This window comes from Mumia quercus (genome assembly GCF_025506335.1).
Classification (GTDB): Bacteria; Actinomycetota; Actinomycetes; order Propionibacteriales; family Nocardioidaceae; genus Mumia; species Mumia quercus.
In genome coordinates this window covers 340,453-397,755 of the sequence record NZ_JANZYO010000005.1, presented here as the reverse complement: position 1 = coordinate 397,755, position 57,303 = coordinate 340,453, and the positions used below count along the sequence as shown (strand labels likewise).

Sequence of the window (57,303 nt, the reverse complement as noted above, 5' to 3'; positions counted from 1 at the left end):
ACGTCCACTGGTTGAGCCGCAGTCCGAGGAACTCGTGGGCGGTGTCGATGCGCATGCCCTCGATCCAGAACCGGCCCGCGGTGTACACCGCGACATACAGCGCCACGACTCGGCCGCCGCCGAGCTTGAAGCGCCGGTCGGCCCAGATGAGCACGAAGAACCCGGCCAGGCTCCACAGCGACTCGTACAGGAACGTCGGGTGGAACGTCTCGAACTGCTCGTAACCCTGCGGCCGCCGGGCAGGATCGATCTCCAGGCCCCAGGGCAGGTCCGTCGGGCCGCCGAAGAGCTCCTGGTTGAACCAGTTGCCCCACCGGCCGATCGCCTGACCCAGGAGGATGCCCGGCGCGAGGGCGTCGGCGAACGGGGCGAACTTGATGCCCTGACGCCGGCACCCGATGTACGCGCCGAGCGCACCGAGCCCGATCGCTCCCCAGATCCCCAGGCCGCCCTCCCAGATGTAGAGGGCCTTGATCGGCTCGCGCCCCTCGGCGAAGTAGAGCTCGGGGTTCGTCACGACGTGGTACAGGCGGGCGCCCACGAGCCCGAACGGGATCGCCCACACCGCGACGTCCGCGACGGCACCGGGCTTGCCGCCACGGGCCTGGAACCGCTTGTCACCGACCCAGATGGCGGCGACGACACCGAGGATGATGCACAGCGCGTACGCACGGACGGGGAACGGTCCGAGCTCCCACACCGACTGCGACGGACTCGGGATCGAGGCGAGGTTCACGCGAGGGCTCCCTTGTCGAGGGGTCGGTCGGCCGTACGCGCACGCTCGACGCCTGCGCGCAGGTCCTCCGCCAGGCGGCGTACGTCGGCGACGCCCTTGGCCGTGTCAGAGCCGGCCCCCAGAAGGCGTGCCACCAGGGCGGAGCCGACGATAACGAGGTCGGCGAACTCGCCGACCTCCGCCGCCTGGTCGCCGTTGCTGACTCCGAGGCCGACCCCCACCGGGATGTCCGAGACGGCCCGAACGCGCGAGACCAGGGTCGGAGCGGCGTTGCTGGTCGCCGAGCGCGTGCCCGTGACGCCCATCACCGACGTGGCGTAGAGGAAGCCGCTGGAGGCCTGCGCGGTCATGGCGAGGCGCTCGTCGGTCGACGAAGGCGCCACGAGGAAGACGCGGTCGAGCCCGTGCGCGTCGGAGGCCGACACCCACTCCTCCGCCTCGTCGGGGATCAGGTCAGGGGTGATCAGGCCCGCTCCCCCGGCCGCCGCGAGACGCGACGCGAAGTCCTCGACACCGACCCGCTCGACGGGGTTCCAGTAGGTCATGATCAGCGTCGGCGCCCCGGTCGCGGCGACCGCCTCGACCGTGTCCAGGACGTCGGCGACCTTCGTGCCGCCGGCGAGCGCCGCGTCGGCGGCCCGCTGGATGGTCAGCCCGTCCATGACCGGGTCGGAGTACGGCAGGCCGACCTCGACGATGTCGACACCGCCTTCGACCATCGCGACCATCGCGTCGATGGCGGTCTGCTTGTCGGGGAACCCCGCGGGGAGGTAGCCGACCAGCGCGGGCCGGTTCTCGGCACGTGTACGCGCCAGCAGGTCAGCGAGCGCGCTCATGCGTCGTCCTTGTCGAGAAGGCCGAAGTACTCGGCGGCGGTGTGTACGTCCTTGTCGCCGCGCCCGGAGAGGTTGACCAGGATCGTCGCCGGGCGGCCGAGCTCCTCGGCCAGTCGCGGCGCGAGACGAAGGGCGCCCGCGAGGGCGTGCGCCGACTCGATCGCCGGGATGATGCCCTCGGTCTTGCAGAGCAGGTCGAAGGCCGCCATCGCCTCGTCGTCGGTGACCGGCTCGTACGAGGCACGCCCGGTCTCGGCGAGATAGGCGTGCTCCGGCCCTACCCCTGGGTAGTCGAGGCCGGCAGAGATGGAGTGCGACTCGATCGTCTGGCCGTCCTCGTCCTGCAGCAGGTACGAGCGGGTGCCGTGCAGGACGCCCACGTCTCCGGCGGTGATCGTGGCCGCGTGGCGTCCGGTCTCGAAGCCGTCGCCACCGGCCTCGAATCCGTACAGCCGCACCGCGTCGTCGTGCAGGAAACCGGCGAACAGGCCGATCGCGTTCGAGCCGCCGCCCACGCAGGCCGCGGCCGCGTCGGGGAGCGCACCGGTCAGCTCCAGCGACTGCGCCCGGGCCTCGTCACCGATGCCACGCGTGAGGTCGCGCACGATCTCGGGGAACGGGTGGGCACCCGCGGCGGTCCCGAGCAGGTAGTGGGTGTCGTCGACGGTGCTCACCCAGTCGCGGAGCGCCTCGTTGATGGCGTCCTTGAGCGTGCGGCTCCCCGTCGTCACCGGGATCACGGTCGCCCCGAGCATCTGCATCCGCGCCACGTTGAGGGCCTGACGCTGCGTGTCGACCTCGCCCATGTAGACGACGCACTCGAGGTCGAGGTACGCGCAGGCGGTCGCGGTCGCGACGCCGTGCTGGCCCGCGCCCGTCTCGGCGATCACCCGGTGCTTGCCCATGCGCTTGGTGAGCAGGGCCTGACCGAGGACGTTGCGGACCTTGTGGGCACCGGTGTGGTTGAGGTCCTCACGCTTGAGGAGGAACCGGGCACCGGCACGCTCGGACAGCCGCGTGGCCTCGTACAGCGGGCTCGGGACGTTCGCGTACTCGCGGAGCATCCGGTCGAGCTCGGCGGTGAACGTCGGGTCGACGACCGCCTCCCGCCAGGCGCGCTCGAGCTCGTCGAGAGGCGCGATGAGCGCCTCGGGCATGAAGCGACCGCCGAACCGGCCGAAGTGGCCGTGCTCGTCGGGGAGGCTCGAGGGACGCGGGTCGGCCGAGGCCGAGGTGCTGGTCATGCGTCGATCCTTGCAGGTCGCGTCAACAGGCTTGTCGACGAGGATGGTGCGGACGGCGGGGTGCGACCGCCGTCACCATCGGTGCTGGAGCGCCGGGTGCGATCCGGCGGCCACCAGGTCGGCGACGGTCGAGCGCGGGTTGCCACCCGTCACCAGCGTCTCTCCCACCAGGACGACCTGCGCGCCCGCGCGGGCGTACTCGATGACGTCCTTGGTGTCACGGACGCCGGACTCGGCCACCTTGACGACCGAGTCGGGGATCCGCGGAGAGAGCCGCGCGAACGTGGAGCGGTCCACCTCGAGCGTCTTGAGGTTGCGGGCGTTGACGCCCACGAGGTCGGCGCCGGCGGCGACCGCCCGCTCGACCTCCTCCTCGTCGTGCACCTCCACCAGCGGCGTCAGGCCGATCGAGCGCGCACGCTCGATCAGCGACTCCAACGCGGGCTGGTCGAGCGCCGCGACGATCAGCAGCGCCATGTCGGCGCCGGCCGCGCGGGCCTCCCACAGCTGGTAGGAGGTCGTGATGAAGTCCTTGCGCAGCACCGGGCAGTCGACGCGGGCACGGACGGCCTTCAGGTCGTCGAGGCTGCCGGAGAAGCGCCGACGCTCGGTGAGCACCGAGATCGCCGCGGCGCCGCCCTCCGCGTAGTCGACCGCCAGCGCGGCGGGATCCTTGATGTCGGCCAGGGAACCCTTCGAGGGGCTCGCCCGTTTGACCTCTGCGATGACCGAGACGCCGTCGGCACGGAACGCCGGCATCGGGTCGAGCGCGACGTCCTGACGCTTCGCGCGTTCTTTGAGGTCGTCGAGCGGGACCGCGGCCATGCGGTCCTCGAGGTCCTCGAGCACTCCTTCGAGGATGTCGTCGAGTACGGACATCGCCGACCTGCCTTCCCACCCGTGGACACTGCGTCGCGTCTCGCCTCCGCGCCGCAGCCTGTCCGTCCCAGAGTAGCCAGGCGGGTGTGCGGAGGATCACCGGGCCCTGGTAGCACGTTCGCCCGATGCTCGCACAGGCCGTCCCGGCCGCAGCGGCGGGGCCTTTCGTCCCGCGCCGACCGCTACGGCAGAATTGCGCCACCCAGCCCATGACGAAGGAGCACGATGAGCTATCCCCCTTCCGGCGGTCAGACGCCCCCGGGAAACGAGCCGCCGAGCTACAACCCCCCTCCCGGCGGGTACGGCTCGCCGCCTCCCGGCTACAACCCCCCGCCCGGGGGTGACCCGTACGGCATGCCGCCGCAGAACTCCAACAAGGCGGTCTGGGCGCTTGTCACCGGCCTCCTCGGCCTGCTGTGCTGCGGCGTGATCGGCATCGCCGGCATCATCCTCGGCAAGCAGGCGCAGGCCGAGATCGAGGCGTCGCAGGGGCGCCTCACCGGCGCCGGGATGGCCAAGGCCGGTTTCATCCTCGGCATCGTCTCGGTCGCCCTGACCGTGCTCGGCGTCGTCGTCTACGGCATCCTCTTCGCGACGGGGTCGATCGACGTTCAGGCGTGAGCGGCTCGTCGTGAGCCACTGACACCGAGGGCCGCCCCGGATCCTGGATCCGGGGCGGCCCTCGTCGTATGCGAGACCGGCGTCACGAGCCGAACCATGCGCCCCACGGTGTGTTGCGCGCGACGGTGAAGACGAGCGCGACGCCCAGCACGACGACCCCCACGCGTGAGGTGAGGACGATCATCCGCGCCTCGGGGTTGCGCAGCCGACGCGGGATCCACGCCACCCACGCGACCAGGAGCACGCCGGCCAGCACCACGGCCAGCAGGTTGCTCGACGCCGCCGCCGGGAGATCCAGGTCGGTGAGGGCGTGCGCCGCCCGCAGCCCGCCGCAGCCGGGACAGTCCAGACCGGTGAGGAGAGCGAAGGGGCAGTAGCCGTAGCTCCCCGACACGTGGGGGTCGCGGAAGTGCAGCAGCGCAGCAGCCGCGAGACCGCCGGCGCCCACGGCCAGCGGAGCCCGCAACGCCCGCCAGCTCGACACCGAGCGAGGCGTCGCGTCGGGCGCGGCGGCCGCGCTCACGCCTTCACGACGACCGACGAGACGATCATGTCGTGCCAGGTCTGCTTCTTCGCGTCCCACAACGGCCACAGTACGTCGAGGAAGCACGCACCGGAGAGGACGGCGTACAGCAGGAAGCGGAGCACACCCTTGCCCGCGCCCTGCGACTGGCCCGTGCTCATCTCGATCACCTTGATCCCGAGCAGCTGCTTGCCGAGGCTCTGACCGCGCTGCCCCTGGCGGATGCCCTGGTTCCAGATCTGGAACACCAGACCGACCAGCCAGCCGAGCAGGAGCAGCCCGATACCGAGGGCGAACTGGCCGCCGTTCACGACCTCGCTCGTCGTCTCGTCGAACGAGTTGGTCGTCGTCTCCGTCGCGCCGGCGAGCACGATCGCGCCCACGACGACCGGGACGATCGTCAGCAGCGTCGCGAGGAGGCTGTCGATGAGCAGAGCGCCGACCCGTGACCACCAGCTGGCGTACGGCGCCGGCGGCACGTACTGCGGGACCGGGGCGTACCCGCCGCCACCCCCATACGGGCCGTACTGAGGCGGCTGGCCGTACGGCGGCGGGGGCGGACCCTGCTGGCCGTACCCGGGAGGCGTGCCCTGCGGCGGCCCGTACGGACCCGAGGGCGGTTGCTGCGGGGGGTACGGGGGCTGGTCGGAGGACACGAGCGCTCTCCCTTCGTCGACGGAGTCGCCGGCGTCGCTCAGACGCCGTCGGGGAGCAGTCTCCCGTAGATCAGTGCGCCTTGGCGCCCAGACCCGCCGCGGACATGATCTTGGCGACGACGGCCGAGCCCAGCGTGAGGCCGACGCCGATCCAGAAGAGCACCCAGTTCGGCCCCATGAGCAGCGCCACGCCGCCGATCGTGAAGCCGATCAGACAGATGACGACCGCGGTCCAGGCTGCGGGGGAAGAACCATGCATCGTTCTCAATACCTCTCTACGGAACTGGTGCTCGGAAGCTGCCCCAAGCCTAGACGGTCGGGTCCTCGCCGCGGTCGAGTGCCTTCCACGGGTCGTCGTCGGCGCTCTCCGTACGCTGCTGCGCGACCGACTCGTAGCGGCGCCCCATCGACGGCCACGCGCGACCCCAACGGACCACGGCGGCACCAGCGACCGCGCTCATGAGCAGGGACGCCAGGCTCGCCCACCGCCAGGCAGTCGTCGCCGCGTCGTCGGCGAGGCGGCTCTGCAGCGCGGCGTCTCCCGCCATCGCGGGAGACTCGGCGAGCGAGGTGACGAGGGCGTCGTGGACGGCGTCCCCGCCGAGCGTCACGGCCACCGCCCCGGCCAGGGAGGCGAGCGTGACGACCAGGCCGACGGCCGTGCGCACCCGGCCCGCGGACGCCAGGACGGCGACGGTGCCTGCGAGGGCCACCAGCGCGAGACCGCCCACGACCGGCAGCGCCTCGTTGCCGGTGACGCTCACCACGTCGCGCGCCAACCCCTCGGTCTCGACCGTGACGCGCGACCAAGGCTGCGAGGCGGAGAAGAACGCCGCGGCCCCGCCGACGACACCGAGCAGGACGGTGGGACCGTACCCGCGCGCGCTCACGCCTGCTCCTCCAGGAGCACGTCGTCGTCGAAGCAGGTCGTGGCGCCGGTGTGGCAGGCCGGCCCCGTCTGGGAGACCTTCACCAGCAGGGTGTCGCCGTCGCAGTCGAGGCGGACCTCGCGGACGTGCTGGACGTTGCCGGAGGTCGCCCCCTTGACCCAGTACTCCTGCCGGCTGCGGCTCCAGAAGGTCGAGCGGCCGGTGGTCAGGGTGCGGCGCAGCGCCTCGTCGTCCATCCAGCCGACCATGAGCACCGCATGGGTGTCGGCCTCCTGGACGACGGCGGGCACGAGGCCGTCGGCGTCGAGCTTGAGCCGGGCGGCGATCGCGGGGTCGAGGCGAGCGGAGTCAGTCACGGAGCCCATTGTCCCAGGCAGGTCCAGCCTGAGCGTCGTCGATGCCCTCGCCCGACGGTGCGGCATCGATACCGAGGTGGGCCTGTGCCACCCAGGAGGCGTGCAGACGGGCGTACGCCCCGCCCTGAGCCACGAGGGCCTCGTGCGGCCCGTCCTCGACCAGGACGCCCGCGTCGAAGACGAGGACGCGGTCGGCAGCCTCGGCCGTGGAGAGACGGTGCGCGACGACGACCGAGGTACGCCCGGCGAGCAGCCGCTCCAGCGCACGCGACGCGCGCATCTCGGTCTGGGGATCGACGGCGCTGGTCGCCTCGTCGAGCACGAGGAGGTCGGGGTCGGCCAGGTACGCGCGGACGAGGGCGACGAGCTGGCGCTCCCCCGCGGACAGCGACTCGCCGCGCTGCCCGACCTGCGTCTCGAGGCCGTCGGGCAGCGACGCGAACCAGTCGTCGATCCCCAGGTCGGCGAACGCCTCGCGCATCCGCTCCGGGGTGGCGTCGAGGTCGCCGTAGCGCAGGTTCTCGGCCAGCGTCGCGTCGAACAGGAAGCCCTCCTGCGGCACCATGACGACGCGCGAGCGCAACGTGGCGAACCCGATCGTCCGCAGGTCGACACCGTCAAGCGTCACGGTGCCGGCCGTCGGGTCGGAGAGTCGGGTCAGGAGCTTCGCGAAGGTGCTCTTGCCCGAGCCGGTCTCCCCCACCACCGCTACCCGCTGGCGCGCCGGGATGGTGACGTCGACGTCGTGGAGCACGTCCGGCCCGCCGGGGTAGGCGAAGCGGACGTGGTCGAACCCGACCTCCAGCGCCCCCGGAGGGAGCATGACGTGCTCGCCGGGGTCACGAACGTCGGCAGGGGTGTCGAGGATCTCGATCACCCGCCGCCACGAGGAGATCGCGTTCTGGGCCTCGGTGATGACCTGGGTCGCCGTCTGGACCGGTCCGATGAACAGCGACACCAGGAACGCGAAGGCGATGACGCCGCCCAGCGTGAGGTCTCCGGCAACGCCGAGCATCACTCCAACGACCACGACGGCCGCGTTGGCGAGACCACCCGCGACACCAGCCGAGGCGAACGTGCCCGCCACCAGACGCTGGGCGCGGATGTTGGCCCGGAGGTTGACGCCGATCGCCTCGTCGATCCGGCGCTGCGTCCGGCGCTCCACCGCGTACGAGCGGACCACCGACGCGCCGACGACGGGCTCGGCGATCACCGCCAGCATCGTGCCGACGGTCGCTCGCGCATGGTCGTACGCACGTGCCATGCGGCCCTGCAGCGCCACGAGCGTGACGACGAGCGGGACGAAGCACGCCCACACCACGAGCGTCAGCTGCCAGCTGTAGAACGCCATGATCACGGTCGCGACGGCCACCTGACCGAGGCTGGTGACGATCATGATCCCGTTGAACTGAAGGAAGAGCGAGACCTGGTCGATGTCGGAGGTCACCCGCGACACGAGCGCACCGCGCCGCTCGCGGTCCTGGGTGAGCACGGAGAGGTCGTGGACGTGCCGGAAGGCCTTCACCCGCAGGTCGGTGAGCCCGCGCTCGCTGGCGACGAAGAGGCGGACCTTCATCGCCCAGGCGCACAGCGCGGTCAGGACGACGATGCCGGCGGCCACCGCGCTCCACCGCAGGACGACGCCTTCGTCGGGGCCGCCCTCGGCACCGAGGCCGCGGTCGATCGCGACCTGCACGACGACGGGGACGACCGCACCTCCGACCGTGCTCAGCGCCGCGAGCAGGAGGGTGAACGGCAGGCCCTGGGCGAGCGAGGGCGTGAGGGCGAAGCCGCGGCGGACGACCCCGAAGCCGCGGACGCGCGGCGCGTCCGGGCCACCTACGGCACTGCCCACGGGACTCGTCTGCGTGCTCACGAGGCCTCCCGGGTGGTGTCGTAGGCCTGGACGATGTCGGCGTACTCGGGCGAGCGCGCGACCAGCTCTGCGTGCGTGCCACGGTCGACCACGCGGCCGTCGCGGAGGAACAAGACCTCGTCGGCGAGCGCGATGGTGGCCTTGCGGTAGGCGACGACGAAGACCGTCGGCCCGCTGCCGGAGGCGGTCGAGCGTGCCAGCGCCGACAGGATCCGCTGCTCGACGTCGGGGTCGAGAGCACTCGTCGCGTCGTCGAGGATGAGCAGGCGCGGGTCACGGACCAGCGCCCGGGCGAGCGCCAGGCGCTGCCTCTGCCCGCCCGACAGCGTCGTGCCCCGCTCCCCCAGCCGCGTGTCGAGGCCGTCGGGCAGCGCGTCGACGAACTCGGCGGCCTGCGTCAGCGCGAGCACCTCGCGCACGCGGTCGTCGTCCACGTCGGCACCGAGCGTGATGTTGTCCCGGACGGTGTCGTCGAAAATGAAGGTGTGCTGCGGGACGAGCGCGACCGCCTCGGCGAGCGCGTCGTGCGACAGCGAAGCGATGTCGGCCCCGTCGAGCAGGATCCGCCCGTCGTCGGGATCGACGAGCCGGTCGAGGAGCGACGCGAGGGTGCTCTTGCCCGAGCCCGTGAGGCCGACGACCGCCGTCACGGTGCCCGGATCCAGCGTGAGGTCGAGGGAGTCCAGGACGGGGCGCCGCGCGTCGTACCCGTACGTGACGCCCTTGACCTCGACGCGCAGCGGTCCGTCACCCGGCAGCGACCCGTCGCCGTACGGCATGTCGCCGGTCGCGCGCAGCACGGCCTGGATCCGCTCCCACCCGACCACGGTCCGCGGCAGCTCGCCGAGCACCCAGCCGAACGCGCGCACCGGGAACCCGACCACCGTGAAGAGGTAGGCGACCTGGACGACGGCGCCCGCGGCGATGTCACCGGCGAGCACGCGCTCGACCCCGAGGACGACCACGAGGAGGACGCCGAGGTTGGGCAGCATCTCGATCAGCGGGTCGAACACCGACCGGATCCGGCCAGCCGCGACGTTCGCGTCGCGCAGCTCCTCGGCGGACGCGGCGAAGCGCGCCGTCTCCTCGGTCTCGCGGCCCAGGGTCTTGACCACGAGCGCGCCGTCGAACGACTCGTGCGCGACCGCGCTCACGTGGCCGCGCAGCTCCTGGGCGCGGGTGACGCGCGGCGAGAGCAGCCGCTGGTAGCCCACGTTGATCGCGAAGAGCAGGGGGAAGACCACCAGGCCGACGAGCGTGAGCACGACGTCGGCCGTGAGCATCGCGATGACGGCGGTCACGAGCATCGCGATGACGCCGACGGCCATCGGCAGCGGCATCATCACCGCCCAGGTGGCCTCGACGTCGGCGTTGGCGTTGGAGAGCAGCTGACCGGTGGGGTGCCGGGAGTGCCAGGACATCGGGAGGGCGAGGTAGCGCCGGGTGACTCGGCGTCGGTACGACGCCATCAGCCGGTAGTAGACGATGCCGCCGATCAGCCGGCGCATGATCACACCCCAGGCGCGCAGCAGCGCGACCGAGAGGAAGAGCAGCGACGCGGCCACCGCCGCCCCGGTCACGATCTCGCCGTCGCGGAACGACGGCGTGATGACGTGGTCCGTTGCCCAGCCCAGCACCCACGCGTCGGCGACGGTCATCGCACCGTAGACGAGCGACCCGACGACGGCGAGGGTGAAGCGCCGCTTCTCCTCGGCGACACCCTTGGCGACCACACCGAACCCGCGGCGGGTCACGCTGCGGGCCGGGCGTACGCCGGAGAGAGTGGACGTCGAGCGGCGCGAGGTCACCGTACGACGTGCCCGGCGGCGCGGAGTGCGTCCTTGACCTGACCGATCGTGAGGACACCGAAGTGGAAGACGCTGGCCGCGAGCAGTGCGTCGGCACCGGCGTCGACGGCCTCGCAGAAGTGGGCGGGCGTGCCTGCTCCACCGCTGGCGATCAGCGGCACGTGCGTGACGGCGCGGGCCGCACGGATCATCTCGAGGTCGAACCCGTCACGTGTGCCGTCGGCGTCCATCGAGTTGAGCAGGACCTCCCCGATGCCGAGCTCGGTGGCGGTGCGCACCCACGCGATCGCGTCGCGACCGGCCGAGGTCCGCCCTCCGTGGGTCGTCACCTCGAAGCCGGACGGCTGGTCGGCGGCGCGCCGCGCATCGACGCTCAGGACGAGGACCTGGTTGCCGAACCGCTGCGCGATCTCGGCGATCAGCTCGGGACGCTGGAGCGCGGCGGTGTTGACGCCGACCTTGTCGGCGCCGGCGCGCAGCAGACGGTCGACGTCGTCGACGGACCGCACGCCGCCTCCGACCGTGAGCGGGATGAACACCTGCTCGGCCGTCTCCGACACGACCTCGAACGTCGTCGCGCGCGCGTCGGAGGAGGCGGTGATGTCGAGGAAGGTCAGTTCGTCGGCACCCTCGACGTCGTAGACGCGGGCCATCTCCACCGGGTCCCCGGCATCACGGAGGTCGACGAAGTTGACGCCCTTCACGACGCGACCGGCGTCGACGTCCAGGCACGGGATGACGCGGACGGCCAGGCTCACGAGGCCGAGCCCTCGGTGCGCTCGCCGATCTGGGCGACTGCCGCGAGGGCGTCGGGGAGCGTGAAGTTGCCGGCGTAGAGCGCCGTGCCGATGATCGCGCCCTCCACCCCCTCGTCCACGAGCCCTGCGATCGCGCGCAGGTCGTCGAGCGTGGTCACGCCGCCGGAGGCGACCACAGGACGGTCGGTCGCGGCGCAGACGTCGCGCAGGAGCTGGAGGTTGGGGCCCTGGAGCATCCCGTCCTTGTTGACGTCGGTGACGACGTAGCGGGCGCAGCCCTCGGCGTCGAGCCGGGCCAGCACCTCGTACAGGTCGCCACCCTCGCGGGTCCACCCGCGCGCGGCGAGCGTACGGCCGCGGACGTCGAGGCCGACGGCCACCCGGTCCCCGTACGTGGCGATCGCCTTCGCGCACCAGTCAGGGTCCTCGAGGGCGGCGGTGCCGATGTTGACGCGCCGGCAGCCCGTCGCCATCGCGCGCTCGAGCGAGGCGTCGTCGCGGATGCCACCAGACATCTCGACCGCCATGTCGACGGAGGCGACGATCTCGGCGAGCAGCTCGGCGTTGGAGCCGCGTCCGAAGGCGGCGTCAAGGTCGACGAGATGCAGCCACTGCGAGCCGCCGTCCTGCCAGCGCCGTGCTGCGGCGAGGGGGTCACCGAAGGTCTTCTCGGAGCCGGCCACCCCCTGGACGAGCTGGACGGCCTGTCCTTCGATGATGTCGACGGCGGGGAGGAGCTCGAGCGTGGTCACGTCCTCGATCGTACTGACCGTCGCCGACAGGACTCCTCGCGCCCAGGACGCGGACGCCGCGGCGTCACGCCACCGAGACGGGGTGCCGGACGACCGCCCAGAACAGGTAGCCGTTGTCGTTGAAGGGCACGGTGTCGGGCTGCGTCTGTCCGGTGCTGTCGGTGGCGCGGGCGAGGAGCACGTGCGAGCCGGTGGTGCGCGGCCGCCACGGGTACGCCCACTGGGCCCAGCCGCCGCCGTGCCCGCGGCGCGTCAGCCGCGCGTCGCCCCACGACGCTCCGCCGTCGGTGCTGACCTCGACACGCGTGACGCGGCCCGCGCCCGACCAGGCGCGCCCGGTCAGGACCGTACGGCGACCGGCGGGCAGCACCGCGTCGCGGGCGAGCTCGAAGGCCGACTTCACCGGCATCACCGTCAGCGGCGGCGCGTCGCTCGGGTAGGCGCCTCCGGTCATCCGGTACCACTTGGTGTTCCAGGGCGACGTCAGCGACGCACGCGACACCTCCAGCTCGCCGAGCCACTTGATGTTGGCGATCCCGACCCAGCCGGGCAGCAGCAGCCTTACGGGGAAGCCGTGGTCGGGCAGCAGCGGACGGCCGTTCATCGCGTAGACCAGCAGGGCGTCGTCGAGCGCCTTCGCCACCGGGAAGGGCCGACGGACGCGGCCGTAGTCGACTCCCCCGCTCACGAACGGGTCGTCCAGCCCCGAGGCCTGGACGTCCACCGCGTCGCGGCGCACCCCGAGGGCCCTCAGCACGGTGCCGAGCGGGACGCCCGTCCACCGCACCGTGCCGACGGCTCCGAGCCCCCATGCCGTCCCGCTCGCAGGGGTGCCCTGCTGGCTGGCGAAGAAGCTGCGCCCGTTGCCCGTGCACTCGAGCAGGCTCGTCACCGTGCGAGAGGGAAGGCGCAGCAGGTCGCGGTAGGACAGGACGTGAGCGCGCTCCGGCGAACGAGGGTCGGCCAGCCCGTCGCCATGGATGCGCAGCGCGTACGACGACGCGTCGATCGTGGGCGTCCGCGTGTGGTTGCGCACGAACAACCGCTCGGCAGACGTGAGGTACTGGCGAGGGTCGACCGCGTCCCACCGCATCTCGGCGTTCGTCCCGTACGTGACGAACCACTCCGGCGGGAGCGGCTTGAGGATCGGACCGGTCGGCGTCGTCAGCACGGAGGGCGCCGCCAGCGCCTGCCCGGCGCCGAGCGTGCCGGCAGCGACGAGGGTGGCGGCAGCACCGGCACCGAGGCGGAGGACGTCGCGCCGCGCGAGGGCGGGCGTGGGCGCAGGATCGGGCGACATGCCCGCGAGGCTAGGCCCGCCCGGACCGTACGGTCAGGGTTTCGTGCGGCCTGAACGCAACCCGCGCCCCCGCGCCGCTCAGGAGAGCGACGTCACCCAGTTGCGCAGCAGCGCAGCACCCGCGTCGCCGGACTTCTCCGGGTGGAACTGCGTCGCCGACAGCGGGCCGTTCTCGGCTGCCGCCACGAAGCGGTCGCCCCCGTACGAGGTCCACGTCACGCGTGCCGGCATCGACGGGTGCGTGTCGTCGAGCTCCCAGTGCCGGACGCCGTAGGAGTGCACGAAGTAGAACCGCTCGTCCTCGATCCCGTCGAAGAGCGTCGAACCGGTCGGGACCTCGACGGTGTTCCAGCCCATGTGGGGCACGATGTCGGCCTCGATGCGCTCGACGGTCCCCGGCCACTCGCCGCAGCCGTCCGTCGTCACGCCGTGCTCGATCCCGGTCTCGAAGAGGATCTGCATGCCCACGCAGATCCCGAGCACCGGGCGGCCGCCGGCCAGACGCCGTCCGATCACCCGGTCGCCGCGGACCGCGCGCAGTCCCTGCATGCACGCGGCGAACGCGCCGACCCCAGGGACGACGAGGCCCTTGGCCTCCAGCGCCGTGTCGAAGTCCGCGGTCAGCGTGACGTCGGCGCCCGCCCGCTCCATCGCCCGTACGGCAGAACGCAGGTTGCCCGACCCATAGTCGAGCACGACGACGTCCGCGCCCACCTAGAGCGCCCCCTTCGTGCTGGGGACGCCGGTCTCGCGGGGATCGCGCTCGACGGCCTGGCGCAGCGCGCGTGCCACGGCCTTGTACTGAGCCTCGGCGATGTGGTGCGGGTCGCGACCGGCGACCAGACGCACGTGCATCGTGAGCCCGGCGTGGTGCGCGAGCGACTCGAGGACGTGCTGGGTCAGCGATCCGCTGTACTGGCCGCCGATGACGACCGTGACCTGCGAGTCCGGCTCGCCCGAGTGCACGAAGTAGGGCCGGCCGGACACGTCGACGACGGCCTGCGCGAGCGCCTCGTCGAGCGGGACGAGCGCGTCGCCGTAGCGTCGGATGCCCGCCTTGTCGCCCAGCGCCGCCTTGATCGCCTCACCGATGCAGATCGCGGTGTCCTCGACCGTGTGGTGGGCGTCGATGTGGAGGTCTCCCTCCGAGCGGACCGTGAGGTCGATCAGCGAGTGCCGCGACAGCGCCGTCAGCATGTGGTCGTAGAACCCGACCCCCGTCGCGATGTCGTGGGTCCCGGTCCCGTCGAGGTCGACCTCGACCACCACGTGGGACTCGGACGTCTTGCGCTCGACGCGGGCCCGTCGAGGGCCGGTGGTCTCGATCGTGGTGGTCATGCGTTCTCCTCGCGGGGTGCGGGGGTGGCCAGGGTGGCGGTCAGGGCGGTGCGGAAGGCGGCCATCTCCTCGGGCGTCCCGATGCTGACGCGCAGCCAGCCGTCGGGGCCGGTCTCCCGGATCAGGACACCGCGGTCGAGCAGGCCTTGCCACACGGCGTGGCGGTCGGCAAAGGTGCCGAAGAGGATGAAGTTGGCGTCCGAGTCGACGACGTCATGGCCTTGCGCGCGCAGCCAGGCCGCGGTCTCGTCGCGCGTCGCGCGGAGCTCGGCGACCCGGGCAAGCATCTCGTCGGCGTGGCGCAGGGCCGCCAGTGCGACGGTCTGGGTGACCGTCGAGAGGTGGTACGGCAAGCGCACGATGCGCAGCGCGTCGACGACCGCCGGGTCCGCTGCCAGGTAGCCGAGGCGCCCTCCGGCGAAGGCGAACGCCTTGCTCATGGTGCGCGTGACGACCAGCCGCGGGTAGTCGGCCAGCACCGACAGCGCCGTCGGCGTGTCCGGCCGCCGGAACTCCGCGTACGCCTCGTCGAGGACCACGATGCCGGGCGCCGCGTCGCAGACGGCGCGGACCGCCTCGAGCGTCAGCGACTCCCCCGTCGGGTTGTTGGGCGAGGCGAGCAGCACCACGTCCGGCTGCTCCTCGGCGATCAGCGCCAGCGCGGCCTCGACATCGAAGGTGAAGTCCTCCGCGCGGCGCCCGACGACCCACCGGGTGTGGGTGTTGCGGGCGTACTCGGGATACATCGAGTACGTCGGCGTGAACGACGCAGCCGTACGACCGGGGCCCCCGAAGGCCTGCAGGATCTGCTGCATGATCTCGTTCGACCCGTTCGCGGCCCAGACCGAGCCTGCGTTCAGGCCGTGCCCGAGGTATTCCGCGAGCGCCTCGCGCAGCGCCCACGCCTCCCGGTCGGGGTAGCGGTTGAGCTCGGTCGCTGCCGTACGCAGCGACTCCGCGATCTCGTCGGCGGTGGCCTTGGACGGGCCGTACGGGTTCTCGTTGACGTTCAGCTGGACCGGCACGTCCAGCTGAGGCGCGCCGTACGGCTCGTACGGGCGCAGGTCGTCGCGGATCGGCACCCAGTCGGGGACGCTCACGAGGCGCTCCCCTCGGGTGCGTCGAGGCGCACCGTCACGGCCGCGCCGTGCGAGGGAAGGTCCTCCGCCTCGGCGAGGACGACGACCTGGGGCCCGATCTGACGCAGCGCGCGCTCGTCGTACGAGACGACCTGCATGCTCTTGCAGAAGGAGCGCACCGACAGCCCCGACGAGTGGCACGCGCAGCCCGCGGTGGGGAGCACGTGGTTCGAGCCGGCGGCGTAGTCGCCGAGCGAGACAGGCGACCAGCCACCGACGAACACCGCACCGGCGTTCGTCACAGCCCCGGCCACCGTCGCGGCGTCCGCGGTCTGGATCTCGAGGTGCTCGGCCGCGTAGGCGTTGACGACGTCGAGCCCCTGCGCGACGTCACGCACCAGCACGGTCGCCGACTGCGGCGACGTCAGTGCGGTCTCGATGCGCTCGGCGTGCTTGGCCGCCGGGACCTGGCGGGCGAGCTCGGTGTCGACGGCGTCGGCGAGCGTGGCGCTCGGCGTCACCAGCACCGCGGCGGCGAGCGGGTCGTGCTCGGCCTGGCTGATGAGGTCGGCGGCGACGAACGCCGGGTCGGCGGTGTCGTCGGCGAGGATCGCGATCTCGGTCGGGCCCGCCTCGGAGTCGATGCCGGTCACGCTCTGGACGATCCGCTTGGCCGCGACCACGTAGATGTTGCCGGGTCCGGTGACCAGGTCGACCGGCTCGCACGGGCCTGCGCCGTAGGCGAACATCGCGATGGCCTGGGCGCCGCCCACCGCGTACACCTCCTCGACGCCGAGCAGCGCGCACGCCGCCAGCACCGTCGGGTGCGGGGCACCGCCGAACTCCTGCTGCGGTGGGGTCGCGAGCGCCAGCGACGCCACCCCGGCGACCTGGGCGGGGACGACGTTCATGATGACGCTGGAGACCAGCGGCGCCAGGCCGCCCGGCACGTAGAGCCCAACCCGGCCGACGGGGACGATGCGACGCTCCACCCGCGCCCCGGGAGCGACCTCGGTCACGACGTCGGACTCGAGCTCGGCCTCGCAGGTGGCGCGCAGCCGGGAGATCGACTCCTCCAGCGCCGCGCGGACGTCCGGCGCGAGAGCCTCGAGCGCCGCGCGCGTCTCGGCGGGGTCGACCGCGAGGGTCTCGCGGCGTACGTGGTCGAACCGCTCCGTCGCATCCAGGACTGCCTCGACGCCCCGGTGTCGTACGTCGTCGACGATCGGCCGGACGACGGCGACGGCCGCCTCGACGTCGAACGGCGCGCGCGGGAGCATCGCGCGGTACTGCGCGGCGGTCGTGCCCGCAGGGGTGTCCCGCAGGTCGGTGCGACGGATCATGACTCAAGTCTACGGACGGTACGCGGGGCGACACCCACCACGGCAGCCGTTGATACGGCGCTCCTGACCGCCCGGCGTGGTTAGGCTGGCGAGGTGGCCCGCTCGATCCCGCTCTTTCCGCTCGGGAGCGTCGTCCTTCCCGGACAGACGCTGTCGCTGCACGTCTTCGAGGACCGCTACCGCGACCTCGTCGCCTACCTGCTGACGCTGCCCGAGGCCGAGCGGCGCTTCGGCATCGTGTCGATCCGCGAGGGGTACGAGGTCGGCGAGAGCGGCGTCCAGTCGATCCACCGGGTCGGTGTCGAGGTCGTCCTCACCGACGTGACCGGCTACGACGACGGCCGGTACGACCTCACCGTGGACGCGCTGGGGCGGATCCGCCTCGACGCCGGGGTCACCGGCGAGAGCTTCATGTGGGGCCACGTCGAGGACCTCGACGAGCCCGTCGGCGAGGGCGTGGACCAGGCCGCCGACCGCGCCCACGCGGTCTTCGACGCCTACCGCACCGAGCTCAACCGCTTCCGGCTCGACGCCCAGGTCGAGGAGCTCCCGGGCGACCCGGTCGACCTCTCGTACCTGCTGGCCTCCAGCGCCGTCCTCACGCTCCCCGACCGCCAGGAGCTCCTCGAGGCCGACGACGCCGCCGAGCGCCTGCGCTACTACCACCACCTGATGCTGACCGAGATCGCCGCGATGCGCGCGGTCCCCAGCCTCCCCGCCGTCGACGTCGCCCGGACGTCCTGGTCCCCCAACTGATCTCGGAGACCCATGGCAAAGAAGCAGTCCACCGGCACGCCCGCGACCCGCGTGCTGGAGAAGTCCGGCGTGCCCTGGACGGCGCACCCGTACGCGCACGACCCCCGCGCCACCTCGTACGGCCTCGAGGCGGCCGAGGCGCTCGGCGTGCCGGTCGCGCAGGTGTTCAAGACGCTGCTCGCCGACTGCGACGGGACGCTCGTCGTCGGTGTGGTCCCCGTCGACGCCCAGCTGGACCTCAAGGGTCTCGCCAAGGCGGTCGGCGCGAAGAAGGCCGCGATGGCCGACCCGGCGCTGGCCGAGCGGGTGACCGGCTACGTCGTCGGAGGGATCTCGCCGCTCGGCCAGAAGCGGGCGCTGCGGACCGTGGTGGACGCGAGCGCCGAGGAGTGGGACGTCGTGTACGTCTCAGGTGGGCGGCGCGGGTACGACGTCGGCCTCGCACCTGCGGACCTCGTCGCACTCACCCGCGCCGCCCTCGCCCCGATCGCCCGCCGCTAGGCGTCAGCCGGGCTCGACCACCCCGGACGGCTTGGCCGGATCCCAACGCAGCAGCGCTCCGATCCCGTCGGTGAGGATCTCGTCGTCGTGGTAGACGATCGTGATCCCCGCGTCCTGGACGGCGGCGGCCGTGCCGAGCGCGAGATCGGCGCGGCGCGCCCGCGCATCGCCGGAGGACAGCTGACGGATCTCGTCGCGGTGCATCGACAGCTCGAGCGGCTTGTCTCCCACCCAGACCTTCGTGTCGGCCAGCGTGCTCACCGGGCCCGCGACCGGATCGGAGATCAGCAGCTCCTCGACCTGGGCCTTGCGCAGCGCGTCGAGCACGCGGTTGAGACCGGTGACGGCCATCGCGTTGCGTCCCAGCTCCTGGCGGAAGCGGCCGATCACGGCCTCGCGCCGGCGGATCCGGAACGCCTCCAGCGCCTCGTCGACGCGCGCCTCGAACGCGCTGTGGACCTCGTTGTTGCGCGACCCGCCGGGAACGTGCTCGGTGATCTCGCGGGCGGCCGCGCCGAGCGCCGCCTGCACCAGCGCCACCGCCCGTACGTCACCCGTCACCACGAGCAGGTCCGGGCGACGCTCCGTCACGATCCGGTCGAGGTCGGCAGCCACCGTCTCGGCGTTGCGCTCCCAGGAGTCCTCGACCCTGCTCTCGATCCGCTTGTGGGACAGCCCTCCGCCCCGGATCTTGTTCAGGACGTCGTGGCTGCCGTCCACGCGCTCGCGGTGCGGCTCACCGCCGACGGCTCCCGACGTCGAGTCGTAGAGCGTGACGTCGGCGCCCGTACGGTCGATCTCCGCGAGCAGGTAGCGGACGGTGTCGTCGGCCTCGCGGGCCAGGGCGAACACGTCCGGACCCATCGAGAGCACGGCCTCGTCCTTGCGCGGCGGGAACAGCAGCAGGCGGTCCATCAGGACCCCGCTCTCCCCCGCGACGATCAGGCGCCCGTGCGGCCCGGCACCGCGCGTCGGCTGCAGCGCCTGCTCCTCGAGGACGCCCGCCATCTCCTTCGTGATGCCCGCACCGTCCAGCGACTTGCGAAGCTCCGACCATCGCGCAGCGACGGTCCTGTCGCCGCTCTCGGTGTCCCGGCTGGCATCCATCACCACCGTCGCCAGCATCTCGTCGGACGGAAGCTGTTCGGTCAGCCACTGAAAGTGCATCCGCGCCCCTCTCTGCGTGCGTTCCCGGCTCCTGCCGAGGCGATGCCGCGAGGCGGCCGCCGTCGTACGAGGTCACCGGCCTGCCTCCACCCTGCCCCAGGCGGGCGCGGCGGACAACCGCGATGCACTCAGGCGTGCTCGACGGCGCGGAGCTCCTCGGCCGGCTCGCGCGGAAGCGTCAGCCACGCGACCAGGATCAGCGCCAGCAGCGCCGCCACGGGCCAGACGAGCAAGATGCCGTACGCATCGATCTCGAGGCGAGCGGAGACCTCGGCACCGGCCGGTCGCGAGCCGACCTCGGGGGTGGGCGGCCCGAGCAGCACGCCGACGCCCCAGGCGACGAACGCCGCCGCGGCCGCGCCGAGGGCCGTACGGACGATGACGAGGGTGCCACCCTCCCGCCCCCAGCGCCAGGTGGCGAACGCCGACCACAGCGCGGCCGCGAGCGCGCTCACCCACACGTACGTGAGGAGCACGCCGAACGCGGCGGAGGCCGCCACCTCGTCCGCGCTGAGCCCGGAGCGGTCGTCGACCCGGACGACCGTGTACCGCAGCGGCTCGGCGAGCCAGGCCCACGCGACCCCCGCGAGCACGCCTGCCACGAGGAACCCGACGACCGTCGCCACCGTCCCCGGAGGTCGGGGGTCCGTGGTGGTCACGAGGCGAGGCACCCGGGCCCGAGGAGGGCCTTGAGGTCGGCGATGAGCGAGGACGACGGGTTCACCCGCAGCCGTGCGTCCAGCCGCATGAGCTTGGTGCTGCGGCTGCCGACGAGACGCAGGTGCACCTCGGTCGCACCCGGGTGGCTCGACAGGACCTCGCGCAGCGAGTCGAGCGTCGGCGGCGTACAGCGTGCCGTCGGCAGCGTGAGCACCACGGGACCGTCGTCACCGACACTGAGGTCGGCCGCGCTCAGCTCGGTGGCCGAGATCTCGGGGGTGTCCTCCTTGCGCTTGAGGCGCCCCTTGACCACCACCACCGCATCCTCGACGAGGAGGTGGCCCGACAAGGTGTAGACCGACGGGAAGAGCATGACGTTGACGGCACCCTCGAGGTCCTCGACGGTGACGATCGCCCAGGGGTCGCCCTTCTTGGTGAGCTTGCGCTGGATGGACGTGACCAGGCCCGCGACGGTGACGTTCGTGCCGTCGGGACGGTCCTCGTCGGCCAGCAGGTCGCCGATCGTGCAGTCGCTGGCCGCGCGGAGGACGTGCTCGAGGCCGAACAGCGGGTGGTCGGACACGTAGAGGCCGAGCATCTCCCGCTCGTGGGCCAACAGGGTCGTCTTGTCCCACTCGTCGAGGTCGGGGACGACCACGGACGTGCCCGCGAACCCGGCGTCGCTGTCGTCGAGGCCGGCGAAGAGCGAGTCCTGGCCGATCGCCTCGTTGCGCTTGAGGTCGACGTACTGGTCGACGGCGTCCTCGTGGATCGTCACCAGCGCACGGCGGTGGTGCTTGAGCGAGTCGAACGCGCCGGACTTGATCAGCGACTCGATCACCCGCTTGTTGCAGACGACCGGCGGGACCTTCTCCATGAAGTCGGAGAAGTCGGTGAAGGCGCCCTTCTCCGTACGGGCCTCGGCGATCGCGTCGACGACGTTGTGGCCGACGTTGCGGACCGCCGACAGGCCGAAGCGGATGTCCGGGCCGACGGCGGTGAAGTTGGCCTCGGAGTCGTTGACGTCGGGCGGCAGCACCTTGATGCCCATCCGGCGGCACTCGTTGAGGTAGATCGCCGACTTGTCCTTGTCGCCGCGCACGCTGGTGAGGAGCGCGGCCATGTACTCGGCCGGGTAGTGCGCCTTGAGGTAGGCCGTCCAGTACGAGACGACGCCGTACGCCGCCGAGTGCGCCTTGTTGAACGCGTAGTCGGAGAAGGGCAGCAGGATGTCCCACAGCGTCTTGATCGACGCCGCGGAGAACCCGCGCTCCTTCATGCCGGCGGAGAAGTTCTCGAACTGCTTGTCCAGCTCGGACTTCTTCTTCTTGCCCATGGCACGGCGGAGCAGGTCGGCCTGTCCGAGCGAGTAGCCCGCCAGCTGCTGGGCGATCGCCATGACCTGCTCTTGGTAGACGATCAGGCCGTACGTCTCGCCGAGGATGTCCTCGAGCGCGTCGGCGAGGTCGGGGTGGATCGGCTCGACCTTCTCGCGCCCGTTCTTGCGGCGGGCGTACTTGTTGTGCGAGTCGGCGCCCATCGGGCCCGGACGGTAGAGCGCGCCGACGGCCGAGATGTCCTCGAAGCTGTCGGGACGCATGCTGCGCAGCAGCGCCCGCATGGGCCCGCCGTCGAGCTGGAACACCCCGAGCGTGTCGCCGCGGCTCAGCAGCGCGAACGTCTCGGCGTCGTCGAGGGTCAGGTCCTCGAGGACGACCTCCTCGCCGCGGTTGCTGCGGATGTTGTCGAGGGCGTCGTCGAGGACCGTGAGGTTGCGCAGCCCCAGGAAGTCCATCTTGATCAGCCCGAGCGACTCGCAGGTCGGGTAGTCGAACTGCGTGATGATCGCGCCGTCCTGCTCACGCTTCATCACGGGGATGATGTCGAGCAGCGGCTCGCTCGACATGATCACGCCGGCGGCGTGGACGCCCCACTGGCGCTTGAGGCCCTCCAGCCCGACGGCGGTGTCGACGACCTTCTTGGCGTCGGGGTCGGTGTCGTACAGCGACCGGAACTCGCCGCCCTCGTTGTAGCGGGGGTGCTCGGCGTTGAAGATCTCCTTGAGCGGGACGTCCTTGCCCATCACCAGCGGCGGCATCGCCTTGGTGATCCGCTCCCCCATCGAGAACGGGTAGCCGAGCACGCGCGAGGCGTCCTTGACGGCCTGCTTCGACTTGATCGTGCCGTACGTGACGATCTGCGAGACCCGGTCGTCGCCGTACTTCTCCGTCACGTAGCGGATGACCTCACCGCGCCGACGCTCGTCGAAGTCGACGTCGAAGTCCGGCATCGAGACGCGGTCGGGGTTGAGGAACCGCTCGAAGAGCAGGCCGTGGACGATCGGGTCGAGGTCGGTGATCCGCATCGCGTACGCGACCATCGAGCCTGCGCCCGAGCCACGGCCGGGCCCGACCCGGATGCCGTTCTCCTTGGCCCAGTTGATGAAGTCGGCGACGACGAGGAAGTAGCCGGCGAAGCCCATCTTGAGGATGACGTCGACCTCGAAGTCGGCACGCTCGCGGACCTCCTCGGTGATGCCGTCGGGGTAGCGCGCGGCCAGCCCACGGTCGACCTCCTTGAGGAGCCAGGTCTCCTCGGACTCGCCCTCAGGGACCGGGAAGCGCGGCATGTACGTGCCGATGCCCTCGCTGAACTCGACCTCGCAGCGCTCGGCGATCAGGAGGGTCGACTCGCACGCCTCGGGCAGCCCCGCGTCGCGCTCCCAGAGCTGACGCATCTCCTGCGGGGACTTGATGTAGTAGCCGTTCCCGTCGAACTTGAAGCGCGTCGGGTCGGCGAGCGTCTTGCCGGACTGCACGCACAGCAGCGCCTCGTGGGCCGTGGCGTCGTCGGGGTGGGTGTAGTGGGAGTCGTTGGTCGCCACGAGCCGCAGGTCGAGGTCCTTGGCGAGCCGCAGCAGGTCGTCGCGCACGCGCGTCTCGATCGAGAGGCCGTGGTCCATCAGCTCGACGAAGAAGTTCTCGCGGCCGAAGATGTCCATGAACTCCGCCGCCGACTGCCGCGCACGGGCGTAGTCACCGATCCGCAGCCAGGTCTGCACCTCGCCGGACGGGCACCCGGTCGTCGCGATCAGGCCCTCGGCGTACTCCGAGAGCAGCTCCCGGTCGGCGCGCGGCTTGTAGAAGAACCCCTCGATCGACGAGCGCGACGAGAGCCGGAAGAGGTTGTGCATGCCGGCCGTGCTCTGCGCCAGCAACGTCATGTGGGTGAACGCGCCGCCGCCGGAGACGTCGTCGCTGCCGCCCTTGTTCCACTGGACCCGCTTGCGCTCCGTACGGTGCGTGTCGGGCGTCAGGTAGGCCTCCATGCCGATGATCGGCTTGACCCCGGCCGCCTTGGCCTTCTTGTAGAAGTCGTACGCGCCGAAGACGTTGCCGTGGTCGGTCATCGCGATCGCGTCCATGCCGAGCTCGGCGGTCCGCGCGAACATCTCCGTCAGTCGTGCCGCGCCGTCGAGCATGGAGTACTCGGTGTGGACGTGCAGGTGCACGAACGAGTCGGCGCTCGACATGGGGGTGGGGCCTCCTCAGGCACACGTACGGGAGGGGTTCAGAGAAGTTCAGGTTAGACGACCGGGGCTGACAGATTAGTCTGCCGCGCGGATGACCTCGAGGGCGTGCCGGAGATCGGCCGGGTACGGCGACTCGAACGTGATCCAGTCCCGCGTACGAGGGTGCTCGAAGCCGAGGCGCACGGCGTGCAGCCACTGCCGGTCGAGGCCCACCCGCTTGGTCAGCGTCGGGTCGGAGCCGTACAGCGGGTCACCGACGCACGGGTGCTTGAGAGCCGCCATGTGGACCCGGATCTGGTGCGTACGCCCGGTCTCGAGCTTGATCTCGAGCAGGCTCGCGAAGCGGTGCGCCTCGAGCGTCTCGTAGTGGGTGACGCTGGCGCGGCCGTCGGCCATCACCGCGAACTTCCAGTCGTGCTTGGGATGACGCCCGATCGGGGCGTCCACCGTGCCCTCCAACGGGTCCGGGTGGCCCTGGACCAGCGCGTGGTAGGTCTTGTCGACCTCGCGGTTGCGGAAGGCGCGCTTGAGGACGGTGTAGGCGTGCTCGGACTTCGCGACGACCATGAGGCCGCTGGTCCCGACGTCGAGCCGCTGGACGATGCCCTGACGCTCAGGGGCGCCCGAGGTGCTGATCCGGAACCCGGCGCCGGCGAGATGGCCGACGACCGTCGGGCCGGTCCAGCCGACGCTCGGGTGCGCGGCGACGCCGGCGGGCTTGTCGACCACGACGATCTCGTCGTCGTCGTGCACGATCCGCAGGTCCTCCACGATCTCCGGGACCACCTCGGCGACGTCGCGCCGGCGCGGGATCGTCACCTCGAGGAAGGCACCCGCCTCGACGCGGTCCGACTTCGCCGCGGGCTGGTGGTCCACCGTCACGTGGCCGTCGGCGACCAGCTCGGCCGCCCGCGTACGGGAGAGGCCGAGCAGGCGGGCGAGGGCTGCGTCGAGCCGCTCGCCCGCCAGGCCGTCAGGCACGAAGTACGCCCGTTGCTCAGCCCCGACGGGATCTGCCGTCATGCCGACTCCTCGGACGCCTTCTTGGACACCTTCGTGCCGTCGAGGCCGACTCCGCGGATCGTCTGGACGACGATGATCACCGCAGCCACGTTGATCATGACGTCGGCGATGTTGAAGACCGGCCAGCTGGGCGGCCAGTCGGGGAACTGCAGGAAGTCGACCACGTGCCCCTGGAGGGGCGACGGCTCGCGGAAGACCCGGTCGGTGAGGTTCCCGAGCGCTCCTGCCAGCAGAAGGCCGAGGCCGATCGCCCACATCGGGTCGCGGAGCTGGCGCGCCATCCGGATCACGACGATGCACACCGTCAACGCGATGACCGTGAGGACGATCGTGAACCCCGTCGCCATCCCGAAGGCGGCGCCGGGGTTGCGCAGGAAGGTCAGGTGCAGGACGTGGGGGATGACGACGACCGGGTCCGCGTCTTCGAGGCGGGCGACGGCGACGATCTTGGTGATGAGGTCGGTGAGGTAGCCGAGAACTGCCACCACCCCGAAGAGCACGATCCTCTTCGAGCGTGCTCGGGGGTGGACGGGGTCGCTCTCGGGGGTCAGCGACGTTCCTCGCGTTGCTTGCATGTCATGCACAGTGTGGCACGCGGGAACGCCATCAACCGCATCTTCCCGATCGGCTGCCCGCAGTTCTCGCAGTTGCCGTACGTCCCGGACTCGATCCGCTCGAGGGCCTTCTCGACCTGGACGAGCAGCTCGCGGTGGTTGGCCACGAGCGACATCTCGGCGTCGCGCTCCAGCGACGTGGACCCCACGTCGGCCTGGTCGTTGCCGGCGCCGTCGACGCCCCCGCTGAGCAGGTCGGCGAGCCCGCGCTCGGCGATCCCGATCTCCTCGAGGAGCCGCGTACGGTCTGCGACCAGCCCGTCACGCACCTCTCCCAGCTCTTCGGCGGTCCAAGGCGTCTCGTCCGGCTTGACCGCAAGCGATCCCGGCGTTGCCACAGTGGGGTTGGTCACAGTCTTCTTCGCTCCTGTCGTACGGGACTTCTTCGCCGCGGCTTTCTTCGCGGTCGTCTTCTTGGTGGGCGCCTTCTTGGTGGGCGCCTTCTTGGCCGCGGCCTTCTTCGCGGGCGCTGCCTTGGTGGCCGTCGCCTTCTTGGCCGTCGTGGTCTTCTTGGCGGCGGTCTTCTTCGCCGTGCTCTTCTTCGCGGGCGCTGCCTTCTTGGCCGTGGCCTTCTTGCTCGCTGCCTTCTTCGCGGGCGCTGCCTTCTTCGCGGCGGCCTTCTTCGCGGGCGCTGCCTTCTTCGCGGCGGCCTTCTTCGCGGGCGCTGCCTTCTTCGCGGCGGTCTTCTTGGCCGGCGCGGACTTCTTCGCCGGCGCGGACTTCTTCGCGGGTGCCTTCTTGGCCGCCCCCACCTTGCGCGCGGCAGCCTTCACCGCTGCGGCGCCGCGGCTCACCGCGCTCGCCTCTCGCGTCTTGGTCGTGCTTGCCATCTCTGAGCCCCCTCGATGTGCACGAAATGCCACACATCGAGGCGATCCGCTCTGGATTGCCTCGATGTGACGTGGTGCCCGAACTGTAGGCGCGGCCTGAGCGGTTCACAAGCCGATTTGCCGCGTGTCGCCCTGGACGAAACCCCCGCGCCCCCATTCGGTGCTCTGCACTAGACTTGCCGGAGCCGCAGGTATCGATGGGGACACGCGACGAACGACCCCTGTGCCGAAGCGATCCGGGGACGGTGGGAGCCCGGAGCACAGCCGCTCGCCGCATCACCCCGGAGCCGCCGGAAGAACACCTCGTACGGCCCGCCGGACGAGGTCAGTAGACCCGCGCAGCGGCACGCCACGAGAGGGCGTACGCCTCGCCGTACGCCAAGGAGGGTGGTACCGCGGGGCCGTGAGGCCTCGTCCCTTCGCCAAGCCGAGCACCACTGCAGACTTGTCGGAGGAAGCCCGTGACCGCCGCGTACCGTCCCGTCCCCGCCCATGTGGACCTCCCTGCCATGGAACGCGACGTCATCGCGCTCTGGGAGAGCGAGGGCACCTTCGAGGAGTCCCTCGCCCGCCGCGAGGGCGCTCCCCGCTGGACCTTCTACGAGGGCCCACCCACCGCCAACGGCACGCCGGGCGTCCACCACGTGGAGGCGCGCGTGTTCAAGGACGTCTTCCCGCGCTTCCGCACGATGCAGGGCTACCTCGTCGAGCGCAAGGGAGGGTGGGACTGTCACGGCCTCCCCGTGGAGATCGCCGTCGAGAAGGAGCTCGGCTTCAACGGCAAGCCGGACATCGAGGCGTTCGGCGTCGCCGAGTTCAACGCCAAGTGCCGCGAGGCCGTGCTGCGTAACGTCGACCTGTTCGAGCAGATGACCGAGCGGATGGGCTACTGGGTCGACACCGAGGACCCGTACCGCACCATGGACACCCCGTACGTCGAGAGCGTGTGGTGGGCCCTCCAGCAGATCTTCGAGAAGGGGCTGCTCAAGGAGGACTACCGCGTCGCCCCGTACTGCCCGCGCTGCGGCACCGGCCTGTCCGACCACGAGCTCGCCCAGGGGTACGAGACCGTCGTCGACCCGTCGGTCTACGTCCGGTTCCCTCTGACCTCCGGACCGCTGGCCGGCGAGGCGTCGCTGCTGGTCTGGACGACGACGCCGTGGACGCTCGTGTCCAACGCCCTGGTGGCCACGAAGGCCGAGGTCACCTACGTTGCCGCGAGCAACGGCCACGAGACCCTCGTGGTGGCGGAGCCGCTGATGGACCAGGTGCTCGGCGAGGGGTGGACCGTCGACGCACGTTTCGAGGGCACCGACCTCGTCGGCTGGACGTATCAGCGCCCGTTCGAGATCGTCGAGTGGCCGGGCCGCGCGCACTTCGTGGTCAACGAGGAGTACGTGACGACCGAGGACGGCACCGGTCTGGTGCACCAGTCTCCCGCCTTCGGCGAGGACGACTTCCAGTCCTGCCGGCGCAACGGCGTCGAGATGGTCAACCCGATCGACCCCACCGGGCACTTCTTCGCCGACCTCGATCTCATCGGCGGCGCGTTCTTCAAGAAGGCCGACGCGACGCTCGTCGACGACCTCGAGGCGCGTGGACTGCTGTTCCGCCACGTCCCGTACGAGCACACGTACCCGCACTGCTGGCGCTGCCACACGCCGCTGATGTACTACGCCTCCCCCGCGTGGTACGTCCGTACGACGGCCGCCAAGGACGCGCTGCTGCGGGAGAACGAGGGCACCAACTGGTTCCCCGAGACGATCAAGTGGGGCCGGTACGGCGACTGGCTCCGCAACAACATCGACTGGTCCCTGTCGCGCAACCGCTACTGGGGTACGCCGCTGCCGATCTGGCGCAATGACGCCGACCCGTCCAAGCTGGTCTGCGTCGGGTCGCTGGCCGAGCTGTCCGAGCTCAGCGGGCGGGACCTCGCCGGCCTCGACCCCCACCGCCCGTACATCGACGACGTCACCTTCACCCTCGACGGCGAGGAGGGCACCTACCGGCGTGTGCCGGAGGTGATCGACGCCTGGTTCGACTCCGGCTCGATGCCGTTCGCGCAGTGGGGCTACCCGCACCTGCCCGGGTCCGAGGAGAAGTTCCGCCAGGCGTTCCCCGCCCAGTACATCTGCGAGGCGATCGACCAGACGCGTGGCTGGTTCTACTCGCTGATGGCCGTCTCGACGCTCGTCTTCGACCAGAACTCGTACGAGAACGTCGTCTGCCTCGGCCACATCCTCGCCGAGGACGGCCGCAAGATGTCCAAGCACCTCGGCAACATCCTGCTGCCGGTCCCGCTCATGGACGAGCACGGCGCGGACGCCGTCCGGTGGTTCATGGCGTGCTCCGGCTCGCCGTGGCAGGCGCGGCGGGTCGGTCACGGCGCGCTGCAGGAGATCGTCCGCAAGGTCCTCCTGACGTACTGGAACACCGTCGCGTTCCACGCCCTGTACGCCCGTACGGCGGGGTGGTCGCCGGCCGACGGCGCGCCGCCGGTCGCGGAGCGTCCGGTGCTCGACCGGTGGCTGACCTCACGCACCCAGGAGCTGGTCAGCGAGGTGACGACGTGCCTCGAGCGCTTCGACACCCAGCGCAGCGGTGCCCTGCTGTCGCAGTTCATCGACGACCTGTCCAACTGGTACGTCCGCCGGTCGCGGCGTCGGTTCTGGGACGGGGACCCGTCGGCGCTCGCGACGCTGCACGAGACGCTCGACGTGCTGACGCGCCTGATGGCGCCGCTGACGCCGTTCGTGACCGAGCGCGTGTGGCAGGACCTGTTCCGTCCGGCCGACCCGGAGGCCGCGGCCTCGGTGCACCTCGCGTCCTGGCCCGTCGCCGAGGAGACGCTGGTCGTGAAGGGGCTCGACGAGCAGGTCGCGCTCGCCCGCCGGATCACCGAGCTCGGCCGCGCCGCTCGCGCGGAGGCCAAGGTCCGTACGCGCCAGCCGCTGCGACGCGCCCTGGTGCCCTCGCGCGCCTGGGACCAGCTCGGTGCCGAGCTGCGGACGGAGGTCTGTGACGAGCTCAACGTCGGCAGCCTCGAGTCGCTCGCCGGCGCCGGAGGGGACCTGGTCGAGTACTCGGCGAAGGGCAACTTCCGCAGCCTCGGCAAGCGCTTCGGCAAGCAGACGCCCACGGTCGCCTCGGCCGTCGCGGCCGCGGACGCCGCTGCACTCGCGGCCGGCGTCGCCGACGGCGGCGCGTTCACGCTGGACCTCGAGGTCGAGGGCGAGCCCGTCTCCGTGACCGCGGACGACGTCATCGTCTCCGAGCGACCCCGCGAGGGCTGGGCGGTCGTCAACGACCAGGGCGAGACCGTCGCCCTCGACCTCGAGCTCGACGACGCGCTGATCCGCGCCGGCGTGGCCCGAGAGGTCGTCCGGATGCTCCAGGAGGCACGCAAGAACGCCGGGCTCGAGGTCAGCGACCGCATCCGGGTGACCTGGTCGGCCACCGGTGACGCGGCCGACGCCCTCCGCACCCACACCGACCAGATCGCCGGCGAGGTGCTCGCGCGGGAGCTGACGGAGGGTGCCGCGCTCGAGGGCGGGTTCACCGCCACCGACGAGGACCTCGGCGTCACCGTCTCGCTCGTCAAGGCCTGACAGCCCGTGGGTGAGGCTCCGCTGGGATACCCCAGCGGAGCCTCACCGACCCCACGGGGCCCGCTCGGGGCAGTGCACGTTCGCTGGGGTACCCGAGCGGGGCGGCCGGGCAAGGCCAGGACACAGACAGAGGGCCCCGTACGACCTTGCGGTCGTACGGGGCCCTCTCTGTCGTACGGGTGGCTCAGGAGCGCACGTCGTCGTCGCCGAAGAGCGACTTGAGGCGGCGCGGAGCGTGCTCCGGGGTGGAGCTGTGCACGGCGGCGGGAGCCGGAGCCGAGGTCGGGAGCGCTGCGGCGACCGACTGCTCACCCTCCAGGTGCGACAGCTGCGCCTGGAAGTAGCTCTTGAGGCGGCTGCGGTACTCGCGCTCGAAGGTGCGCAGACGCTCCACCTCGCGGTTGAGGTCGTCACGCTCCTTCTCGATGTTGCCGAACGCCTGCTGGCGGCGCTCTGCCGTCTCCGCGTCGAGCTTCTGGGCACGCATGCGGGCCTCGCTCTCGAGGCGCTCGGCCTTGCCACGCGCCTCGTTCTCGACGCGGTCGGCCTTGGTGCGGGCCTCGCCGAGGATACGGTCGGCCTCGTTCTTGGCCGCCTCGACGAGCTCGTCGGCGTTGTGCGTCGCGATCTCCAGGAGCCGCGCGGCCGCGCTCGACGCGTCGCCGACCGAGGAGGTCGGGGCGGCGGCAGGCACCGGGGTCGGTGCGGGCGGCGGCGGCGGAGCAGCGATCGGGGCCGGAGCCGGGGCAGGGGCGCGGAAGGTGTCGAACGAAGAGGTCGACGAGCCGGAGCCGGTCGAGGCGGCGGCAAGCTTGCTCCGCAGGTCCTCGTTCTCCAGGGTCAGACGCTCGAGCTCGGCCTCGACCTCGTCGAGGAACTGATCGACCTCGCCCATGTCGTAGCCCTCACGAAGCCTGACCGGGGTAAATCGCTTGTTCCGCACGTCCTCTGGCGTCAACGGCATGGTTTCACCTCGGGGTCATGTTTCATCGGACAGTCCTGACAACGGTACTCGGTGGGGGAAGCAGTGCCTGCGGCACCCTGCGGGAGACCACACTAGTGCGGCTCCCTCCCCCGATGAAGTGTCCTGCTCACCTGAAGAAGATCTGTGCATTGATGATCTGCAGGAGGTAGAGCCCGATCAGCAGCACCATCGGCGACAGGTCGAGTGCCATCCCGCCGAGACGGAGCGGCGGGATGACCCGGCGCACGGCGCGCATCGGGGGGTCCGTCACAGAGTAGACGGCCTCGCAAAGGACGAGCACGAAACCCTTGGGCTGCCACGAGCGCGACAGCACCTGGACCCAGTCGATGATGAAGCGGGCCAGCAAGAGCAGGATGCAAGCCCACAGGATGAAGTTGATGATCTCGCCGGCAACGACCATGGACGACAGTGTGCCTCGCGTCAGCTCTGGTTGAAGAACCCGCCCTGCGCAAGGCGCTGGCGGTCCTCGGCCGTCACGGTCACGTTCGGCGGCGACAGCAGGAAGACCTTGTTGGTGATCCGCTCGATCGAGCCATAGACGGCGAAGATCAGGCCCGCGGCGAAGTCGACGAGACGCTTGGCGTCGTTGTCGTCCATCTCCGTGAGGTTCATGATGACCGGGGTGCCCTCGCGGAAGTGCTCGCCGATCGTGCGTGCCTCGTTGTACGTCCGCGGGTGCAGGGTCGTGATCCTGGTGAACTCCGCCGGAGCCGGGACAGCCGTGGGCCCGGGCGTAGGAGCAGGGCGACGACGCTCGTCGATGCGTGCCACGGTGCGAGACTCGACGTCGTGCGCGGCAGGCCGTGCCGCGGGACGACGGGGCGTCTCCATGTCCGTCTCGTAGTCGTCGTAGTCGTCGTACTCGCCCGACTGCTCGACGAGGCCGAGGTACTCACCCATCTTGCGCATCGCGCCAGCCATCGCCTGACCTCCCTGGAACCACTTCGGGTTGAACGGTGCTCACTGTCGCACTCAACCTACCCGAGCGGTGGCCTCTCTCCGAGCACTGAACGCCCGATCCTTACGTGTGTCGCGCCGTGTCGTACGGCGGCCTCGAGGTCCCCGCTCATGCCCGCCGAGATCGCCGTCGCCCCGGGGAAGGTGGCGGCCAGGCTGGCCGAGATCTCGGCCAGCCGCGCGAACGCCGGGTCGGGGTCGGCGCCCAGCGGGGCGACCGCCATGACCCCGCCGAGGACGAGTCCCTCGGCGGCGGCGACCCGCTCGCCGAGCGCGAGGACGTCGCCCGGATCGGCACCCGCGCGCCCGACCGGGTCGTCGTCGCGGCCCTCGAGGTTGACCTGGATCAGCACCTCGACCTCGCGGCCGGCCTGGACGGCGCCCTTCGCGAGGGCGTCGACGAGCCGTGGGCGGTCGACGGAGTGGACGACGTCGGCATAGCGGGCGACGGCGGCCGCCTTGTTCGTCTGGAGAGCCCCGACGAAGTGCCAGCGCAGGCCTGCAGCCTGTTCGCCGGCCTCGTCACGCTTGCGGGCCGCCTCGGGGTGGCGGTTCTCCCCCACGTCGGTGACGCCGAGCGCGGCCAGGTCGACGACGTCGGAGGCGGGGTACGTCTTGGTCACCACGACGAGGGTCACCGAGTCGGGCGCGCGTCCCGCCTCGGTCGCCGCGTCGGCGATGCGGCGGCGTACGGACTCGAGGTTGCGGGAGAGCTCCTCGCGACGGGTGCTCACGGGCGGATCCGTACGAGCCCGCCGAGCCTGCCGGACTTCTCGCCCTGCCGCCGGTACGAGAAGTAGCGTTCCTCGTCCTCGTAGGTGCAGACCGCGTGCTCGGAGGCCAGGTCGTGCACGCTCACTCCGACTTTCTCCAGCTGTTCGGCGGCCGCGGCGGCGAGGTCCAGCGCCGGCGTGCCCCAGGTCGTCTCCGCCCACGCGACGGGAAGGCGTGCGGCGACCTCGCCACGCATCTCCTCGGGCACCTCGTAGCAGCGCCCGCAGATCCGCGGACCGATCCAGGCGCTGATCTGCCGGGCTCCGAGGTCGCGCATCGCCTCGGCGGTCGCCGCGGCGACGTCGAGGACGACTCCCCTGCGGCCGGCGTGCGCGACGCCGACCACCCGGGCCTCGTCGTCCGCGAGCACGATGGGCAGGCAGTCGGCGACGCGGACCACCAGGACCGCGCCCGGCCGGGCGGTGACGAGCGCGTCGGCCTCCGGAGGCACCGTGTCCGGGGCACCGTCGACGACGTGCACCTCGGCTCCGTGCACCTGCCGCATCAGCCACGCCTCGGCCGGGTCTCCTCCGAGCGCCTGGACGGCCGCGGCCACATTGCGCCGGACCGAGTCCTCGTCGTCACCGTTGCTCGCGGCCAGGTTGAGCGAGGCCCATGGGCCCGTGCTGACACCTCCCTGCCGGTCGGTGAACGCCAGGTCCACGTGCGGCAGGGACTCCTCGTAGGCGAACATCTCCTACTTCAGGAAGTCGGGGATGTCGAGGTCGTCCTCGAACGGGTCGGCCTGGCGCTTCGGCGGGACCGGACGGGTGCCGTTGCCCACGCCGCCCGCGGTGGCCGGCGCGTTCGTGGACGTGCCGTTGGTCGACGGACGCTCCTGCGCGGCGTCGGAACCCGCGGCGCGGACTCCGACCGGGGTCCGCTCGTGGCTGGGCGAAGGCGCCTCCTCACGGGCGGCCGGCGCGGAAGGGGCCTCCTTCTGGACCGGACGCGCGGGGGCGGCCTCACGGCGCAGCGCCGGACGCGACGCGTCGCGACGCTTGGGCGTCCCGCCGTCGAAACCTGCCGCGATCACCGTGACGCGGACCTCGTCGCCCAGCGCGTCGTCGATCACGGCGCCGAAGATGATGTTGGCCTCGGCGTGCGCGGCCTCGCTGACCAGCGCGGCGGCCTCGTTGATCTCGAACAGACCCAGGTCGGACCCGCCGGCGATGGAGAGCAGCACCCCGTGGGCGCCGTCGATCGACGCCTCGAGCAGCGGGCTGGAGACCGCCATCTCGGCCGCCGCCACCGCGCGGTCGTCGCCGCGGGCCGAGCCGATGCCCATGAGGGCCGAGCCGGCGTCCGACATGACGGACTTCACGTCGGCGAAGTCGAGGTTGATCAGGCCGGGGGTCGTGATGAGGTCCGTGATGCCGGAGACGCCCTGCAGGAGGACCTGGTCGGCCTGCTTGAAGGCGTCGATCATCGTGACGTTGCGGTCGCTGATCGACAGGAGCCGGTCGTTCGGGATGACGATGAGGGTGTCGACCTCTTCGCGCAGCGACTCGATGCCGTCGTCGGCCTGGTTGGCGCGACGGCGCCCTTCGAACGAGAAGGGGCGCGTGACGACGCCGATGGTCAGCGCGCCGAGCGACCGGGCGATGCGCGCGACCACGGGTGCGCCGCCGGTGCCGGTGCCGCCGCCCTCACCCGCGGTGACGAACACCATGTCGGCGCCCTTGAGGACCTCCTCGATGTCGTCGGCGTGGTCCTCTGCGGCCTGGCGGCCGGTGTCGGGGTTGGCGCCCGCACCGAGGCCGCGGGTCAGCTCGCGTCCGATGTCGAGCTTGACGTCGGCGTCGCTCATCAGCAGCGCCTGGGCGTCGGTGTTGATCGCGATGAACTCGACTCCCTTGAGGCCGGCCTCGATCATGCGGTTGACGGCGTTGACGCCGCCTCCTCCGATACCGACCACCTTGATCACGGCCAGGTAGTTCTGAGCTGCCACGATGGTGCCCCTCACATGCTTGGTGTCTCGAGCCGAACCCTAACCCTCTACTTCAGGGTTATAGTTATGTCAACCTCGGCGTTCTGTGACGAACCTACGGGGTGCCCGCGCGGCCTCGGCGCCGACACGCCGCCGCGACGTGGGCCACAGAGGATTTGCCTCGCGTACGAAGGACTCAGCGGGCCAGCGGCGGATGGGCCGACGACGCGGGAGCGCGCAGGAGACCGAGGACGAGGTTCGCGCCGGCCGCCACCAGGGACACCGTGACAGCACGCGACATCTCCTCGTCCGCGACGAGATCCAGGTACGACGACACGGCCGTCCACCCCAACGGCACGGCCGGCAGCCACGCCACGGCCAGGACGACGAACCCCACCGCCCTCCCCCGCCAGAGCATCGCGCCGGCGACGCCGGCGAGCAGGAGCACGGCGACGGACCCGACGAGCGACCAGAAGAGCATCGCCTCCGACAGCAGCGGCGCGGTGGTCAGAGCGAGCTGCTTCGTGAGCTCGACGAACGCCCACGCCGTGATCGCCAGCGCCGCCACGCCCAGCACGACGCACTGGGCGATCCCGACGGCTGCCGTGCCCCTGGTCGCGCGGCGTGGAGCGGCGCTCATGCCGCGGAGCGTACTCGCGCACCTCCTGGCGCGCGACTCGTGCTCACGGCACGATCGTCGGGCGCTCCGGTGCACTCACGTCGTAGGCCTTCGCCTCTCGGGCGAGCAGCGCGGCGAGGACCTCCGCCTTCAGGTCCGCGTGGTCCGCACTCCCCCACGCGACCTCGGCTCCGTCGCGCAGCTCGAGGGTGATCGCGTCCCGGCTGCCCACGCGGACCTCGCGCACCTTGCGCGCGAGCGAGCCGTCCATCGCCGAGACCGCCTGCGCGACCTCCTTCAGGGCCTCCGAGCGCGGCCCGGAGCCAGGGGCCAGCTCGACCGACGGCAGCCGGCGCGGCGGCTTGCCCGCCGGCGGGTAGACGACGCCCTCGGAGTCGATCAGGCGGACGTCGTCACCCCCGGACAGCCGCGCCACGGGGCGGCGCTCGACGACGTCCAGCACCACGGTCCGCGGCCACTGGCGACGGACCTCGACCGAAGCCACCTGCGGGATCTCCTCGACGCGCTCGCGAACCGCCTGCACGTCCAGGCGCGCGAGCGGCCGGCCGTCCGGGACCGCCGCCTGCTCACGGACGTCCGCCGCACCGATCGTCGCGGCACCTCGGACGTCGACGTGGTGGGCACCGAGGAGCGGGGTCTCGAGCACCGTCCACGTGAGCCCCCCGACCGCCGCCAGGAACACGGCGACGAGCAGGTACGGACGCAGCCGCTGGAACCGCGCCCTCCAGCGGCGCCCCGCGAACCGGTCCGTCACCGTCACCTCGCCGCTGTCCTCTCCTCCAGCCGCGCCACCAGGCGCGGACCGACCGTCGTGATGTCCCCGGCTCCGAGCAGGAGGACGAGGTCCCCGCGCCGGGCGAGCGAGGCGAGCTGGGCGTCGAGCGTCGCGGGCGGCTCACCGGCGTGCACGACGTCGGCGGGCAGCCCGACCGCGTCACGGACGAGCTGGCCGGTGACGGATGGGTCCGGGTCCTCGCGGGCCAGGTAGATCTCCGTGACGACCACCTCGTCGGCGGCCCCGAGGGCGCGGCCCATCGCCTCGCCGAAGATCCGCGTCCGGCTGACCAGGTGCGGCTGGAAGGCGACGAGCACCCTCGCCTCGCCGGCCAGCGCGCGTGCGGCCTCCAGGTCGCCGGCGATCTCGACGGGGTGGTGCGCGTACGAGTCGTAGACGCGCACGCCGTCACCCTCCCCGACCAGCTCCATGCGGCGGCTGGCGCCGACGTAGCTGCCGAGACCGTCGGCAGCGTCGGCGAACGACGCGCCGCACTCGAGGGCGGCGGCGAGCGCGCAGAGGGCATCGGCGACGTAGTGCTGCCCCGGCACCTGGAGCATCACGCGGCCCAGCTCGTCGTCACCGCGGACCACGGTGAAGGAGGTGCCGCCGCCGGAGGTGAGCAGGTCGACGCCGCGCAGGTCGGTGCCCGCGCCGAGTCCGGTCGTGATGACCCTCAGACCGCGCTCGCGGGCGCGCTCGGCCAGCCTGCTCGCACCGGGGTCGTCCGCGCACAGCACGAGGAAGCCGGCGGGGTCGATCCGGTCGACGAAGTCGCCGAACGCGGCCTCGTACGCCTCGGGGGTCCCCCAGACGTCCAGGTGGTCGGCGTCGACGTTGGTGACGATCGCCCCGTACGGCTCGTAGACGAGGAACGCGCCGTCGCTCTCGTCGGCCTCGGCCACGAACCACGAGCCGCCGCCGGCGTGGGCGTTGGTCCCCAGGGACGGCACCGGCGCGCCGATCGCGTACGACGGGTCGAGGCCGGCGCGCACCAGGGCGGTCGCGAGCATCGACGTGGTGGTCGTCTTGCCGTGGGTGCCGGCGACGGCCACGACGTCGCGCCCGATCATCACCGACTGGAGACCGGCCGAGCGCGGGTAGAGGCGCAGGCCGCGGGCCCGTGCCGCCACGATCTCAGGGTTGTCCTCGCGCACCGCGGTGGACGCGACCACCGTCTGGGCGTCGCCGAGGTTGTCGGCCGCCTGGCCGACGTGGACGACCGCGCCGTCGGACTCCAGCGCCCGCAGCACCGGCGAGTCCTGCGCGTCGCTGCCCTGGACGGCGACCCCGCGCTCGAGCATGATCCGCGCGATCGCCGAGAGCCCGGCGCCGCCGATGCCGACGAAGTGGACCGTTCCGAGCTCCTCGGCGGGAGCGATGGTCGAGGGGACGTCGATCCTCATCCCCGGCCCGCCTCCGTGCCTGCCGCCGCCAGCACCTCGCGGGCGAGCACGTCGTCGGCGTCACGAGGCATGAGGTCGGACGCCGCAGCCGACATCCGCTCCAGCCGCGAGGAGTCGCGCAAGAGCGACACGACCGCGGTGGAGACCCACTCGGGCGTCAGCGCGGCGTCCTCCACGAGGATGCCGCCGCCGGCGCCGACGACGGGGTGGGCGTTGAGCGCCTGCTCGCCGTTGCCGATCGGCAGCGGCACGAAGACGGCCGGCAGCCCGACGGCCGCGACCTCGGCAACCGTGTTGGCGCCGGAGCGGCACACGATCGCGTCGGCGGCGGCGTACGCGAGGTCGATCCGCTCGATGAACGGGAGCGTCACGTACGGCGGCTCGCCCGGCGCCCGCTCCACCTGGGCCTCCTCGACGCGGCCGGCGGCGTGCAGCACCTGGATGCCTGCGGCGGCGAGCTCGTCTGCGGCGCCGGAGACCGCCTGGTTGATCCGGCGCGCCCCCTGCGAGCCGCCGGTCACCAGCAGCGTCGGGAGGTCGGGGTCGAGCCCGAACTCCGCCCGCGCCTGGGCACGCTCCGCCGCGCGGTCGAGGTGCGCGATCTGCTCGCGCATCGGCAGGCCGATGTAGCGCGAGTGGGCGAGCGGGGTCTCCGGGAAGCTCGTGAACACGCGCTCGGTGAAGCGCGCACCGAGCTTGTTCGCGACACCGGGCAGCGCGTTCTGCTCGTGCACGACGATGGGGATCTTGCGCTTGCGGGCCACGAGGTACGCCGGGACGGAGACGTAGCCCCCGAACCCGACGACGACGTCGGGACGCACGCGGTCGAACACCTCACCCGTCGCCTTGACCGTGCCGGCGAGCTTGCCCGGCACCTTCAGGAGGTCGGTGCCGATGCTGCGCGGCAGCGGCACCGCGGGCACCAGCTCCAGCGGATATCCCGCCTGCGGCACCAGCGTCACCTCCAGCCCGCGCGGTGTCCCGAGCGCCGTGATCTCGGCGTCGGGAGCGAGCCGGCCGACCGCGCCCGCGGTCGCCAGCAGAGGTGAGGTGTGGCCGGCGGTTCCTCCACCGGCCAGCAGGACGCGTAGCGCCACCAGGTCATCCTTCCTCTCGGACGGTACGTCCGACGGGTCGTGGTGCGGGGTTCGACGGTCTCTGCACCTTCCCGGGCCGGTGCTCGGTGCGCCGGCCGCGTCGGCGGCGGTGCGCGCGAAGGGCGGCAGCCGCCCCCGGCTCGGTCCGTGCGAAGTTCGCCAGCAGGGCGAGCGCGACGACGGTCGGGACGAGTGCAGACCCACCGTACGAGATGAGGGGCAGCGGGATGCCGATGACCGGCAGCATCCCCAGCACCATGCCGATGTTGATGATCGTCTGGACCATCAGCCACACCGTGATGCCGGCCGCCGCGTAGCGCGCGAACGGGTCGCGGGCACGGCGGGCGATCCGGAAGCCCACGTACGCGAGCAGGCCGAAGAGGAGCAGCACGCACAGCGCGCCCACGAGGCCGAGCTCCTCGCCGATCACCGCGAACACGAAGTCGGTGTGGGCACCCGGGAGCGAGCCCCACTTCTGGCGACTGCCTCCGAGACCGACACCGAGCCACTGACCGGTCGCCAGTCCCATGAGCCCGTGCGCGGCCTGGTAGCCGCTCCCCTGGGCGTCGGCGAACGGGTCGGTGAAGGACGTGATGCGCTTGATCCGCTCCTCGCTCGCCTGGACGAAGTAGAGGGCGAGCGTCGCGGTCCCCAAGAGCGCGACGAGGAAGGCGCGCCCCGGCAGCCCGGCCACGAACAGCATGCCGAGGATGATCGCGAACAGCACGAGCGCGGTCCCGAGGTCGCGCTGGAGCACGACGAGCATCGCGACGAAGCCCGTGACGGGCACCATCGGGATCAGCACGTGCTTGGGGTCGCGCAGCAGGCGCTGCTTGCGGGCGTACAGGTCGGCGGTCCACAGCACGACCGCGAGCTTGGCGATCTCGGAGGGCTGGATCAGGAACGGCCCGCCGAAGTCGAGCCAGTTGCGGTTGCCGCGGACCTCGTAGCCCAGCGGGGTGAACGTGAGCGCGAGCAGCACGAGCGCGAGGAGCAGCAGCGGGTAGACGCACCACCGCAGCATCCGCAGCGGCACCTTCCACGCGATCGCCCCGAAGACGAGCGCGGCCACCAAGAACCCCGCCTGCCGCCCCGCGAGGGCGTACGGGCTCCCGCTGTTCTGGTACGAGGTGACCGAGCTCGAGCTGAGCACCATCACCATGCCGAAACCGATCAGGAGGCCGGAGACGGCGAGGACGAGGTAGTACGACGTCAGCGGCTTCTCGAGCACCTCGCGTACGGTCGCGGTCCACGACTGCCTGTCGGACCTGCTCACCGCGCGCCTCCCGCTGCTGGACGTCGAAGGCGTCGAGGTCACCGCCGCGACGCTGCGTACCTGGCCACGGCTGCGGCGAAGGAGTCCCCTCGTTCGGCGTAGCCCGTGAACTGGTCGAAGGACGCGCATCCCGGAGCCAGCAGCACGGTGTCGCCCGGCCGGGCGAACCCTGCGGCCGTGTCCACGACACGATCCATGAGCACATCTTTGCCCGCGTCGACCTCGACGACGGGTACCTCGGGCGCGTGTCGTCGCAACGCGTCGTGGATCACCGCGCGGTCGGCGCCGATGAGCACGGCGGCGCGCAGGCGGTCGCCGGCACGCGTGACAAGGTCGTCGAAGCGGGTGCCCTTGGCCTGGCCGCCGGCGACCCAGACGACCGACGGGTACGCCTGCAGCGACGACAGCGCCGCGTGCGGGTTCGTGGCCTTCGAGTCGTCCACGTACGTCACGCCGTCGACCTCGTCGACGCGCTGGATCCGGTGGGCTCCCGGCTGGTAGGCGCGCAGCCCGTCGCGCACCGCGCGCGGGGCGACCCCGTGCGCCCGGGCGAGCGCGGCTGCGGCGAGCGCGTTGGCCACGACGTGCGGTGCGGGCGGCTCCCCGGCGGGTCCGGCGAGGTCGGCGAGGGTCGCGAGCTCGGCGGCGCTCGTACGCCGCTCCTCGACGAACGCCCGGTCTGCGAGGACGTCGTCGACGATCCCGAGCATCCCGACCGACGGGACGCCGAGCGTGAACCCGACGGCCCGCGCGCCCTCGGCGACGTCGGCCGCGCGGACGAGATGCTCCGTCTGCGGGTCCTCGACGTTGTACACGCACGCGCGCTCGACGTGCTCGTAGATCCGCCCCTTGTCGCCCGTGTAGCCCGCGAGCCCGCCGTGCCAGTCGAGGTGGTCGTCGGCGACGTTGAGGACCGCCGAGGCCTCGCAGGCGATCCGGTCGGCGAAGTGCAGCTGGAAGCTCGACAGCTCCACCACGAGCACGTCGTACCCGACCGGGTCCATGACCGCCTCGGTGACGGGCACGCCGATGTTGCCGACGGCGGGGCCGCGCAGGCCGGCAGCGGCCAGGATCGACTCGAGCATCGACACCGTGGTCGTCTTGCCGTTCGTCCCGGTCACCGCGAGCCACGGCGCGGCGCCGGGTGCGCGCAGCCGCCAGGCCAGCTCCGGCTCGGACCACACGGCGATCTCGCGGCCGAGCGCCTCGGCGACGATCGGCGTCCGCGGGGGGAGCCCGGGGTACGGCACGAGGAGGTCGGCGCGCTCTGAAAGCGTCGCCGTGGCGCCGGCCCCGAGACGGACCTCGGCCCCGAGCACCTCGAGGATCTGGGCGCGCTCGCGGACGCGGTCGTCGTCGCTGTCGTCGAGGATCGTGACCTGCGCGCCCATCTGGACCAGGGCGTCGGCGGCGGCGAAGCCGCTGGCTCCGAGCCCGGCCACCACCGCCCGGACGCCCTCCCAGGAGTCCTCGCGACCGAGGCGTTCGACGTCTGGTGCGCTCACAGGCCGCTGACCCACTCGGAGTAGAAGATGCCGAGCCCGAGCGCGACGAAGAGCCCGCTGATGATCCAGAAGCGGACCACGATCGTGATCTCCGCCCAGCCCATCAGCTCGAAGTGGTGCTGCAGCGGCGCCATCCGGAACAGGCGTTTGCCGCCGGACATCTTGAACCAGCCGACCTGCAGGATCACCGACAGCGTGATGAGGACGAAGAGGCCGCCGAGCACGAGCAGCAGGATCTCGGTGCGGGTCATGATGGCGAAGCCGGCGATGACGCCGCCGAGCGAGAGCGAGCCCGTGTCGCCCATGAAGATCTTGGCCGGCGAGGCGTTCCACCAGAGGAACCCGAAGCACGCGCCGGTGAGCGCCGCGGCGACGACCGCGAGGTCGAGGGGGTCGCGGACGTCGTAGCACTTCGGCCCCGGGTTGAAGGCGCAGGACTGGTTGCTCTGCCAGAGGTTGATGAGCATGTACGCACCGAACACCATCACCGACGCGCCCGTGGCGAGGCCGTCGAGGCCGTCGGTGAGGTTCACCGCGTTGCTGGTGCCCCAGATCATGACGAGGACCCAGACCACGATCAGCGCGGCCGGGAGCGTCCAGCCCGGGATGTCACGGATGAACGAGATGCCCTCCGAGATCGGCGTACGACCGTTGCCGTCGGGGAAGTTCAGCGCGAGCAGGGCGAAGCTCAGCGCGACGATCGCCTGCCCCGCGAGCTTGGCCTTGGAGCGCAGACCGAGGCTGCGCTGCTTGATGACCTTGATGTAGTCGTCGAGGAAGCCGACGAGGCCGAGGCCGACGAAGAGGTAGAGCAGCAGCAGCGCCGAGGCCGACGGGGCGGTGCCCGTGATCAGCTTGGCCAGCGCGTACGCGACCACCACCGAGATGATGATGACGAGACCGCCCATGGTCGGCGTGCCGCGCTTGGTGTGGTGCGAGGTGGGTCCGTCGTCGCGGATGAGCTGACCGTAGCCCTTGCGCACCAGCAGGCGGATCGCCAGCGGGGTGCCCAGCAGCGTGCCGATCAGCCCGAAGCCGCTGGCGATCAGAATGGCCCTCATCGAGCGTCGTTCCCTTCGTCGTCGCGCGCCTCGTCACTGCGGGACTCGGCATCCGCGACTGTTCCTTGTCGGTCCGGCTCGGCCAGCAGCGCTGCCGCCACCCGCTCCAGACCGCTGGCCCGTGAGGCCTTGACCAGCACGATGTCATCTGCGCGGAGGTATCCGCGCAGCCACGCCAGGGCGCCGTCGAGGTCGTCGACCGCGACGGAGGCGGCGCCGGCTGCCGCGGCGGCCTCGTGGACCGCGTGCGCGCCGGCTCCGACGGCGACGACCTGGGTGACGCCGAGGTCAGCCGCGAGACTACCAACGGCGGCGTGCGCGGCGTCTGCCGCACCGCCGAGCTCGAGCATCTCGCCGAGCACCGCCACGACGCGTCGGCCGTGCCCCATCGCGGCGAGGGCCTGCAGGGCGGCGGCGACGGACTCCGGGTTCGCGTTGTACGCGTCGTTCACGACGACGAGGCCGTCGGCGCGCACGGAGCGCTCCATCCGCCAGGCCGAGCGGGTCGTCACCTGCGAGAGCGCCTGGGCGACCGCGTCGAGGCTCATCCCTGCCGCGAGCGCGACCGTCGCCGCGGCGGCGGCGTTGGACGCCTGGTGTGCGCCGAGCAGCGGCACGTGCACCGCGACCGCCTCGCCTGCGGCGCGCAGGACGAAGCGGGGTTCGCCGTCCTCCCCCACCCGGACGTCCTCGGCGCGGACGTCGGCGCCCGGCGCGGTGCCGTACGTCCGCACGGTCGCCGTCGTGCGCGAGCGCATCGCCGCGACGGCGGGGTCGTCGGCGTTGAGCACGGCCACGCCCTGCGCCGGCAGCGACTCGACGAGCTCACCCTTCGTACGGGCGATCGCCTCGACCGACCCGAACTCTCCGAGGTGGGCGCTCCCGACGTTGAGGACGACCCCGATGTCCGGACGGGCGATGGCGCACAGCTCGGCGATGTTGCCGATCGCCCGCGCCCCCATCTCGACCACCAGGAAGCGTGTGCCCACCTCGGCGCGCAGCACGGTCAGCGGGACGCCGAGCTCGTTGTTGTAGTTGCCGGCCGTCGCGACGGTCGGGGCGGCCGCACCGAGCACCTGCGCGAGCAGGTCCTTCACGCTCGTCTTGCCCTGCGACCCGGTGACCCCGACGACGACGCAGTCGTCCAGACGGTCACGGACGTCGCGCGCGAGCCGCGCCAGCGCGAGCTCGACGTCGTCGACGACGACGCAGGGACCCTCGACGCGGCGCTCCGCGAGCACGGCGGCGGCGCCGGCGGCGAGCGCGGCGGGCGCGAACGCGTGCCCGTCCACGTGCTCGCCGCGCACGGCGACGAACAGGCCGCCGGGCTCGACGTGGCGCGAGTCCAGCGTCGCCGGGGCGGTCACCTCCACGCCGTGCGCGTCGTAGGCGGTGCCCCCGACGATCTCGGCCAGACGGTCCAACGACGTCGTGATCATCGCGCGCTCCCGAGCCGGTCGCGGAGGACCTCGACGAGCACGCTGCGGTCGTCGAACGGGTGGACGGCGTCTCCCACGATCTGGCCGCGCTCGTGACCCTTGCCCGCGACGACGACGACGTCGCCGGGACGGGCGAGGGCGACGGCGCGCGCGATGGCGGCGCGACGGTCACCGATCTCGACGAGCTCGGCCGACGTCGCGGCGGTGCGCGCGCCCTCGAGGACGGCGGCACGGATCGCGGTCGGGTCCTCGCTGCGGGGGTTGTCGTCGGTGACGACCACCACGTCGGCCAGCTCGGCCGCGACCGCGCCCATCAGCGGACGCTTGCCCGGGTCGCGGTCTCCCCCGGCACCGACCACGACGAGCAGGCGCCCGTCGCCCAGGCCCCGCAGGGACGCGAGGACGGCGCGCAGCGCGTCGGGCTTGTGGGCGTAGTCGACGATCGCGGTGAAGTCCTGGCCCTCGGCGACAGGCTCCATGCGGCCCGGCACCCCTTCGCATGACGCGATGCCGGCGAGCGCGTCCTCGACGGCACGACCCGTCTGGGTCACCGCGGCGAGGACGGCCAGCGCGTTGGCGACGTTGAAGCGGCCGGGCAGACGGACGACCAGGTCGTGCTCGGCCTCGTCCGGACCCACGACGCGCGCACGGGAGCCGGCGGCCGACGTCTCGAGCGCGACGACCCTCCAGTCCGCCTCGACGCGACCCTCCAGCGACACGGTCGTGACCGGGAGCGTCGTCTCGTCGGCGAGCCGGCGGCCGTACGGGTCGTCGATGTCGATGACGGCACGCGAGGCACGCTCCGGCGTGAACAGCGCGGCCTTCGCGGCGAAGTAGTCCTCGACGTCGGCGTGGAAGTCGAGGTGGTCGCGTCCCAGGTTGAGGAAGACCGCGACGTCGTAGACGACGCCGTCGACGCGGTGCAGCGCGAGGGCGTGGCTGGAGACCTCCATCACGACCGCGTCGGCGCCGTGCGCCTCCATGACGCCGAAGAGGGCGTGCAGGGCAGGTGCCTCCGGGGTGGTGAGCGCGGAGGCGAGCGGGCTGCCCTCGAGGAACGCCCCGGTGGTGCCGATCACGCCGACCTGGTCGCCGCACGCCCGCAGTGCCGCCGCCGCGAGGTAGGCGCTGGTCGTCTTGCCCTGCGTCCCGGTGATGCCGAGCGTGGTCAGGCGCTCGGACGGGTCGGCGTACACGGTGGCGGCCACCGCGCCGAGCACCGCGCGCGGGTCGTCGACGACCAGCAGCGGCACCCGTCCGGCGACCGCGCCCTCGGCGAGGATCGTCGCGCCCTCGGGGTCGGTCAGGACGGCGACGGCACCAGCGTCGACGGCCTGCGCGGCGTACCGGGCTCCGTGCGTCCGTGCACCCGGCAGCGCCGCGTACAGGTCACCCTCTCGAGCCTCCCCCGAGGCGAGGGTGACGCCGGTCACGACCGCGTCGGGACGAGGGCCGGTGACCCGCCCTCCGGTCGAGGTCGCCAGCGTGGCGAGGGACACGGGAACCACCGACGGCGGTCGGGTGTCGAGCGGGAGTGGAGGCTCAGCAGACATCGTGGCCGAGCGTATCGAGACTCACCACTTCACCGGAGTCCTGGGCGCTCGCGACCCGCTCGGAGCGATGCCGTAGCGCTGCAGCGCCTGCTGCATGACGTCCCGGAAGACCGGGCCCGCGGTGCCGCTGCCGGAGCCGCCGCCTCGCGGGTTGTCCAGGACCACGTACGTGAGGAAGCGCGGACGCTCCGCCGGAGCGAAGCCGATGTACGACACGGTGTTCTGCCCGCGGACGTAACGTCCGGTGTCGGGGTCGACCCGCCAGGCGGTGCCGGTCTTGCCCGCGACCCGGTAGCCCGGGATCGCGGTGTCCGGCGCCGAGCCGTCCGGGCCGGTGACCGCCTCCATCATCGTCGTCACCATCTTCGCGGCCTCCGGCGACACGACCTGCCGCGTCTCCGGCGCCTCCTGCTCGACGGTCGTCCCGTCAGCGCGGCGCACCTCGGTCACCAGCGAGGGCGCGGTGTAGCGCCCGCCGTTGGCGATCGTCGCCACCGCGGCCACCTCCTGCAGGGCCGTCACGGAGATGCCCTGCCCGAACGAGATCGTCGCGTGCTGGGCCGAGGACCACCGCTCGGGGTCGGCGAGGATGCCGCGCGACTCCGACGGCAGCCCGACACCCGTGGGGGCACCGAAGCCGAACTTCGTGAGGTAGTCGTGCAGCGTCTCGTCGTCCATCTGCTGCGCCAGGGCGATCGTGCCGAGGTTCGAGGACTTCGCCACGACGCCGGCGGCGGTCAGCTTGAGTCGCCCGTGGTCCCACCAGTCGCTGATGGTGAAGCCGTCGAGCCGCAGCTCGCTCGGCACCCTGACCTTGGTCTGCGGCGTGACCAGCCCGGCGTCGGCCAGCGCCGCCATCGTGATCACCTTCTGGACCGAGCCGGGCTCGTACACGTTCTGGACCGCACGGTTGTTCATCGACGCCGGCGTGACCGTCGAGCGGTCCTCGGCGTCGAACGTCGGCAGCTGGGACAGCTGCAGGACCTGCATCGACTCCAGGTCGACGGTCACGGCGATACCCCAGTCAGAGCCGCTCTGGCGCACCGCCTGGGCGAGCCGCTTGTCGGCGTACCACTGCAGGTCGCGGTCGAGCGTGGTCACGACGTCGGCGCCGGGGACCGGCTCCTGCGTCGTCTGTCGCGCGAGCGGGATGCGCACGCCCTTGGGCGACGTCTCGTACGTGGCCTCGCCGTCGACGCCGGTGAGCCACTTGTCGTACTGCTTCTCCAGCCCGCTGGTGCCCGCGCCCGTCTCCCCCGACACCAGCCCGACGAGGGTCGCGGCCAGCGTGCCGCCCGGGTACGTCCTGACCGCGTCCCGCTCGGTCGTCACCCCGTTGGCGATCTGGGCCTCGGTGAGCTTCGCCATCGCGGCGTCGACCTTGTGGGCCGGCACCTTGCGCGCCACGTAGACGAACTGCGTGTCCTGGCGGCGCAGCTTCTCCAGGGCGTCGAAGTAGTCGACCTCCAGCTCGGCGGCCAGCACCTTCGCGATCCCGGGCGCGTTCTCCGACGTGAACCGCGGGTTCGCGATGATCGCCTTCGCGTCGAGCGAGGTCGCGAGCGGCTGCCCGTCGCGGTCGAGGATCTCGCCACGGTCGGCGTGCAGCACCGTCGGCTGGAGCGTCTCCTTCAGTGCACGCGCGGCGTACGCGTTGGCGTCGACGCCCTGGATCTGGACGAGACGACCGGCGAAGACCACCAGGAGGGTGGCGACCACGACGAAGCAGAACCGCGCGCGGTTGCGCACCGCGGGGCTCACCCGCGGTCTCCCACCGCGGCCGGCGAGGGTCCTCCGACCCCCGAGGCAGCACGGCCCGCGCGGGAGGCCGGGACCATGTCGCCGACCACCGAGCCGTCCTTCAGGCGCAGGAACACAGGGTTGACGTTCGGGACCATGCCGAGCGCCGACGCCCGGTCGGCGAGAGCGGCCGGCGTCGAGCGCTGCTCCACCTCGAGGGCCAGCTGGGCCCGCTCGCTCTGCAGCGTCTCCGCCTTCTTCTCCAGCTCGGCCAGCTCGAACGCCCCGTTCTGCATGGACGTGTTGAGCAGGAGGAGGCCGATCAGCCCACCGGCGAGCAGGGTGACCACGAGCAGCACGAACGGCGCGCGGGGGCTGCTCGGGCGGCGCGCCGGCACCACCCGCAGGTTGCGGCGCGGCTGCTGCGGCGGGCGGACAGGGCTACGGCGGGGTGCGTTCTGCGCGAGGCTCATGCCGCTTCCCTCACACGCTCGACCGCACGGAGCCGCACGGGCTTCGCGCGGGGGTTCTCGGCGACTTCGGCCTCGGAGGCCGTCTCGGCCCCTCGCGTCAGCGACCGGAACCGCGGCTGACGGTCCTCGGGCACGACGGGGAGCCCGGGCGGCACGTCGACCGTGGTGACGGCGGCGAACGCGCGCTTGACGAGGCGGTCCTCCAAGGAGTGGTAGGACATCGCGACCACGCGGCCACCGACGTGGACCGCGTCGAGAGCCGCGGGCAGCGCGCGGCGCAGCACGCCGAGCTCGTCGTTCACCTCGATGCGCAGCGCCTGGAACGTCCGCTTGGCCGGGTTGCCACCCGTCCGCATCGCGGCCGCCGGCAGCGCCTCGCGGACGAGCGCCACGAGCTCGTCGCTCGTCCGCAGCGGCGCGGTCTCGCGTCGCCGGACGATCGCATCGGCGATCCGGCCGGCGTGCTTCTCCTCGCCGTACGTGCGCAGGACGCGGACCAGCTCTGCCTTGTCGTACGTCGCGAGGACGTCCGCAGCGGTCATCCCCTCCTGCCCCATCCGCATGTCGAGCGGAGCGGGACGGGAGTAGGAGAACCCGCGCTCATCGAGGTCGAGCTGCATCGACGACACCCCGAGGTCGAAGAGCACGGCGTCCACCGACGTACGGCCGGCCGCCGCGACGGCGTCGGCGATCTCGTCGTACACGCCCGCGAAGAACGTGACCCGGCCCTCGAACGGCGCGAGCCGCTCGCGAGAACGGCGCAGCGCCTCGGGATCCCGGTCGATCCCGACGACGTGCACCTCGGAGAAGCGCGTCAGCACCGCTTCGGTGTGCCCGCCCAGCCCGAGCGTCGCGTCGACCAGGACCGCGTCGCTCCCTGCCAGGGCGGGCTCGAGCAGCTCCACCGTGCGCTCCAGGAGCACAGGAACATGCTGTGCCTCACCCATCCGTCCCGGCCCCCCTAGGACGTCCGACCACCATCTCGACCCCTCGTTCCGTGTGGTTCAGCGTGTGTCGCCCCGGCCCCTCACCCCGAGGGGGCCGGTCGTCTGCGGATCGTGCGACCTGGTCCCTGGCCGCTTGCCCTGGGAAGTCACCTCTGGCACCGGGGAAGTGGCGCCAGGTGGTGGAGCAAGCGGCCCAGAGGCCAGGTCGTACGAGCCCTGCTAGAGCAGTCCCTCGATCACCTCTTCCGAGAGCGACGCGAAGCTCTCCTCCTGCGCGTCGGAGTACTCCGCCCAGCGGCCGGCGTCCCAGATCTCCACCCGCTCCATGGCTCCCACCACGACGCAGTCACGCCCCAGCCGGGCGTACTCGCGCAGCGGGGCGGGGACGGTGATGCGTCCCTGCTTGTCCGGGACCTCGTCCGACGCTCCCGAGAAGAGGACGCGGATGAAGTCGCGGGTGGCCTTGTTGGTGAACGGCGTCTTGCTGATCCGGTCGCTGAACTCCTCGAAGCTCGCCTGCGGCCAGACGTAGATGCAGCGGTCCTGCCCCTTCGTCAGCACGAGGCCCTCCGTGAGTCGGTCGCGGAACTTGGCGGGGAGGAACAAGCGCCCCTTCTCGTCGAGGCGAGGGGTGTACGTGCCGAAGAACATCGCACCGCAACCTCCCCCGTCTCGCCGTCAGTCGGCCCCGAGTCAGTCGACTGCTTGCTCCACTTTGCGCCACTCTACTCCACAACGCTCCACCGTCAACCGATCTTGCACCCCGGCGCGCCCCTCCCGCTCCCGTCGGCCCTCGCTCGCCTCGCGCAGCCGACCTCGTCCGATCGCCCTGATTGCGGCATTCCTGTGGCCCGCGCCGCCGCGATGGTGAAGAGTGGAGCGCAGGTGGGGAGAGCGGAGCCCGGTCGCGACGGGCGAGGCTCTGGCGTTGATCGCACCGGTACGCTCGGCATCCTGGGGGGTCGCCGGGAGCGCCGTCGCCCTACCCGATGCGTGGACCCGAGGAGGACCGCAGTGACGACGACACCTCGCCGAGAGCCGCCAGCCCCGCCAGGGGCCGACCAGACCGAGGAGCTCGTCGCCGCCGCCGGGAGGCTCGCCGCCAACATCGAGTCCGTCATCGTCGGCAAGACCGACGTGGTCCGCACGGCGGTCGTCGTGCTCCTCGCCGGTGGTCACCTGCTCCTCGAGGACGTCCCAGGCGTCGGCAAGACGATGCTGAGCAAGGCGCTCGCGCGCTCGATCGACGGCTCGATGCGACGGATCCAGTTCACGCCCGACCTCCTGCCGAGCGACGTCACGGGGACGTCGGTGTGGGACCCGGAGTCGCGGACGTTCGAGTTCCGTCCCGGCGCGGTCTTCGGCAACGTCGTCGTCGGTGACGAGATCAACCGCGCCTCCCCCAAGACGCAGTCCGCCCTCCTGGAGTGCATGGAGGAGCGTCAGGTCACCGTCGACAGCACCTCGTACCCGCTCGAGGACCCGTTCATGGTGGTCGCCACCCAGAACCCGCTCGAGATGGAGGGCACCTACCCCCTCCCGGAGGCGCAGCGCGACCGCTTCATGGCCCGGGTCTCCATGGGCTACCCGTCCGCCGAGGCGGAGGCCGCGATGCTGCGGGAGCACGGCGGCGCCGACCCGCTGGCCGACCTCGCGCCCGTCACCGACGTCAAGCAGGTCGCCGACCTCGTCGCCACCGTACGGACGGTGCACGTCGCGCCCGCCATCGAGCAGTACGCCGTCGCGCTGACCCACGCCACCCGCTCGACCTCCCGGCTGCGGCTGGGCGCCTCGCCGCGCGCCACGCTCCACCTCGTCCGCGCCGCACGGGCGCGGGCCGCGCTCGACCGCCGCCCGTACGTGCTCCCCGACGACATCGCAGCCCTGGCCGAGCCGGTGCTCGCCCACCGCCTGCTCCTCTCCCCCGACGCCGTCGTCGCGGGATGGCAGGCCTCCGACGTCGTGCGCGAGGTCCTCGCCGAGGTTCGCGTCCCCGAGCCCGGTCGGTGACGTGCGCGCGACGCTCGCAGCCCTGACCTCCCGCGGCCGCGCCTTCGTCGCCGCCGGATCGACCGTGCTCGTCGGCGGCATGCTCCTGGGGCTCGACGTCCTCGTACGGATCGGGGTGCTGGCCCTGGCGCTGCCGCTCGCCGCGGTCCTGGTCGTCGCCCGCAGCCGCAGCACCGTCAGTGCCTCTCGTGAGGTCACGCCTCCGCGCGTGCCCGCCGGCAGCGACGTCGAGGTCGCGCTGCGGGTCGACGGGGGCGGCCGCGGCGCCTCGGGCACCCTCCTGCTGGAGGACCAGCTCCCCGACGCGCTCGGCGGTCGCCGTCGCTTCGCCGTGGAGAGCCGCGGCAGCCAGTGGCACTGCCTGGTCCGGTACGCCGTGACTCCGCGGCGACGGGGCTTCCACGCCATCGGGCCGCTCACGGTCCGTGTCGGCGACCCGTTCGGCTTCCTGTCGGTGGGCCGCACCTTCCACGCGACCACGCCGTTGGTCGTGACCCCCACGGTCCACCCGCTGGGCCGCATGTGGGCCGGCGGCGTCGGCGCCGAGCGCGGCGACCACCGCGTACGCCTGGGGGCGACCGGCCGTCCGGACGACGCGTCGGTCCGCGAGTACCGCACCGGCGACGACCTGCGCCGCGTGCACTGGCGGACGACCGCCCGTACCGGCGAGCTCATGGTGCGACGCGAGGAGGAGGGACGCCACGCCGACGTCACCGTCTTCCTCGACACCCGGCGCGACGTGCACCGTCCGGGCAAGGACGGCACCTTCGAGTGGGCCGTGTCGGCAGCCGCGTCGATCGCCGCGCACTTCGCCGGCAACGGCTGGGACGTCCGGCTCGCGACCGACACGACCGACTCCCACGACTCCGCCCCCGACGAGCTCGGGCTGATCCTCGACGAGCTGGCAGCGGTCGGGACGTCCTCGCGCCACAGCAACGCGATGGTCCCCGCCGACATCCTCGCCTCGCGCGGGACGGTCGTCGCCCTCGTCACCGGCGCCGACCCCGAAGCTCTGGACCACCTCGACCGGTGCGCCGCCAGCGCCGGCCGCCGGCTCGCGCTGGTCCTCGACGCGGACCGGTGGCTGAACCGTCAGGACGCCGGCTCCGGCGCGGCCGCCGACCTGGCGGCCACCGCGCGCGCACGCGGGTGGGACGCGGTCGCCGTCGGCGGCGGGCAGAGCGTCACCGACGCCTGGCGCGCGCTCGCGGCGAGCGCCGCCAAGGAGGTCGCCCGATGAGCACCGCCCGAGCGGTGCGCGCCGCGTGGACAGGGCTGTGGGTCTGGGTGCTCGCGGTCGCGGTCGGCGCCGCCTTCGCCCCGCTGGTCGTCGACAGCTCCTTCCTCGCCGAGGGCGCGCTGGGCGCGGCAGCCGTCGTCCTCACCGGCATCCTCCTGCGGGCGGTGGCCGCCCCTCGGGGCTTCGTCGTGGCCGGCCAGGCCGTCGTCGGGCTGGGCTGGGTGACGGCTGCCTACGGCGCCGGCACCGGCATCGCCGGCCTCATCCCGACGGGCCGGACCCTCGAGGAGGCACGCGCGATCGGGCAGGCGACCTACGAGCACGCGCAGCGTTACGCCGCCCCCGTCCCCGACCTCGCGGCGCTCGACGCGACCCTCGCCACGGTGATCATCGCCCTCGCGCTGGTCATCGACGTGATGGCCTCCGAGCTGCGGTGGACCCCCGCGCTCGGTCTCGTGCTGCTGGCCGTCCTCATGATCCCCGCGACGCTCCTCGGCGGCGAGCTCCAGCCGTGGGCGTTCGTCCTCGGCGCGGCGGCGTACGCGGGCCTGCTCGCCGTCACGCGCCGCGACGACGCCGGGTCCTGGGGTCCCCGGATGGTCGGCACCGCCGACGCCACCACGCGGTCCGGGGCGGGCGCCCCTGCGCCCTTCGCCAGGCTCGCGTCGGCGCTCCCCGCCGCGGGCATCACCGTCGTCGCCATCGCGGTCGCGATGCTCCTCCCTGCTCTCACTCCCACCGCGTCGCAGAGCCTCTTCGACGGCGGGGGCAACGGTGACGGCGGCAACGGCACAGGACTCCACAACCCGGTGCTGGACATGCGACGCAACCTCCGCGGGCAGAGCCCGGAGGTCATGCTGACCGTGCAGGAGCTCGAGGGCTCCCCTCGTCCGCGGTACGTCCGGCTGGCGTCCCTGCAGAACGTCGGCGACCGAGGGTGGACGCTCGGCGACCGGATCGGCGCGGGCCAGGAGCTCGACGACGACCTCCCCTCGATCCCCGGCCTCAACCCCGGCACCGACCGCCGAGAGGCGCGCTACTCCGTCGCGGTGGCACCCGGTTTCGACACGCGATGGCTCCCCCTCGTGTACGCGCCGACCGCCGTCTCGATGACCGATCCCGAGGGAGTCGAGGTCAACCGGAGCATGCTCGACGTCAGCCGAATCGAGCGCCTCGGGAGCTTCGCCGGGGAGACGTACACGTTCGACGCCACGATCGCCCGGCCCACGGAGAGCGACCTGCGCACCGCTCCGCCGTCGACGCTGACGATGTCCTCGTACGTGGACCTCCCCAACAGCACCCCGGACGTCGTCGCCGAGCGTGCGGAAGAGGTCACCGAAGGCGCGGACAACGCCTTCGACCGTGCCCTGGCCCTCCAGCGGTGGTTCCGCTCCGAAGGCGGCTTCGAGTACTCCCTCGACCAGCGGGCCGGCTCGGGGATGGAGACCATCGAGCGCTTCCTCACCGACGACCGGGTCGGTTACTGCGAGCAGTTCGCGACCGCGATGGCGATGATGGCGCGGTCGCTGGGCATCCCGGCGCGGGTCTCGGTGGGATTCCTGTCCGGCGAGCCCGGACGCGCCCCCGGCGCGTGGGTCTTCCGAGGCACCGACATGCACGCCTGGCCGGAGCTCTACTTCGCCGGCGTCGGCTGGGTGGCGTTCGAGCCGACCCCCGGCGGCAGCGGCTACGCGCCGCCGAGCTTCGCCCGAGGCGACTCGACGGCTCCCGAGGAGCCTCTCTCGTCCTTGGCGCCGACCGCGGCACCCAACACCGCTCCTACCGCCGCTCCGGGGCGCGAGACCGGGACGACGGCGGCCGACGACTCGGCCGACTCGTCGTCGCGCGGCGTGCTGTTCCTCGTCCTGGGCGCGCTGGCCCTCCTCGTCCTCGCGATCCCCGCGGTCGTGCGCGCGACGAGGCGCCACCGACGGGTGGGTGCCGGCAGCGGCGAGACCTCGGTCGAGGACGCGTGGGCGGAGGTGCGGGACACGGCGACCGACCTCGGCCTCGGCTGGACGGACGGCGCCTCGCCGCGGGCGACGGTCGCCCCGCTGCGCGCGCGCCTGCGCGACGACCCCGAGATCCGCGCGGCGCTCGACACCTTGGTCGAGGCGGTGGAGCGCAGCCGTTACGCGCCGTCGTACGAGGACGTCGACCTCACCCCGGTGGTCCGCCGGCTCCGTACGGCGATGACGGACGCCACCTCACGCGGGCAGCACGTGCTCGCGGCGGTGCTGCCGCGCTCGGTCCTCGCCGTCAGGGAGACGCGAGGCACCTCGCGCGAGGCCGACGAGGTGCTGTCGCTGCGGGAGTGAGGGCCCGGCAGGTCAGTGCGGCGGGTCAGGAGCCCGAGTCGTCGCGGCGGCGCTTCCAGCGCTCCTCCATGCGGTGCATGAAGGAGTCCGACGTGGCGGCACGACCGGCGCGCCCGCCGTGTCCCGGCTGGGACGGTGGCGCCTGGCGCGGGTCCTGCGGCGAGTCGACGTCGCGGGACTTCCAGGCCGTGAGGAAGAAGTAGGCCCCCGCGACCATCAGGACGAAGCCGAGGACGCCCAACGGCGTCGATGCGGCGATCACGCCTGTCATGAGCAGACCGACGCCGGCGACGAAGCCCACCGCCGCGACCACGACGATGCGTCGGGCGCGGGCGCGAAGCTTTGAGCCGCGCAGGGTCGACGCGAGTCTCGGATCCTCGGCAGCGAGCGCTTGCTCCAACTGCTCGAGCAGCCTCTGCTCTTCCTCTGAGAGCGGCACTTCGGGCCTCCCTGACATTCGACCGGCCGTTGCCAGCACCTACAGCGCCCAGTCTAGGCAGGCGCTCACGGCAACGCCACAGCACGGGCTATTGTTTGTGCGCACGGGGGCGTCGGTGCCCCCTCCTGCCCCCGGAAGGAACCCGATGCTCCGGTTCACCGCACTCGCCAGCGCTGCCACTCTCGTGGTGTCCGGCACGCTGGTCGCCCTCGCCTCCGCGGCCCCGGCGACCGCAGCCGCCCAGACCTCGGCCACCGTCGCGGCGAGCGTCGCGGCGGCGCCTGCCGGCGTCAAGGCAGCGAAGGCCAAGGCCTCGAAGAAGGACCGCTTCTTCCGCGCGACGACGCGACCGGGCGACCGCGACCGCTCGGTGACCTCGATCAAGCACGTGCGCGAGCTCCAGTACCGCCTCCGCTGGGCAGGGGTCTACGGAGGCGCCGTCAACGGCACCTACACGGCGCGCACCAAGAAGGCCGTCAAGAAGTTCCAGAAGCGGCACGGGCTGAAGCGCTCCGGCGTCGCGAACACCGCGACGTGGAAGGTCCTCATCGCCAAGACCGTCCGAGGGAAGTCGAGCATCCCGAAGCGCTGCAAGTCGTCGGGCTGGAACGCCTGCTACGACCGCAAGCGCCACCAGGTCGTGCTCTACAAGAACGGCACCCTCTGGAACTCCTGGCTGGTCCGCGGCGGCGCTGCCTCCTCGAAGACGCGCACCGGCAAGTTCACGGTGTTCTTCCGCAGCAAGAGCCACGTCAGCTCGATCTACGAGGCGAAGATGCCGTACGCCCAGTTCTTCTCCGGCGGGCAGGCCTTCCACGCCTCGTACCTGATGATGGATCCGTTCGTCGGGCACAGCCACGGCTGCGTCAACATGTACATCCCTGACGCCAAGCAGCTCTGGGCCTTGACGGCCGACAAGAAGCTCAAGGTCACGGTCTACGGTGCCTGGAGCTGACGGTCCGCAGGCCGACGCCCTGCACCCCCGGATCCAACAGGTGGTCGACGCGCTCGCCGCGCACGGAGTCGTCGACGAGGTCGTCCGCGTCCTCCCCGACTCCGCCCGTACGGCGCGCGAGGCGGCCGACGCGCTCGGCGTCGGCGTCGGGGCGATCGCCAACAGCCTCGTGTTCGCCTCGGCCGGTGAGCCGGTCCTGGTCCTCACCAGCGGTTCGCACCGCGTCGACACCGCACTGGTCGCCGCCACGCACGGCCTCGCTCCTCTCGAGCGTGCTGACCCCGACTTCGTCCGCGCCGCCACGGGGCAGGTCATCGGCGGCGTCGCCCCCGTCGGACACCCTGCCCCGATCCGGACCTTCGTGGACGTGGCGCTGCGCGAGCACGACGTGGTGTGGGCGGCCGCCGGTCACCCGCACGCGGTGTTCGCGACGTCGTACGAGCAGCTCGTCGAGATCACCGGCGGGACCCCGACCGAGGTCGCGTGAGCCACGGGGCACAGCGAAGGCGCCGGGCGGATCCCCGCTCGGCGCCTGGATGCCTCCCGTCCGGCCCGACCCCCGACGCGAGCCGGACGAGCGGCGTCCTGACCAGTGTGCAGCGCGGCGCCGGACCGGCGCTATGAGCGTTCGTACTCATTCCGCCTGAGCACCGTGCCCGACCCGGACCGGAAGGCTCTGCGAGTCGCCGTCCGGGCCTCTCGGTAGCCTGTGCTGGTGGCTGACGTCGTCGTGGTCGGAGGCGGGTTCGCCGGCATCGCGGCGGCCGTGCGGATCGCCAAGCTCCGGCACCGGGTGATCCTCCTCGAGGAGTCCGACCGGCTCGGCGGGCAGCTGCTCCCGTACGAGACCGGGCGCTGGTCCTTCGACCACGGGTGGTCGGAGCTCACGCTGCCCGCGACCGTCCGCGACCTCTTCAAGAAGTCCGGACGTCCGCTCGACCGCGTGCTCGACCTCGAGCCGCTCCCCGTCGCGCGTCGGCACGTGCTCGCTCGCGACCTCGTCGTCGACCTGCCCGCCGGCAGCCGCGGCGCGCAGATCGACGCGCTCGACGCCGTCCTTGGCGAGGGCGCCGGGGCGAGCTGGACGCGGTGGGTCGACGCCTTCGACGAGATGTGGGAGGTGCTGCGGCGACAGGCGCTCGAGCAGCGGCTCCTCGGGCGCAGCTCCTTCACCCGTGAGCAGTGGCGCACGCTGAGCCCTCGCACGATGCTGGCACGCGCCGTGCGGCGCGGACTGCGCGATCCGTCGCTCCAGTCGATGGTGCTCGACCGTCATGTCCTCGACGGTCAGCAGCCCCGCTCGCTCCCGATGTTCTTCGGCGTGTTCGACCTCGTCGAGCGTTCCTTCGGCCGGTGGCGGATCGACGGGGGTACGAGCGCGCTGCTCGCTGCCCTGGAGCGACGGCTCGAGGAACGGCGCGTCGACGTCCGGCTGTCGACCCGCGCGCACGACGTGGTCGGGTCGCACCCGGTGACCGGGGTGGTGACCGACGAGGGCGTGGTCAGCGCCGACGTCGTCGTGTGGGCGGCACCCGGCCCGCCGGGCGGGCGCTCGGAGAGCAGCGCGCTCCCCCGCGTCCCCGCCGCGCGCACCTATCTCGGGCTGGGCCCGCACGCGCCCGTCCTCGCCCAGCAGACCATGCTCCACGGGGGCACGCCCGTCCGGATCTCCCCGAGCGCGACCCACACCGGCGACGGCCAGGCGTGGACGGTCGAGCACGCGGGGGCCGAGGACCCGCTCGTCAGCATGCGACGGCTGGGGATCGACGTCGAGGACCACGTGCTGCACCGCGAGGACGTCAGCGCGGTGGACCTGGTCCGACGCGGCGCGCGCTACGGATGGCAGTGGTCGGGGTGGCGGACGGCTCCGTCGGTGCCGGGCGTGGGCCAGCTGCGTCCGGGGTACCTGCGCATCGGGGTGAACGCCCACCCCGGGCCCTCCACCGAGATGGTGGCGCTGGGCGCCGCCGCGGCCGCCGAGACGCTGCGCCCCTGAGGGCCTGACCCCGGGGTTAGGAGCGGCGGGGGGGGGGGGGGGCCCCCCCCCGGGGGGGGGGGGGGGGGCGCGGGCGGCGGGGGGGGGGGGGGCGCCCCCGC

The 57,303-nt window shown here is 72.2% G+C and carries 54 protein-coding genes (1 of these 54 only partly in view); 10 read left to right on the top strand and 44 right to left on the bottom strand.

The annotated features are described in order from the left end of the window. The 4 genes from lgt to trpC all read right to left on the bottom strand — a co-directional run. Positions 1-736: the 5' portion of a prolipoprotein diacylglyceryl transferase gene (gene lgt / locus NYZ95_RS14105; protein ID WP_262851943.1), read on the bottom strand. 224 nt of this gene lie to the left of the window's left edge; the window shows 736 of its 960 coding nt (coding positions 1-736); the start codon lies at positions 734-736; its stop codon lies beyond the left edge, outside the window. Next, positions 733-1,572, bottom strand: coding sequence for a tryptophan synthase subunit alpha (gene trpA, locus NYZ95_RS14100; protein ID WP_262851942.1), 840 nt, complete (start codon positions 1,570-1,572; stop codon positions 733-735). The genes lgt and trpA overlap by 4 nt, the downstream gene beginning before the upstream one ends. Then, positions 1,569-2,816 (bottom strand): tryptophan synthase subunit beta, encoded by a 1,248-nt coding sequence (trpB, locus tag NYZ95_RS14095; protein WP_262851941.1) that lies wholly within the window; start codon positions 2,814-2,816, stop codon positions 1,569-1,571. Before trpB ends, trpA begins: the two co-directional genes overlap by 4 nt. Positions 2,817-2,888: 72 nt before the next feature. Continuing rightward, complete coding sequence (trpC, locus tag NYZ95_RS14090) at positions 2,889-3,695, bottom strand: indole-3-glycerol phosphate synthase TrpC (RefSeq protein ID WP_262851940.1); 807 nt, start codon at positions 3,693-3,695, stop codon at positions 2,889-2,891. A gap of 225 nt (positions 3,696-3,920) precedes the next feature. Between trpC and NYZ95_RS14085 the strand changes: the two genes are divergently transcribed. Further along, on the top strand, positions 3,921-4,316 hold the full coding sequence (locus NYZ95_RS14085) for a DUF4190 domain-containing protein (RefSeq protein WP_262851939.1): 396 nt from the start codon (positions 3,921-3,923) through the stop codon (positions 4,314-4,316). 82 nt (positions 4,317-4,398) lie between these two features. Here the strand turns inward: NYZ95_RS14085 and NYZ95_RS14080 are convergent, their stop codons facing one another. From NYZ95_RS14080 to hisD, 14 genes are all read right to left on the bottom strand, one after another. Further along, a complete protein-coding gene (locus NYZ95_RS14080; RefSeq protein ID WP_262851938.1) occupies positions 4,399-4,839 on the bottom strand; it encodes a DUF2752 domain-containing protein in 441 nt (146 codons plus the stop codon). Then, entirely contained in the window at positions 4,836-5,495 is a 660-nt protein-coding gene (locus NYZ95_RS14075; protein ID WP_262851937.1) for an RDD family protein, read from the bottom strand. The genes NYZ95_RS14080 and NYZ95_RS14075 overlap by 4 nt, the downstream gene beginning before the upstream one ends. A 70-nt stretch (positions 5,496-5,565) precedes the next feature. Then, positions 5,566-5,754, bottom strand: a complete 189-nt coding sequence (locus NYZ95_RS14070; RefSeq protein ID WP_262851936.1) for an HGxxPAAW family protein — start codon at positions 5,752-5,754, stop codon at positions 5,566-5,568. Between the two features lie 49 nt (positions 5,755-5,803). Then, the gene (locus NYZ95_RS14065; RefSeq protein WP_262851935.1) at positions 5,804-6,385 is read right to left on the bottom strand and encodes a Trp biosynthesis-associated membrane protein; all 582 of its coding nucleotides are present in this window, start codon (positions 6,383-6,385) and stop codon (positions 5,804-5,806) included. Beyond that, positions 6,382-6,750: a phosphoribosyl-AMP cyclohydrolase gene (gene hisI / locus NYZ95_RS14060; protein ID WP_262851934.1), complete on the bottom strand. Its 369-nt coding sequence runs from the start codon at positions 6,748-6,750 to the stop codon at positions 6,382-6,384. Before hisI ends, NYZ95_RS14065 begins: the two co-directional genes overlap by 4 nt. Continuing rightward, a complete protein-coding gene (locus NYZ95_RS14055; RefSeq protein ID WP_262851933.1) occupies positions 6,734-8,617 on the bottom strand; it encodes an ABC transporter ATP-binding protein in 1,884 nt (627 codons plus the stop codon). The genes hisI and NYZ95_RS14055 overlap by 17 nt, the downstream gene beginning before the upstream one ends. Next, the gene (locus tag NYZ95_RS20465) at positions 8,614-10,425 is read right to left on the bottom strand and encodes an ABC transporter ATP-binding protein (protein WP_262851932.1); all 1,812 of its coding nucleotides are present in this window, start codon (positions 10,423-10,425) and stop codon (positions 8,614-8,616) included. The genes NYZ95_RS14055 and NYZ95_RS20465 overlap by 4 nt, the downstream gene beginning before the upstream one ends. Continuing rightward, complete coding sequence (gene hisF / locus NYZ95_RS14045; protein ID WP_262851931.1) at positions 10,422-11,183, bottom strand: imidazole glycerol phosphate synthase subunit HisF; 762 nt, start codon at positions 11,181-11,183, stop codon at positions 10,422-10,424. The genes NYZ95_RS20465 and hisF overlap by 4 nt, the downstream gene beginning before the upstream one ends. Next, positions 11,180-11,935, bottom strand: coding sequence for a bifunctional 1-(5-phosphoribosyl)-5-((5-phosphoribosylamino)methylideneamino)imidazole-4-carboxamide isomerase/phosphoribosylanthranilate isomerase PriA (gene priA, locus NYZ95_RS14040; RefSeq protein ID WP_262851930.1), 756 nt, complete (start codon positions 11,933-11,935; stop codon positions 11,180-11,182). Before priA ends, hisF begins: the two co-directional genes overlap by 4 nt. 64 nt (positions 11,936-11,999) lie before the next feature. Then, complete coding sequence (locus NYZ95_RS14035; protein ID WP_262851929.1) at positions 12,000-13,235, bottom strand: sulfite oxidase; 1,236 nt, start codon at positions 13,233-13,235, stop codon at positions 12,000-12,002. 78 nt (positions 13,236-13,313) lie between these two features. Next, positions 13,314-13,949, bottom strand: a complete 636-nt coding sequence (gene hisH / locus NYZ95_RS14030; protein WP_262851928.1) for an imidazole glycerol phosphate synthase subunit HisH — start codon at positions 13,947-13,949, stop codon at positions 13,314-13,316. Further along, positions 13,950-14,573 (bottom strand): imidazoleglycerol-phosphate dehydratase HisB, encoded by a 624-nt coding sequence (gene hisB / locus NYZ95_RS14025; RefSeq protein WP_262851927.1) that lies wholly within the window; start codon positions 14,571-14,573, stop codon positions 13,950-13,952. It abuts the gene before it with no gap. Next, positions 14,570-15,673, bottom strand: a complete 1,104-nt coding sequence (locus NYZ95_RS14020) for a histidinol-phosphate transaminase (protein ID WP_262851926.1) — start codon at positions 15,671-15,673, stop codon at positions 14,570-14,572. Before NYZ95_RS14020 ends, hisB begins: the two co-directional genes overlap by 4 nt. After that, entirely contained in the window at positions 15,670-16,995 is a 1,326-nt protein-coding gene (hisD, locus tag NYZ95_RS14015; RefSeq protein WP_372500476.1) for a histidinol dehydrogenase, read from the bottom strand. The genes NYZ95_RS14020 and hisD overlap by 4 nt, the downstream gene beginning before the upstream one ends. Positions 16,996-17,088: 93 nt before the next feature. Here hisD and NYZ95_RS14010 point away from each other — a divergent pair, with 93 nt between their 5' ends. Further along, positions 17,089-17,751 carry an LON peptidase substrate-binding domain-containing protein gene (locus NYZ95_RS14010; RefSeq protein WP_262851925.1) on the top strand — a complete coding sequence of 221 codons (663 nt, stop codon included), beginning with the start codon at positions 17,089-17,091 and terminating at the stop codon, positions 17,749-17,751. A 12-nt stretch (positions 17,752-17,763) separates the two neighbouring features. Then, complete coding sequence (gene ybaK, locus NYZ95_RS14005) at positions 17,764-18,252, top strand: Cys-tRNA(Pro) deacylase (RefSeq protein ID WP_262851924.1); 489 nt, start codon at positions 17,764-17,766, stop codon at positions 18,250-18,252. Between the two features lie 3 nt (positions 18,253-18,255). On the opposite strand, the gene NYZ95_RS14000 is transcribed toward ybaK, so the two are convergent. From NYZ95_RS14000 to NYZ95_RS20460, 6 genes are all read right to left on the bottom strand, one after another. Further along, positions 18,256-19,419, bottom strand: a complete 1,164-nt coding sequence (locus NYZ95_RS14000) for a baeRF2 domain-containing protein (RefSeq protein WP_262851923.1) — start codon at positions 19,417-19,419, stop codon at positions 18,256-18,258. Positions 19,420-19,547: 128 nt separating this feature from the next. Continuing rightward, positions 19,548-20,078 (bottom strand): hypothetical protein, encoded by a 531-nt coding sequence (locus NYZ95_RS13995; protein ID WP_262851922.1) that lies wholly within the window; start codon positions 20,076-20,078, stop codon positions 19,548-19,550. Continuing rightward, a complete protein-coding gene (dnaE, locus tag NYZ95_RS13990) occupies positions 20,075-23,611 on the bottom strand; it encodes a DNA polymerase III subunit alpha (RefSeq protein ID WP_262851921.1) in 3,537 nt (1,178 codons plus the stop codon). Before dnaE ends, NYZ95_RS13995 begins: the two co-directional genes overlap by 4 nt. 75 nt (positions 23,612-23,686) lie before the next feature. Next, positions 23,687-24,634 (bottom strand): RluA family pseudouridine synthase, encoded by a 948-nt coding sequence (locus tag NYZ95_RS13985; RefSeq protein ID WP_262851920.1) that lies wholly within the window; start codon positions 24,632-24,634, stop codon positions 23,687-23,689. Next, positions 24,631-25,134: a signal peptidase II gene (gene lspA / locus NYZ95_RS13980; protein WP_262851919.1), complete on the bottom strand. Its 504-nt coding sequence runs from the start codon at positions 25,132-25,134 to the stop codon at positions 24,631-24,633. Before lspA ends, NYZ95_RS13985 begins: the two co-directional genes overlap by 4 nt. Positions 25,135-25,181: 47 nt before the next feature. Beyond that, positions 25,182-26,078 (bottom strand): TraR/DksA family transcriptional regulator, encoded by an 897-nt coding sequence (locus NYZ95_RS20460; protein WP_308212247.1) that lies wholly within the window; start codon positions 26,076-26,078, stop codon positions 25,182-25,184. A gap of 461 nt (positions 26,079-26,539) precedes the next feature. On the opposite strand from NYZ95_RS20460, the gene ileS reads away from it, so the two are divergent. Next, a complete protein-coding gene (gene ileS / locus NYZ95_RS13970; RefSeq protein WP_262851918.1) occupies positions 26,540-29,686 on the top strand; it encodes an isoleucine--tRNA ligase in 3,147 nt (1,048 codons plus the stop codon). 184 nt (positions 29,687-29,870) lie between these two features. Here the strand turns inward: ileS and NYZ95_RS13965 are convergent, their stop codons facing one another. The 19 genes from NYZ95_RS13965 to mraZ all read right to left on the bottom strand — a co-directional run bounded on the left by NYZ95_RS13965 (position 29,871) and on the right by mraZ (position 48,895). Then, positions 29,871-30,650 (bottom strand): DivIVA domain-containing protein, encoded by a 780-nt coding sequence (locus NYZ95_RS13965; protein ID WP_262851917.1) that lies wholly within the window; start codon positions 30,648-30,650, stop codon positions 29,871-29,873. A gap of 127 nt (positions 30,651-30,777) precedes the next feature. Next, on the bottom strand, positions 30,778-31,071 hold the full coding sequence (locus NYZ95_RS13960; protein ID WP_262851916.1) for a YggT family protein: 294 nt from the start codon (positions 31,069-31,071) through the stop codon (positions 30,778-30,780). A 20-nt stretch (positions 31,072-31,091) separates the two neighbouring features. Continuing rightward, positions 31,092-31,592 (bottom strand): cell division protein SepF, encoded by a 501-nt coding sequence (locus tag NYZ95_RS13955; RefSeq protein ID WP_262851915.1) that lies wholly within the window; start codon positions 31,590-31,592, stop codon positions 31,092-31,094. A 56-nt stretch (positions 31,593-31,648) separates the two neighbouring features. Next, positions 31,649-32,362 carry a YggS family pyridoxal phosphate-dependent enzyme gene (locus tag NYZ95_RS13950; RefSeq protein ID WP_262851914.1) on the bottom strand — a complete coding sequence of 238 codons (714 nt, stop codon included), beginning with the start codon at positions 32,360-32,362 and terminating at the stop codon, positions 31,649-31,651. Next, positions 32,359-33,096, bottom strand: coding sequence for a peptidoglycan editing factor PgeF (gene pgeF, locus NYZ95_RS13945; protein WP_262851913.1), 738 nt, complete (start codon positions 33,094-33,096; stop codon positions 32,359-32,361). Before pgeF ends, NYZ95_RS13950 begins: the two co-directional genes overlap by 4 nt. 3 nt (positions 33,097-33,099) lie before the next feature. Next, positions 33,100-34,356: a cell division protein FtsZ gene (ftsZ, locus tag NYZ95_RS13940; protein WP_262852046.1), complete on the bottom strand. Its 1,257-nt coding sequence runs from the start codon at positions 34,354-34,356 to the stop codon at positions 33,100-33,102. A 172-nt stretch (positions 34,357-34,528) separates the two neighbouring features. Further along, on the bottom strand, positions 34,529-34,972 hold the full coding sequence (locus NYZ95_RS13935; RefSeq protein WP_262851912.1) for a hypothetical protein: 444 nt from the start codon (positions 34,970-34,972) through the stop codon (positions 34,529-34,531). A gap of 43 nt (positions 34,973-35,015) precedes the next feature. Next, positions 35,016-35,732, bottom strand: coding sequence for a cell division protein FtsQ/DivIB (locus tag NYZ95_RS13930; RefSeq protein ID WP_262851911.1), 717 nt, complete (start codon positions 35,730-35,732; stop codon positions 35,016-35,018). Further along, positions 35,729-37,153 carry a UDP-N-acetylmuramate--L-alanine ligase gene (gene murC / locus NYZ95_RS13925; protein WP_262851910.1) on the bottom strand — a complete coding sequence of 475 codons (1,425 nt, stop codon included), beginning with the start codon at positions 37,151-37,153 and terminating at the stop codon, positions 35,729-35,731. Before murC ends, NYZ95_RS13930 begins: the two co-directional genes overlap by 4 nt. Continuing rightward, positions 37,150-38,253, bottom strand: coding sequence for an undecaprenyldiphospho-muramoylpentapeptide beta-N-acetylglucosaminyltransferase (gene murG / locus NYZ95_RS13920; protein ID WP_262852045.1), 1,104 nt, complete (start codon positions 38,251-38,253; stop codon positions 37,150-37,152). Before murG ends, murC begins: the two co-directional genes overlap by 4 nt. Before the next feature lies 1 nt (position 38,254). After that, a complete protein-coding gene (ftsW, locus tag NYZ95_RS13915) occupies positions 38,255-39,526 on the bottom strand; it encodes a putative lipid II flippase FtsW (protein WP_262851909.1) in 1,272 nt (423 codons plus the stop codon). Positions 39,527-39,564: 38 nt separating this feature from the next. After that, positions 39,565-41,031, bottom strand: a complete 1,467-nt coding sequence (murD, locus tag NYZ95_RS13910) for a UDP-N-acetylmuramoyl-L-alanine--D-glutamate ligase (RefSeq protein ID WP_262851908.1) — start codon at positions 41,029-41,031, stop codon at positions 39,565-39,567. Next, complete coding sequence (mraY, locus tag NYZ95_RS13905; protein WP_262851907.1) at positions 41,028-42,092, bottom strand: phospho-N-acetylmuramoyl-pentapeptide-transferase; 1,065 nt, start codon at positions 42,090-42,092, stop codon at positions 41,028-41,030. The genes murD and mraY overlap by 4 nt, the downstream gene beginning before the upstream one ends. Further along, a complete protein-coding gene (locus NYZ95_RS13900) occupies positions 42,089-43,531 on the bottom strand; it encodes a UDP-N-acetylmuramoyl-tripeptide--D-alanyl-D-alanine ligase (protein ID WP_262851906.1) in 1,443 nt (480 codons plus the stop codon). The genes mraY and NYZ95_RS13900 overlap by 4 nt, the downstream gene beginning before the upstream one ends. Further along, entirely contained in the window at positions 43,528-45,084 is a 1,557-nt protein-coding gene (locus NYZ95_RS13895) for a UDP-N-acetylmuramoyl-L-alanyl-D-glutamate--2,6-diaminopimelate ligase (protein ID WP_262851905.1), read from the bottom strand. The genes NYZ95_RS13900 and NYZ95_RS13895 overlap by 4 nt, the downstream gene beginning before the upstream one ends. 21 nt (positions 45,085-45,105) lie before the next feature. Further along, positions 45,106-46,845 (bottom strand): peptidoglycan D,D-transpeptidase FtsI family protein, encoded by a 1,740-nt coding sequence (locus NYZ95_RS13890; RefSeq protein ID WP_262851904.1) that lies wholly within the window; start codon positions 46,843-46,845, stop codon positions 45,106-45,108. After that, positions 46,842-47,297, bottom strand: coding sequence for a cell division protein FtsL (gene ftsL, locus NYZ95_RS13885; protein ID WP_262851903.1), 456 nt, complete (start codon positions 47,295-47,297; stop codon positions 46,842-46,844). Before ftsL ends, NYZ95_RS13890 begins: the two co-directional genes overlap by 4 nt. Next, the gene (rsmH, locus tag NYZ95_RS13880; protein ID WP_262851902.1) at positions 47,294-48,244 is read right to left on the bottom strand and encodes a 16S rRNA (cytosine(1402)-N(4))-methyltransferase RsmH; all 951 of its coding nucleotides are present in this window, start codon (positions 48,242-48,244) and stop codon (positions 47,294-47,296) included. Before rsmH ends, ftsL begins: the two co-directional genes overlap by 4 nt. Positions 48,245-48,463: 219 nt before the next feature. After that, on the bottom strand, positions 48,464-48,895 hold the full coding sequence (mraZ, locus tag NYZ95_RS13875) for a division/cell wall cluster transcriptional repressor MraZ (RefSeq protein WP_262851901.1): 432 nt from the start codon (positions 48,893-48,895) through the stop codon (positions 48,464-48,466). A 363-nt stretch (positions 48,896-49,258) separates the two neighbouring features. Here mraZ and NYZ95_RS13870 point away from each other — a divergent pair, with 363 nt between their 5' ends. From NYZ95_RS13870 to NYZ95_RS13860, 3 genes are read left to right on the top strand one after another with little or no spacing between them, the layout of a single operon-like run. Next, positions 49,259-50,254 (top strand): AAA family ATPase, encoded by a 996-nt coding sequence (locus NYZ95_RS13870; RefSeq protein WP_262851900.1) that lies wholly within the window; start codon positions 49,259-49,261, stop codon positions 50,252-50,254. 1 nt (position 50,255) lies between these two features. Then, positions 50,256-51,494, top strand: a complete 1,239-nt coding sequence (locus NYZ95_RS20455) for a DUF58 domain-containing protein (protein ID WP_262851899.1) — start codon at positions 50,256-50,258, stop codon at positions 51,492-51,494. After that, positions 51,491-53,812 (top strand): transglutaminase TgpA family protein, encoded by a 2,322-nt coding sequence (locus tag NYZ95_RS13860; RefSeq protein ID WP_262851898.1) that lies wholly within the window; start codon positions 51,491-51,493, stop codon positions 53,810-53,812. The genes NYZ95_RS20455 and NYZ95_RS13860 overlap by 4 nt, the downstream gene beginning before the upstream one ends. A 25-nt stretch (positions 53,813-53,837) precedes the next feature. Here the strand turns inward: NYZ95_RS13860 and NYZ95_RS13855 are convergent, their stop codons facing one another. Continuing rightward, entirely contained in the window at positions 53,838-54,251 is a 414-nt protein-coding gene (locus NYZ95_RS13855) for an SCO2097 family morphological protein (RefSeq protein WP_262851897.1), read from the bottom strand. A gap of 145 nt (positions 54,252-54,396) precedes the next feature. Between NYZ95_RS13855 and NYZ95_RS13850 the strand changes: the two genes are divergently transcribed. The 3 genes from NYZ95_RS13850 (at position 54,397) to NYZ95_RS13840 (ending at position 57,202) form a co-directional block, all read left to right on the top strand. Next, positions 54,397-55,206 (top strand): L,D-transpeptidase family protein, encoded by an 810-nt coding sequence (locus tag NYZ95_RS13850; protein ID WP_262851896.1) that lies wholly within the window; start codon positions 54,397-54,399, stop codon positions 55,204-55,206. Continuing rightward, positions 55,193-55,693 carry a YbaK/EbsC family protein gene (locus tag NYZ95_RS13845; protein ID WP_262851895.1) on the top strand — a complete coding sequence of 167 codons (501 nt, stop codon included), beginning with the start codon at positions 55,193-55,195 and terminating at the stop codon, positions 55,691-55,693. The genes NYZ95_RS13850 and NYZ95_RS13845 overlap by 14 nt, the downstream gene beginning before the upstream one ends. A 228-nt stretch (positions 55,694-55,921) precedes the next feature. Further along, a complete protein-coding gene (locus NYZ95_RS13840; RefSeq protein WP_308212246.1) occupies positions 55,922-57,202 on the top strand; it encodes a phytoene desaturase family protein in 1,281 nt (426 codons plus the stop codon). The last annotated feature ends 101 nt before the right edge of the window (positions 57,203-57,303 follow it).

Coding starts and splice junctions, on each gene's coding strand:
- NYZ95_RS14035 (WP_262851929.1), bottom strand. CDS start 13,235: ATGTCGCCCGATCCTGCGCCCACGCCCGCCCTCGCGCGGCGCGACGTC.
- NYZ95_RS14085 (WP_262851939.1), top strand. CDS start 3,921: ATGAGCTATCCCCCTTCCGGCGGTCAGACGCCCCCGGGAAACGAGCCG.
- hisI (WP_262851934.1), bottom strand. CDS start 6,750: ATGGGCTCCGTGACTGACTCCGCTCGCCTCGACCCCGCGATCGCCGCC.
- NYZ95_RS13895 (WP_262851905.1), bottom strand. CDS start 45,084: ATGTCTGCTGAGCCTCCACTCCCGCTCGACACCCGACCGCCGTCGGTG.
- hisD (WP_372500476.1), bottom strand. CDS start 16,995: ATGATCCGTCGCACCGACCTGCGGGACACCCCTGCGGGCACGACCGCC.
- NYZ95_RS14000 (WP_262851923.1), bottom strand. CDS start 19,419: ATGCACTTTCAGTGGCTGACCGAACAGCTTCCGTCCGACGAGATGCTG.
- NYZ95_RS13965 (WP_262851917.1), bottom strand. CDS start 30,650: ATGCCGTTGACGCCAGAGGACGTGCGGAACAAGCGATTTACCCCGGTC.
- NYZ95_RS14070 (WP_262851936.1), bottom strand. CDS start 5,754: ATGCATGGTTCTTCCCCCGCAGCCTGGACCGCGGTCGTCATCTGTCTG.
- dnaE (WP_262851921.1), bottom strand. CDS start 23,611: ATGTCGAGCGCCGACTCGTTCGTGCACCTGCACGTCCACACCGAGTAC.
- NYZ95_RS13985 (WP_262851920.1), bottom strand. CDS start 24,634: ATGACGGCAGATCCCGTCGGGGCTGAGCAACGGGCGTACTTCGTGCCT.
- murC (WP_262851910.1), bottom strand. CDS start 37,153: ATGAGGATCGACGTCCCCTCGACCATCGCTCCCGCCGAGGAGCTCGGA.
- NYZ95_RS13955 (WP_262851915.1), bottom strand. CDS start 31,592: ATGGCTGGCGCGATGCGCAAGATGGGTGAGTACCTCGGCCTCGTCGAG.
- ybaK (WP_262851924.1), top strand. CDS start 17,764: ATGGCAAAGAAGCAGTCCACCGGCACGCCCGCGACCCGCGTGCTGGAG.
- mraY (WP_262851907.1), bottom strand. CDS start 42,092: ATGAGGGCCATTCTGATCGCCAGCGGCTTCGGGCTGATCGGCACGCTG.
- NYZ95_RS13850 (WP_262851896.1), top strand. CDS start 54,397: ATGCTCCGGTTCACCGCACTCGCCAGCGCTGCCACTCTCGTGGTGTCC.
- trpA (WP_262851942.1), bottom strand. CDS start 1,572: ATGAGCGCGCTCGCTGACCTGCTGGCGCGTACACGTGCCGAGAACCGG.
- NYZ95_RS20460 (WP_308212247.1), bottom strand. CDS start 26,078: ATGGCAAGCACGACCAAGACGCGAGAGGCGAGCGCGGTGAGCCGCGGC.
- rsmH (WP_262851902.1), bottom strand. CDS start 48,244: ATGGGTGAGGCACAGCATGTTCCTGTGCTCCTGGAGCGCACGGTGGAG.
- NYZ95_RS13900 (WP_262851906.1), bottom strand. CDS start 43,531: ATGATCACGACGTCGTTGGACCGTCTGGCCGAGATCGTCGGGGGCACC.
- pgeF (WP_262851913.1), bottom strand. CDS start 33,096: ATGTTCGCCTACGAGGAGTCCCTGCCGCACGTGGACCTGGCGTTCACC.
- hisB (WP_262851927.1), bottom strand. CDS start 14,573: ATGACCACCACGATCGAGACCACCGGCCCTCGACGGGCCCGCGTCGAG.
- trpC (WP_262851940.1), bottom strand. CDS start 3,695: ATGTCCGTACTCGACGACATCCTCGAAGGAGTGCTCGAGGACCTCGAG.
- NYZ95_RS13935 (WP_262851912.1), bottom strand. CDS start 34,972: ATGAGCGCCGCTCCACGCCGCGCGACCAGGGGCACGGCAGCCGTCGGG.
- NYZ95_RS13860 (WP_262851898.1), top strand. CDS start 51,491: ATGAGCACCGCCCGAGCGGTGCGCGCCGCGTGGACAGGGCTGTGGGTC.
- ftsL (WP_262851903.1), bottom strand. CDS start 47,297: ATGAGCCTCGCGCAGAACGCACCCCGCCGTAGCCCTGTCCGCCCGCCG.
- trpB (WP_262851941.1), bottom strand. CDS start 2,816: ATGACCAGCACCTCGGCCTCGGCCGACCCGCGTCCCTCGAGCCTCCCC.
- mraZ (WP_262851901.1), bottom strand. CDS start 48,895: ATGTTCTTCGGCACGTACACCCCTCGCCTCGACGAGAAGGGGCGCTTG.
- NYZ95_RS13960 (WP_262851916.1), bottom strand. CDS start 31,071: ATGGTCGTTGCCGGCGAGATCATCAACTTCATCCTGTGGGCTTGCATC.